A 49,002-nucleotide genomic window follows, 5' to 3' on the forward strand; every position below is an offset into this window, starting at 1 on the left:
CGTTCGAGGGTCCGCCGGCTCGCCTTGTAGTCGCCGAGGCCCGTGTAGGCGTCGATCAGCTGCGGATACGTCGTCCACCGCTTGGGGTCCGCCTTCAGCGCGTCCTGCGCCCACTTCCGCGCGGTCCGGAAGTCACGGCGGGCGTTGGCCAGCGCCGCCATGCCGTTCAGCGCGTCGACGTTGCCGCGCGGCCGCACCTTCAGGGACATCCGCAGCGCCTGCTCGGCCTTCGGGTAGTTCGTGGCGTCGGCGGTCCGCCGCCCCTGCTGGACGTACGCCGCGCCCAGCACCGCCCACGACCGGGCGTCCGCGGGCCGCGCCCGCAGCCGGGCCTCGCGGTCGCCGATCAGCGCCTCCAGGTCGTCCAGCGCGGCCGGCACCCCGTTCGCGACCGCGGTCATCGCCGGTACGGCCGGACGCGGCGCGGGCCGCTGCGGGCGGTTCGGCCGGTCGGGCCGCAGCACCAGCACCCCGGCGACGAAGAGGCACCCCACGAGCGAGCCGATCACGACACCCGCGAGGAGCCGGGAACGGCGCCGCGGGCCACGCCGTCCCGCCCGTTTCCGACCCTGGTCCCGCTCCTGCTTCTTCCGGGTCCCCTCGGTCTCCATGACGGTGTTCATGCCGCACACTGTGCGCCAGTACGACGACCGGGTCCCGGCACGCCCAGGGTGCCGCCGACGGGGTTCACACCGATGGCCCCGGGTGACACGCTGTGATCATGAGCCGTATCCAAGCCCCTCCCGACGAAGTGCAGGGCAACCTCACGGACCGGTTGCTGGCGGGCCTGCCGGCCGAGGCCGTCTTGACCGACCCCGACGTCACCGCCTCCTACGCCAACGACATGGCGAGCTTCTGCCCGGCCGGCGCCCCGGCCGTGGTCGTGCTGCCGCGCACCGTCGAACAGGTCCAGCACGTCATGCGCACCGCCACCGAGCTGCGCGTCCCGGTCGTTCCGCAGGGCGCCCGCACCGGACTGTCCGGCGGGGCCAACGCCTCCGACGGCTGCATCGTGCTGTCCCTGACGAAGATGGACCGGATCATCGAGATCAACCCGGTCGACCGCATCGCCGTCGTCGAACCCGGCGTCATCAACGCTGCCCTGTCCCGCGCGGTGGGCGAGCACGGCCTGTACTACCCTCCCGACCCCTCCAGCTGGGAGATGTGCACCATCGGCGGCAACATCGGCACCGCCTCGGGCGGCCTGTGCTGCGTGAAGTACGGGGTGACCGCCGAGTACGTCCTCGGACTCGACGTCGTCCTGGCCGACGGACGGCTGATGTCCACCGGCCGGCGCACCGCGAAGGGCGTCGCCGGTTACGACCTCACACGCCTGTTCGTGGGCTCCGAGGGCTCGCTCGGCATCGTCGTACGGGCGATCCTGGCGCTGAAGCCGCAGCCGCCCCAGCAGCTGGTGCTGGCCGCCGAGTTCGCCTCCGGAGCCGCCGCCTGCGACGCCGTGTGCCGGATCATGGCCGGCGGGCACGTGCCGTCCCTCCTCGAACTGATGGACCGTACGACGGTCAAGGCCGTCAACGACATGGCGCACATGGGCCTGCCGGAGACCACCGAGGCCCTCCTCCTCGCCGCCTTCGACACCCCCGACCCGGCCGCCGACCTCGCCGCCGTCGGCGCGCTGTGCGAGGCCGCTGGCGCCACCGAGGTCGTCCCGGCCGACGACGCGGCCGAGTCCGAACTGCTGCTCAAGGCACGGCGGTTGTCGCTCACCGCGCTCGAGGCCGTCAAGGGCACCACGATGATCGACGACGTGTGCGTGCCCCGGTCCAGGCTCGGCGAGATGCTCGACGGCGTCGAGCGCATCGCCGAGAAGTACCAGCTCACCATCGGCGTCGTCGCCCACGCGGGCGACGGCAACACCCACCCGACGGTCTGCTTCGACGCACAGAACCCCGACGAGTCCCGGCGCGCCCGCGAGTCCTTCGACGAGATCATGGCCCTCGGCCTGGAACTCGGCGGCACGATCACCGGCGAACACGGCGTGGGCGTCCTGAAGAAGGAGTGGCTGGCGCGCGAGATCGGCCCCGTGGGCGTGGAGATGCAGCGCGCGGTCAAACAGGTCTTCGACCCGCTGGGCATCCTCAATCCGGGCAAACTGTTCTGAAGCGTGCGCCTCACCGGGCGAGCAGCTCGGCCAGACCGTCGTCGAGGTCGAGCTGCGCGCCCTCACTCCCCGGGGGCACCACCCGCAGCGTGCGCTCCAGCCAGGCCGACACCTGCGCGGCCGGGGCCTCGAGCAGGGCGTCCCCGTCGGGTGAACTCAGCGCCATCAGAACGACACTGCGCCCGTTCGCCTTCGACGGCCACACCCGCACGTCCCCGCGTCCGCACGGCCGGAACACCCCCTCCATGAGGAGTTCGCGGGCGAACGTCCAGTTGACGGGCTGGTCGGAGTCGATGTGGAAGGTGATGTGGACGGCGTACGGGTCGTCGGAGCGGTAGCCGAGCCGGGCCGCGACCGGGACGCTCCGCTCGGGCGACAGGACGAGCCGCATCTCCAGCTCCCGATCTACCACGGTGTGCATGGCTGTCTTTCCTCTCTGTACGGGGCATGCATGGGGCTTGCACGAGTGGAGAGCGGGGGAGGCCCGGAGCATTACGCGGATTCCGCGAAGTTGTTTCGCGGGAGGTAGCACAAGCGTGCTCGAAAGGGGCGGGTCCGGCGGGACGGGCGGTGCCGGTCCGGCGGGTCTGATAGATGTGGAGGCCCCCATAACACCCCCGAGCAGATACGGGACGACGGACATGAGCGCCCCAACCCCGGCACCCGGCGACGACAGGCCCCGCGAGGGCTATTACCCGGACCCTTCCATTCCCGGATATGTCCGGTACTGGAACGGTGCCGCCTGGGTACCGGGCACCAGCCGTCCGGCCCCGGCCGACGGCGAACCGCTCGCGCCGCCGTCCGGCGCGCGCCCCGCGCAGCCCGCCGTCGAGGAGACCGGGCCGCACTTCTTCGACGAGGACCCCGAACCGCAGGCCCAGCCCGGCCCCGCCGACGCCCAGCACGGCAGCCGGCCCGAGCCGGCCTCCGCGTGGGGTGCCGACCGCTCCCGGCAGTCCGGCTTCGGCGGCGACCAGGACCGCCGCGTCTCCTGGGGCGCACCGCAGGGCGCCGACCCGCGCGTACCCGCCGACACCCCCACGTCGCCCGACGGCCAGTCCGCCCGCACGGACGGCACGGCGACGATCCCGCCGGCCGCGTCCGACGCGGACGCGGCCGGCGGCAACACGTTCGTCTTCCGCCGCCCGACCGCCAACTCCCAGGGCCCGGGCGCTGGTACGGACGGTGCCGCCGAGGACGAGGGCACCATGACCTTCCGCGCCGTCACCCGCCGCGCGGGCCAGCAGGACGGGACGCCGGGGGCGCAGCCCGGGAGTCCGGGCATGCCGGGACCGCGAGCGTCGGGCGCGGTGGGGTCCGGTCCGGGTGTGTCCGGCCAGGCGGGCTCCGCCCCGGCGGCATCAATCCCAGGCCCCTCCGGCCCCGGCGCCCCCACCCCGGCGCCCTCCGCCGGCTCGGGCGGCCCCGGTTTCGGTGCGGGTAAGGCGGCCGCGGCGCGCGCTGCCGCGGTGCAGGCCGGGCAGGCGCAGGTGGCGCCGGCAGCGCAGGCCGGCGTTCAGGAGGCACCAGCCACCCCGCAGTCCACCACCCCCTCGTCCGTGCCCCCCGGTGTGCCCCAGCAGGCCGCCGCTCCGGGCACCGCCACCCCGGTGACCAGCGGACCCGGTGGCGGCCAGTCCTCCTGGGCGCAGCAGGTCCACCATCTCGCCGGCACCTCGGGGGCCGACGAGCAGCCGGTCGCACCGTGGAAGCCGCCGGTCGAGGACCCGTTCCAGGCGGCGGCGCGGCGGCAGGCGGCGGCGCGGCCCGCGGCGCTCGGCAAGCGGCTGGCCGCCCGGCTGATCGACACCGTGGTCATCGGCGCCGTCACCGCCGTCGCCGCCGTGCCGCTCGGCGCACAGGCCCTCGACCACATCCAGGGCAAGATCGACGAGGCCAAGCTCTCCGGCCGGACGGTCACGGTCTGGCTGCTCGACGGCACGACGTCCACCTACCTGGGCATCATCCTCGCCGTCCTGCTCCTCTTCGGTGTCCTCTACGAGGCGCTGCCGACCGCCAAGTGGGGCCGCACGCTGGGCAAGCGGCTGCTCGGCCTGGAGGTGCGGGACATCGAGGCCCACGAGGCTCCGTCCTTCGGCGCGGCCCTGCGCCGCTGGCTGGTCTACAGCGTCCCCGGACTGCTCTGCGTCGGTCTCATCGGTGTCCTGTGGTGCCTGTTCGACAAGCCGTGGCGACAGTGCTGGCACGACAAGGCCGCACACACGTTCGTCGCAGGTTGACCTCCACCCGGGTGACCAGGTAATTCCGTACCCCCGGACGGCCGCTCGCCGGATGCGCGGGGGGAGGGTTCGCGGTCCACTCGGGCCATGAGCACCGAACCGCCCCCCGGATCCGGCGGACAGCCGCCGGAGGACGATCCGTTCAAGAAGCAGCCCCCGCTCGGCGAGGGGGCCGGCTCACCGTACGACTCGCCCCCGGGCGGCCAGGAACCCCCGCCGTACGGCGGTGACCAGCCACCTCCCTACGGCGGTGGACAGCCACCCCCGTACGGCGGCGGCCCCTACGGCGGAGCCCCCGAGGATCCGCTCGCCGGCATGCCCCCGCTCGCCGACAGCGGCAAGCGCACGCTCGCCCGCATCATCGACATGATCCTCGTCGGCGTCGTCGTCTGGCTGCTCGCCTGGGGTTTCAACGTCGCCGAGTACGGCGTGGGCGCCGACGAGGTCGACACCGGCAGCTCCCTCGCGCAGTCCACCATCGCCGCCGTGCTCTTCATGGCGTACGACACCTTCATGATCAGCAAGTGGGGGCAGACGCTGGGCAAGAAGTGGCTCGGCATGCGGGTGGCCAACCTCGACAACGGTGCCACGCCCTCGGTGCAGACCGCGCTGATCCGCTCCGCGGTGCTCTGGATTCCGTTCGCGTTCTGCTGTGCCTGCCTCTGGACGGTGCTCTGCGGCGGCTGGAGCTTCTTCGACAAGCCCTACAAGCAGGGCCTGCACGACAAGGCGGCCAAGACGGTGGTGGTCAGCGCGACGTGACGCCGGATGTGACGCCGGACGTCGGCTCCCGTACCGGCTCGGGTGCCGCCGGGACCGGGGCCGCCACGCGGGAGGCCGGGGCGGAGCGCCGAACGACGGTCGGCGTGCGCTTCGGCGTGGGTACCGTCAGGGCGACCAGCAGCCCGAGGACGAGCGCCGCGACGGCGATGACCGCGATCCCCGCACCCGAACTCGTCTGTGACAGCAGCAGCATGGCGAGCGTCGAGGCGATGACGGTCAACGAACCGTAGGCGAGCTGTGCGGCAGTCGGACGAGGCATGGCAATCGAGTCCTAGGAAGTGGGGGTGGTCTCCCCCCGTGCCTCTCGCTTGGGGGAGGGTGCGGACAGAATCTATTCGCGTGCATGCCCGAGTGGAACGAACCGTAAGCGTGAGATGACCAACAGTGCCGGTGCATAAGGGGCGCACCGATTCATGCAGTCCGGCAAGTGGACGGTCCTGCGCGCCCGTTGAGCGAAGCTCACTGTTCGGTAAGCGAAGCGCCGTCTCCGCATAATGCAGTTGTCCTGCTCAAGTCAAGGTCTGTCTTTTCTCCTCAACCTCTAGTCAAATGTCGTCACTTGACTACACGCGTTGATCACGCGCGCGCGGAGCGCTCCATGACCCGGCCCTCCCTTCCGCGCGCCCGGACGCGGGGGAGGATTTCAAGTGACCAGCAGACCCTGGACGTTCAGAGCGACCGCGACCGCAGTCGCGTTCGCCGCGGCAACCGCCATGTTCTCCACCTACGCGGTGGCGCAGGGCGATCCCGCCGACTCCACCGCCGTAGAGCGGAGGGACCCGGCCACACCCGAGGCGCACGACGAGCACGACCTCGACGGCCCGCTCACCAAGACCGTCGAAGCCCAGCGCGAAGAGGCCCTGAACCAGGTCATATCCGGCCAGGCGAAGGTCGAAGAACGCGAAGGCTCCAAGGTCGTCGAGCTCAAGAGCCGCAAGGGCGACAGCAAGTACGTGGAACTCGGCCGGGAGAAGACCGACAAGATCTTCACCGTTCTGGTCGAGTTCGGCGACCAGATCGACAGCCGCTACGGCGGCACGCCCGGCCCGCTGCACAACCAGATCGCCGAGCCGGACCGCACCCAGGACAACAGCACGGCCTGGCAGGCGGACTACAACCGCGAGCACTTCCAGGACCTGTACTTCGGCGACGGCACCGCCTCGATGAAGACCTACTACGAGAAGCAGTCCTCGGGCCGCTACTCCATCGAGGGCGAGGTCACGGACTGGGTCAAGGTCCCCTACAACGAGGCCCGTTACGGCTCCAACAAGTGCGACCCCGACAACTGCGCCTGGTACGCGGTGCAGGACGGCGTCAACGCGTGGGTCGGCCAGCAGAAGGCAGCCGGCAAGACCGACGCGGAGATCAAGGCCAAGCTCGCCGAGTACGACCAGTGGGACCGCTACGACTTCGACGGCGACGGCGACTTCAACGAACGCGACGGCTACATCGACCACTTCCAGATCGTGCACGCCGGCGAGGACGAGTCCGCGGGCGGCGGCGCGCAGGGTGAGGACGCGATCTGGGCCCACCGCTGGTACGCGTTCGGCACCGACGCCGGCTCCACCGGCCCCGACGGCAACCGGCTCGGCGGCACGCAGATCGGCGACAGCGGCATCTGGGTCGGCGACTACACCATCCAGCCGGAGAACGGCGGACTCGGCGTCTTCGCCCACGAGTACGGCCACGACCTCGGTCTGCCGGACCACTACGACACCAACGGCGGTGAGAACTCCACCGGTTTCTGGACCCTGATGTCCTCCGGCTCCTGGCTCGGTACCGGCAAGGACACCATCGGTGACCTGCCCGGCGACATGACCGCCTGGGACAAGCTCCAGTTGGGCTGGCTCGACTACGACGTGGCCAAGGCGGCCACGAAGTCCAAGCACAAGCTGGGCGTCGCCGAGTACAACACGAAGAACAAGCAGGCCCTGGTGGTCGAGCTGCCCGACAAGGCGGTCACCACCGAGGTCGTCACCCCGGCCGAGGGCGCCACCCAGTGGTGGAGCGGCAGCGGCGACAACCTCCGCAACACGCTGGCCCGTTCCGTCGACCTGACCGGCAAGTCGTCGGCCGCCCTGACCCTGGACGGCTGGTACGACATCGAGGCCGACTACGACTACCTCTACACCGAGGTCTCCACCGACGGCGGCGCCACCTGGACGCCGGTCGACGGCACCGTCGACGGTCAGCCGATCCCGCGTGACGGCAGCGACAAGCCGGCCCTGACCGGCACGGTCGACGGCTACAAGAAGCTGTCGTACTCCCTGGACGCCTACGCAGGGCAGAAGATCGACCTGCGCTTCCGCTACGCCACCGACGGCGGTGTGGCGCAGCTGGGCTTCGCGGCCGACCGGATCTCCGTCACCGCCGACGGCACCGCGCTGTTCACGGACAACGCGGAGAGCGCGGACGCGGCCTGGACGGCGACCGGCTTCTCCCGGATCGGCGCGTCGTTCACCAAGGAGTACGAGCAGTACTACATCGCCGAGAACCGCCAGTACGTGTCGTACGACAAGACCCTGAAGGTCGGCCCGTACAACTTCGGCTTCGCCACCACCCGTCCGTCCTGGGTCGAGCACTTCCCGTACCAGAACGGCCTGTTGATCTGGAAGTGGGACACCTCCCAGACGGACAACAACACCAGCCAGCACCCGGGCGTCGGCCTGCTCCTGCCCGTCGACTCCCACCCGACCGCGCTGAAGTGGTCCGACGGCACGCTGATGCGCAACCGCATCCAGACCTACGACGCGCCGTTCAGCCTGTACCGCACGGACGGCATCACGCTGCACAAGGCGGACGTCGCGACGCGGATCCCGTCGTCGAAGGGCGTGCCGGTCTTCAACGACCACACCAGCACCTACTACGACGAGAGCAACAAGGCCGGCGGCGTCAAGATCACTGACACCAACACCAAGATCAGGATCGTCAAGGAGGCCAAGAACGGCTCGACGATCTTGCTCGAAGTCGGTCCCGCGGTGAAGTAATCAGCATTTCCGCAGGTCAGAAACGTATCGGCGGCAACCCCTGGCGGGTTGCCGCCGATCGTGTTTAGGTGCGTCCTGTGGCTTTCTTATTGACACCTGATCGAACGGGGATGTGACTGCATGGCCGCAGGAGGTTTCTGCAAGCTGCCGAACGGCACGGTGGTCGTGGCGCTGAACCTGCCCAGCCCCGCCGCCGACGGCCCGGCCGGAGTGCGTGTCCTGGTGCACGCCCGGAACCGGGCCCGCGCCCTGACCCGGCTGCGCAACCTCGGCCTGCGCGCGGTCTACCTGCGCGGCAACGCGGCCCCGCCGACCCCGGACGAGATCACCGCGGTCCTGCACCACCCCGACGGTCTGATATGGCGCACGGCCCCCGACAGCGGAGTCGGCCCGATGGAGCTGTGGCGCCCGATCAGGGCCCTGCTCAGACAGCCGACGGCGCAGGCGTAAGGCCCGCCGCTACTGAACGACCGGCTTCCCGGACAGCTCCACGCCCGCTTCCCGCAGCTCCTCCAGCGCCCGCTCGGTGCTCTCCTGGGCCACCCCGGCGGTGAGGTCCAGCAGCACATGCGTACGGAAGCCCTCCCGTACGGCGTCCAGGGCGGTGGCCCGTACGCAGTGGTCGGTGGCGATGCCGACCACGTCCACCTCGTCGATCGACCGGGCCTTCAGCCAGTCGGCCAGGGACACGCCGTTCTCGTCGACCCCCTCGAACCCGCTGTACGCCGCCGAGTACGCCCCCTTGTCGAACACGGCGTCGATCGAGCCGGACGTGACGGCCGGGGCGAAGTTCGGATGGAAGCCGACCCCCTCCGTGCCCGCAACGCAGTGCGCGGGCCAGGAGTGGACGAAGTCGGGGTTGTCCGCGAAGTGGCCGCCGGGAGCGATGTGGTGGTCGCGGGTCGCCACGACATGGCGGTACCCGGCGGGGGCCTGCCCGATCAGCTCGGTGATCGCGGCGGCCACATCGGCACCTCCGGCCACCGGGAGGCTGCCCCCTTCGCAGAAATCGTTCTGCACGTCTACGACGATCAAGGCGCGGCGCATGGTCGGTGTCCTTCGGCTATGGGGCGGCTATGGGGTCTCTTCGGTCACGGTGCCGAGAGGTGCGGGCCCGGCCGGTGATGAACCTGAACCTCCGAGCCTAGAGACTTCGGGGACGGTGCGGGAGGGGGCACCACGGGGCGCGCACCTCCGCGCCCTGCCTAACCGGCGGAACCCTCGTGGACGTACTCCGTCGGAATGACGGGTTCCCCCTGCGACAGCTGCGTAGCCGAGAGCGGCAGAGCGGCGAGGGCGGCGATGTGCCTCTCGCGCGGGGCGTCGAGCGGCTCGCGGGCGACCACCTCGCCGCCCTTGACCAGCTCGACCAGGAGCTGCCGGTCGACGAGCCCGTCCGGTACCGGCCCGGCACCGACCACCTCCGCCTCCGCGACGCCCTGCTCGTCCAGTCGGCGCGCGGCCCACTTGCGGCCGCCGATGGAGGTCTTGCCGCCGGTGGCCTTCTTCGCCACCGGCACCAGCGGCGTCTTCGGGTCGGCGGACCCGGCGCGGGCGACCAGCTTGTACACCATGGAGCAGGTCGGGTGCCCGGAGCCGGTGACCAGCCGGGTACCGACGCCGTACGCGTCCACGGGCGCCGCGGCGAGCGAGGCGATGGCGTACTCGTCGAGATCCGAGGTCACGATGATCTTCGTGCTCGTGGCCCCCAGCTCGTCCAGCTGCTGCCGCACCCGGTGCGCGACGAGCAGCAGGTCGCCCGAGTCGATCCGGACGGCGCCCAGCTGCGGACCGGCGACCTCCACGGCCGTACGGACCGCCTCGGCGACGTCGTAGGTGTCCACCAGCAGGGTGGTCCCGCGGCCCATGGTGTTGACCTGGGCCTGGAAGGCGTCCCGCTCGCGGTCGTGCAGCAGGGTGAACGCGTGCGCGGACGTGCCGACCGTGGGGATGCCGTAGCGGAAGCCGGCCGCCAGGTCGGAGGTGGAGGCGAAACCGCCGACGTACGCGGCGCGCGCAGCGGCGACGGCGGCCAGCTCGTGGGTACGGCGGGCGCCCATCTCGATCAGCGGGCGCTCCCCGGCCGCCGACGCCATGCGCGAGGCGGCCGCGGCGATCGCGGAGTCGTGGTTGAGGATGGAGAGGATCACCGTCTCCAGCAGCACACACTCGGCGAACGACCCCTCGACCCGCATGACCGGCGAGCCCGGGAAGTACACCTCGCCCTCGGGGTAGCCCCAGATGTCGCCGCTGAACCGGTAGTTCGCGAGCCAGTCCAGGGTCTCCTCGCCGACGATCCCGCGCTCGCGCAGGAAACCGAGGACGCCCGCCTCGAAGCGGAAGTTCTCGACGGCGTCCAGGACACGGCCGGTGCCCGCCACCACGCCGTAACGGCGCCCCTCCGGCAGCCGCCGGGTGAAGACCTCGAAGACACTGCGCCGCCCGGCGGTGCCCGCCTTCAGCGCGGCCTGGAGCATCGTCAGCTCGTACTGGTCCGTGAAGAGCGCCGTCGACGGAACTTCCACCGGCAGCCCAATGTCCGCTGTGCTCATGGCAACCGATGGTACCCCCATTTCGTCAGTGTGACGATTTAGCGGGCGCATGGCAGCATGGGACATGTGACGTCAGCCGCTCCCATCGAGATCGAACGCACCGAGTCGGCGGAGGAGGTCTCTGCCGTACCAGAGCCCGACGTCCCCTGGGTCACGATCGTCCACAACGACCCGGTCAACCTCATGAGCTATGTGACGTACGTCTTCCAGTCGTACTTCGGCTACTCCAAGGACAAGGCCACCAAGCTCATGCTCGACGTCCACCACAAGGGCCGGGCGGTCGTCTCCAGCGGCAGCCGCGAGGAGATGGAACGCGACGTGCAGGCCATGCACGGCTACGGTCTGTGGGCCACCCTTCAGCAGGACCGGAAGTAGCGATCGCCGCCATGCCAGGAACCTTCGAACCGCTCCCCGGCGGCGGCGCGGCCGTCGCGCTCGACGACGTCGAGATCTCCATCATCCGGTCGCTGGCCGTCCAGCTGCTGGAACTCATCGGCCCCGGCCCCGGCGAGGACGCCTCCGCCGACCCGCTCGCCGAGCTGTTCGCCGAGGGGCCCAGCGAACCGCCCTCCGACCCGGTGCTCCGGCGCCTGTTCCCGGACGCCTACCGCGACCCCGAGGGGACGCCGGGGCCCGAGGCGGCCGAGGAGGAGAAGGCGTACTCCGCCGAGTTCCGCCGCTACACCGAGAACGACCTGCGCGCCGGCAAGCGCGAGAACGCCCTCGCGGTGATCCGCTCACTGGACACGCTGACGTCCGCGGGGGACGGCGGGGCGGTCCTGGAGCTGACGGTGGAGCAGTCCCAGCAGTGGCTCGGCGCCCTCAACGACCTGCGCCTGGCCATCGGTTCCCGGCTGGAGATCACCGACGAGGACGACACCGACCTCCTCTACCGGCTGCCGGACGAGGACCCGCGCAAGCCGATGGTGATGGCGTATCTGTGGCTGGGCGGGCTTCAGGAGACGTTGGTCGGCACGCTTATGCCGTAAATGTGCGGATCTTGTGTTCGCTCAGCGGACGCTCAAATCCGGATAACGATCCCGTCACCTTGCCTGCTCCATATGCGCGTTTAGGGTGCGGTCTGTCCGCTTCTTCCTGTGTGATGCGCCACAGGGTCGCCCGGTGATCAGAGTTGCGGCCGTGATAAATCTTCACGACCGCCCGGCGAACACCACCCTTATGTCCGCCGGGTGCGCCACCAGCCGGCGACCGCCGGCCAGGCACGAGCGGCCCGGGGAAAGGCCGCTCAGCTCCATCAATCCGGGGGGATCGAAACCCGATCCGAGGCCGACGAGAGGCCGGGGGTCGGCATGGAGAAAGGCGCACTACACATGACCTCTGCGAAGGTCACCGAAGCCCCTGAAGAGGGGTACGAGCGGGGACTCGGCAGCCGTCAGGTCCAGATGATCGCGATCGGCGGCGCCATCGGCGTCGGCCTCTTCCTGGGCGCCGGGGCGAACATCGCCAAGGCCGGGCCCAGCCTGATCCTCATGTACGCCCTCGCGGGCGTGATCATCTTCTTCATCATGCGGGCGCTCGGCGAGCTCCTGCTCTACCGCCCTGTCTCGGGCTCCTTCGCGGAGTACTCCCGCGAGTTCCTCGGCCCGTTCTTCGGCTACTTCACCGGCTGGACGTACTGGCTGATGTGGGTGGTCACCGGCATGGCGGAACTCACCGCCGCCGCGATCTACGTCAACTACTGGTTCCCGTCCATCCCGCAGTGGGTGACGGCACTGGTCTTCCTGGTGATCCTGTTCGGGGTCAACCTGATCTCCGTGAAGCTCTTCGGTGAGCTGGAGTTCTGGTTCTCGATGGTCAAGGTCACCGCCCTGATCGGCATGATCGTGATCGGCCTCGGCGTGCTGACCTTCGGCTTCAGCAGCGCCGGTGACACGGCGGCCGTCTCCAACCTCTGGGCCTTCGACGGCTTCTTCCCCAAGGGCATCGGCTCGTCCCTGATGACCCTGCAGGGCGTCATGTTCGCCTACCTCGCCGTCGAACTCGTCGGCGTCACGGCGGGCGAGTCCGAGAACCCGGAGAAGACGCTCCCCAAGGCGATCAACACGCTGCCCTGGCGCATCGCGCTCTTCTACGTCGGTGCCCTCACCGTCATCCTCTGCGTCGTGAAGTGGACGGAGTTCGCGCCAGGCGTCAGCCCGTTCGTCGAGGCCTTCGCACAGATCGGCATCCCGGCGGGCGCGGCCATCGTCAACTTCGTCGTGCTCACCGCGGCGCTGTCGTCCTGCAACTCCGGCATGTACTCGACGGGCCGCATGCTGCGGAACCTGGCCGAGAGCGGCGAGGCCCCCAGGGCCTTCACCAAGCTGTCGTCGACCAAGACGCCCGCCCTGGGCATCTTCGTCTCCGTGCTCTTCATGGGCATCGGCGTGGTCCTGAACTACATCGTCCCGGAGAAGGCCTTCGGCTACGTCACCTCCATCGCCACCGCCGCCGGCATCTGGACCTGGCTGATGATCCTGGTCAGCCACGTCCTGTACCGCCGCGCGGTGGTCGCGGGCCGGCTGCCCGCCTCGTCCTTCCCGGCGCCGGGCGGCGCGGTGTGCTCCTACATCGCCATCGCGTTCCTGCTCTTCGTGACCGGCATCATCGCCTACGACGCCGACGCCCGCGTCTGCCTCTATGTGATGGCCGGCTGGGCCGCCGCCCTGGCCATCGGCTGGGCGGTCCTCAAGGCCCGCAACCCGGAGATCACCGAGCGCCGCACGCCGGAGTTCGAAAAGGTCGGCTGACGACCACCGGACGGTTCCTAGCGTCAGGGAGTACTCGTGGCACTCCCTGCCGCTGCCGCTCAGGACGTCCGGCATGTGGGCCGCCCCGTACCACCCCTCGGTACGGGGCGGCCCTTCTGCTTATCCTGACGTGCATGCTGACCCTCACCCAGGCCCTCTTCGACCAGATCGTCGCCCACGCGCGCGAGGACCACCCCGACGAGGCGTGCGGCGTGGTCGCGGGCCCGGTGGGCTCGGGCCGCCCGGAGCGCTTCATCCCGATGCTGAACGCGGCCCGCTCGCCCACGTTCTACGAGTTCGACTCCGGCGACCTCCTCAAGCTCTACCGCGAGATGGACGACCGCGACGAGGAGCCGGTGATCATCTACCACTCCCACACGGCCACCGAGGCCTACCCCTCCCGCACCGACATCTCCTACGCCAACGAGCCCGGCGCGCACTACGTCCTGGTCTCCACCGCGGACACCGACGGAGCCGGCGAGTTCCAGTTCCGGTCGTTCCGGATCATCGACGGCGAGGTGACGGAGGAGGAGGTCAAGGTGGTGGAGGTCTACTGATCCCGGGATTCGGTCAGAATTCATCCACTATCCGAGATCACATTCCAGGACCCGGACCGGGAATCGATACGATGAGCCCATGGTTTTCCACGACGTGAGCCAAAAGACGGCGGAGCCCTTTTGGGCGTTGCTGCTCGTGGCGCGGCTGCACGTCGACCTGTGCAGGCTCGCCAGCGCCATCTGTTGACGCTGCCCTGCCGCCGTACGGCCGTGAGCCGCGGCGCCACACACGCACGACCTGCTGTTATCTGCGCTGCCGCGCGCCCACCGACCTGACCACTCCCGACAGGAGCCCTGAGCCATGGCCATCGAGGTCCGCATCCCCACCATCCTCCGCCAGTACACCGACGGTCAGAAGGCCGTCGAAGGCAGTGGGGACACCCTCGCCGAGCTGTTCGCCGACCTCGACGCCCGGCACACGGGCATCCAGGCCCGCATCGTGGACGGCGACCAGCTGCGCCGCTTCGTCAACGTCTACCTGAACGACGAGGACGTCCGCTTCCTCGACGGCATCAACACCAAGCTGTCCGACGGCGACAGCGTCACGATCCTGCCGGCCGTGGCCGGCGGCATGGCCTGAGGTCCCTGACCACCGATGCGTTACGACTCCCCGCTGGCCGCGGTGGGCAACACCCCGTTGGTGCGCCTGCCGCGGCTCTCGCCGTCCGCCGACGTCCGGATCTGGGCCAAGCTGGAGGACCGCAACCCGACCGGATCGGTCAAGGACCGTCCCGCCCTGCACATGATCGAGCAGGCGGAGAAGGACGGCCGGCTGACCCCGGGCTGCACCATCCTCGAGCCGACCTCCGGCAACACCGGCATCTCGCTGGCCATGGCGGCCAAGCTCAAGGGCTACCGCATGGTGTGCGTGATGCCCGAGAACACCTCCCAGGAACGCCGGGACCTGCTCGGCATGTGGGGCGCCGAGATCATCTCCTCCCCGGCCGCGGGCGGCTCCAACACCGCCGTACGCGTCGCCAAGGAGCTGGCCGCCGAGCACCCCGACTGGGTGATGCTCTACCAGTACGGCAACCCGGACAACGCCGGCGCCCACTACGCCACCACCGGCCCCGAGATCCTCGCCGACCTCCCCTCCATCACCCACTTCGTGGCCGGACTGGGCACGACGGGCACGCTGATGGGCGTCGGCCGCTATCTGCGCGAGCACAAGCCGGACGTGAAGATCGTCGCCGCGGAGCCCCGCTACGACGACCTGGTGTACGGCCTGCGCAACCTCGACGAGGGCTTCGTCCCCGAGCTGTACGACGCCTCCGTCCTCACCACCCGCTTCTCGGTCGGCTCCGCCGACGCGGTCACCCGCACCCGGGAACTCCTCCAGCAGGAGGGCATCTTCGCGGGCGTCTCCACCGGCGCCGCCCTGCACGCGGCGATCGGCGTGGGCAAGAAGGCGATCAAGGCCGGCGAGAGCGCCGACATCGTGTTCATCGTGGCCGACGGCGGCTGGAAGTACCTTTCCACCGGCGTCTACACCGCAGCCACGACGGAAGAGGCCATCGAGACGCTGCAGGGCCAGCTCTGGGCCTGACCTCCTATGTGGCGAGGTGACGGACCTGGTCCCACAGGACCGGGTCCACCACCCCCACCCGCCGCCGGAAGTCCCACACCGCGACCTCCCGCAGCTCGTCCGTCTCCAGGAAACTCACCCGGCCCTGGGTGTCCCCGACCGAGCCCGGCGGCAGGGGTATCACCCCGGCCCGCTCGTCGTGGAACCTGCTGGTGATCTTCGCGACCGTCGCCCGCCGCCCGTGCACCGCCAGCACCAGACACGGCCGGTCCTTCGCGCCGGGACCGTCCTCGTAGGGCACGTTCGCCCACCAGATCTCCGCGGCCCGCGGCCGCTGCGCCGCCCGCGACCGCTCCGCCCGCCCCGGCGGCCGCGTGCGGCGGCCCTCGGGACGCCGCCGCCCCCAGCCGTCGACGAGCGCGGCAACGAGCGCGAGCAGTATCACCGCCGCGAGTGCCAACCACCAGGACGTGTCCATACGATGACGTTACCGGCGCACGCATCAGGTCGCGCGCCCTGTCCCACACCCCATGCGCCCCACATCCAGCCGAACCGGTGACAGCACAGGTGAGTTCGCCCACAACGGCCCTTGGTGGAGGAGCGACCAACGGTTTTGCGCCTTACGCTCGACGGACCGCACGACCCCCGTTTTCTCCACATCCGCCAGCGGAGGTTTCTGCTTCATGAAGCTCACCGTCGTCGGCTGCTCGGGGTCGTTCCCGTCCGCGGAATCGGCCTGCTCGAGCTACCTCGTCGAGGCCGACGGCTTCCGGCTGCTCCTCGACATGGGCAACGGCGCCCTGGGCGAGCTGCAGCGCCACTGCGGTCTCTACGACCTCGACGCGATCTTCCTCAGCCATCTGCACGCCGACCACTGCATCGACATGTGCGCCTACTTCGTGGCGCGCTACTACCGGCACGACGGCGGCCGCTGCGCCCCCCTCCCGGTCTACGGCCCCGAGGGCACCGAACACCGCCTGACCACCGCGTACGCCGACACCCCCTCGGCCTCCTCGATGAGCGAGGTCTTCGACTTCCACACGGTCAAGCCGTCCACCTTCGAGATCGGCCCCTTCACCGTCCACACCGAGCGGGTGGCCCACCCCGTCGAGGCCTACGGCATCCGCATCGAGCACGGCGGACGGACCCTGACGTACTCCGGCGACACGGGCGTCAGCACGGCACTGGACGAACTCGCCCGGGACGTCGACCTGTTCCTGTGCGAGGCCGCCTTCACGCACGGCAAGGAAAAGATCCCCGACCTGCACCTCAACGGCCGCGAGGCGGGCGAGACGGCCGCCCGGGCAGGCGCCCGCCGGCTGCTCCTCACCCACATCCCCCCGTGGACCGACCCGCAGATCAACCTGGCCGACGCCCGCGCGGTCTACGACGGGCCGGCGGAGCTGGCGGTGCCCAGGAAGTCGTACGAGATCTGACGCCCACGGCATCACGGCATGACGAAGGCCCCCGGAACTCCGGGGGCCTCGTACGGTCGGGTCGGACCGGGCCTACTTCGCCTCGGCCTTCTGCAGTTCCGCCAGTTCCTCGTCGGACTCGCGGCCCGGCGTCGGCAGGTTGAACTTGGTGATCGCGAAGCGGAAGAGCACGTAATAGACCGCGGCGAAGCACAGGCCCACCAGGGCCAGCCCCCACGGGTTGGTCGCGATACCCAGGTTCAGGCCGAAGTCGACCGCGCCGGCCGAGAAGCCGAAGCCGTCCTTCATGCCGAGCGCCCAGGTCAAGGCCATCGACACACCGGTCAGCACCGCGTGGATCGCGTACAGCGCGGGGGCGATGAACATGAAGGTGAACTCGATCGGCTCGGTGACGCCCGTGACGAACGACGTCAGCGCGAGGGAGAACATCATGCCGCCGACGACCTTGCGGCGCTCCGGGCGGGCGCAGTGCACGATCGCCAGGCAGGCGGCCGGCAGCGCGAACATCATGATCGGGAAGAAGCCGGTCATGAACTGGCCGGCGCTCGGGTCACCGGCCAGGAAGCGGGCGATGTCGCCGCTCTTGCCCTCGTACTCGCCCGCCTGGAACCACGGGAACGAGTTCAGCAGGTGGTGCATGCCGATCGGGATCAGCGCACGGTTGGCGACACCGAAGATGCCGGCGCCGACGGCCCCCGAATCGACCAGCCACTCACCGAAGTTGTGCAGGCCCGTGCCGAGGACCGGCCAGATGTAGCCGAAGACGATGCCGATGACCAGGCCCGCGAAGGCGGAGACGATCGGGACGAGACGGCGGCCGCCGAAGAAGCCCGCCCAGTCCGGGAGCTTGGTGCGGTAGAGGCGCTGGTAGAGGAGGGCGACGACGATGCCCATCACCACGCCGCCGAGGACCTTGGCGTCCACCGGTGCGTCGACCATCACGACCTTGCCGTCGACGGCCGTCGCCACCTGCGGCAGGTTCGGGTCGGTGAACGTGGCGAGCACGTTCTTGAAGACCAGGTAACCGACCACGGCCGCGAGCGCCGTCGAGCCGTCCGACTTCTTCGCGAAGCCGATCGCGATGCCGACGGCGAACAGCAGTGCCATGTTGTCGAGGATCGCGTTGCCGCCGGCCGCCATGAAGCCCGCGATCTTCGTGAGGAACGCGGGGAACTCCGGGTCGCCCAGCATGTCCTCGTTGCCGAAGCGGACCAGGAGGGCGGCCGCGGGCAGAACCGCCACCGGCAGCATCAGGCTGCGGCCGATGCGCTGCATGACAGCCATCGCGCCGGAGCCCTTCTTCTTGTCGGCCGCGGGAGCGGCGCTGGCCGTGGTCACAACTTCCTCCAGTGGGCATGGCGCCGCCCAGGGACAATGAGAAGGGGACGGCGGCGTCCGGCGATGCCCCGCGGCAGCACCGCAAGGGTCTACACCACTCAGTGGTGTAGACCTGTTGTAGCACGATGAAGGCGGGATAAGGAACCCGCGATTCCCGCGCCCGTTCGGTTGCTTACCCCTTCGTGACGTCCTCCACTTCCTCCTCCGCCTCCCGCCCCGGCGTCTTCAGATCGAACCTGGTGATCGCGAAGCGGAACACGACGTAATAGACGGCAGCGAAACACAACCCGATCGGGATGATCGCCCAGGGTCTCGTCGCCAGATTCCAGTTGATGACGTAGTCGATCAGACCGGCCGAGAAGCTGAACCCGTCGTGCACCCCGAGCCCCCACGTCACCGCCATCGACACACCCGTCAGCAGCGCGTGGACCGCATACAGCGCCGGCGCGATGAAGAGGAACGAGTACTCGATCGGCTCGGTGATACCCGTGACGAACGACGTCAGGGCGGTCGACAGCATCAGCCCGCCGACCTCCTTGCGACGGTTCGGCCGTGCACAGTGCGTCATCGCCAGCGCGGCGGCCGGCAACGCGAACATCATGATCGGGAAGAACCCCGACGTGAACTGACCCGCGTCCGGGTCGCCGTTCAGGAACATGTTGATGTCGCCGTGCACCACCGTGCCGTCGGGCTTGGTGTAGGTGCCGAACTGGAACCAGATGGGCACGTTCAGGAACTGGTGCAGGCCGATCACCAGCAGCGCGCGGTTGGCGACGCCGAAGACACCCGCGCCCCAGGCGCCCAGATCGCTCATCCAGTCGCTGAAGCTCTCCAGCGCGTCACCGATGGGCGGCCAGATCCACAGGCACAGCACCGCGAACGCGATCGCCACGAACGCCATGATGATCGGCACCAGCCGACGCCCGTTGAAGAAACCGAGCCAGTCCACCAGCTTCGTACGGTGGAAACGCGCCCAGAAGAAAGCCGCCAGCAGCCCCATGACAATGCCGCCGAACACCCCCGGATTCGGGTAGGTGAACTCGGTCACCGTCCCGCCCGCCACCTGGCAGCCCGTGTCCACCGCCCGCGAACCCTCCGGACAGTCCTCCGGGAACTGGCGCAGCACATTGAAGTAGACGAGAAACCCGGCGACCGCCGCGAGCGCCGTCGACCCGTCCGCCTTCTTCGCCATGCCGATGGCCACACCCACACAGAACAGCAGCGGCAGCCCCAGCGAACTGTTCAGAAGCGCACCGCCCGCGCCCGCCATCACCCGCGAGACATCGGTCCAGCCCAGCCCCTCGTCGCCGAACACATCCGGCTGCCCCAGCCGGTTCAGAATGCCCGCGGCCGGCAGCACCGCGATCGGGAGCTGAAGACTGCGACCCATCTTCTGCAAGCCCTGGAACAAGCGGTTCCAGCGCACACGGGCGGGACTGGCAGCGCTGTCGGCACTCATCGGGCTCCTCCCGGAAGGGCCGGGTTTGGCGACCACCCCCCAGGTGGTGTAGACCAGTTGACGGAAGGTTCCGCTGTCGTGACGCCATCATTCGGTACACACACCATGACCGCGCGCGAAGCTGGGCCAACTGTGGGTTACTGCGACATAGCGCTTCGGACCAGGCCGGATCAGGGAGAAACACATGGCCAGCAAGGCTGAGAAGATCGTTGCCGGGCTCGGCGGCATCGACAACATCGAAGAGGTCGAGGGCTGCATCACACGCCTGCGCGTCGAGGTGGCCGACGCCTCGCTGGTCGACGACGCCGCACTCAAGGGCGCCGGCGCCCACGGCGTCGTCAAGATGGGCACCGCCATCCAGGTCGTCATCGGCACCGACGCCGACCCCGTCGCCGCGGACATCGAAGACATGATGTGAGCACCCGCTCACCCTCAGGGGCCCCATCCCACACCGGAAGGGGCCCCTCGCCCATAGCGAGCTAGGCTCACCTCATGTCTCGAATCGACGGCCGCACCCCCGAACAACTCCGCCCGATCACCATCGAACGCGGCTGGAGCAAGCACGCCGAAGGCTCCGTCCTCGTCTCCTTCGGCGACACCAAGGTCTTCTGCACCGCCACCGTCACCGAAGGCGTCCCGCGCTGGCGCAAAGGCAGCGGCGAAGGCTGGGTCACCGCCGAATACGCCATGCTGCCCCGCTCCACCAACACCCGCGGCGACCGCGAATCCGTCAAGGGCAAAATCGGCGGCCGTACCCACGAGATCTCCCGCCTCATCGGCCGCTCCCTGCGCGCCGTCATCGACTACAAGGCCCTCGGCGAGAACACCATCGTCCTCGACTGCGACGTACTCCAGGCCGACGGCGGCACCCGCACCGCCGCCATCACCGGCGCCTACGTCGCCCTCGCCGACGCCGTCTCCTGGGCGCAGAAGAAAAAGCTCGTCAAGCCCGGCCGCAACCCTCTCACCGGCACCGTCTCCGCCGTCTCCGTCGGCATCGTCGGCGGCATCCCCCTGCTCGACCTCTGCTACGAAGAAGACGTCCGCGCCGAAACCGACATGAACGTCGTCTGCACCGGCGACGGACGCTTCGTCGAAGTCCAGGGCACCGCCGAAGCCGAACCCTTCGCCCGCGACGAACTGGGCGCCCTGCTCGACCTCGCCGTCGCCGGCTGCACCGAACTCGCGGCACTGCAGCGCGCCGCGCTCGAAACCCCCGCCGAAAAGTAAAAGGCGCACCAAGACATGGGGTCGGAGCGGGCAACCGCGCCGACCACCACCGCGTCTGAAGAAATACGGGCGCACGGCTCATCCCTGTGCGCCCGGCCAGCTGACCGGGCCCGCCGGGCCCAACCAAGGGAGGGACCGTTCCATGGCCGCGAGCCGCCGCCGACGCCGTACCGCCGCCGTCGCCGCCACCCTGGCGGCGGTAGCGCTGACCGCCGGACTCACCACCGGCTGCGACGCCGTGAACAAGGCGCTCGACTGCGTCAACACCGCCGACGCCATTGCCGACAGCGTCACCGACCTCCAGCAGGCCGTCGACAACGCGGCCAACGACCCGACCCAGCTCGACGAATCCCTCGACTCCATCGAGCAGAACCTCGGCGAAATCGGCGACAAGACCGACAATGCCGACGTCAACAAGGCGGTCGACGACCTCGAGAAGGCCGTCACCAACGTCCGCACAGCCATCGAGAACGGCGACGAGACCCCCGACATCAGCCCCGTCACCGACGCGGCCGGCGAACTGACCAAGGTCTGCACGCCGTAACGGGCCCGGCGGGGAAGCCGGGATACTGGACGGCATGACCCGCCTGATCCTCGCCACCCGCAACGCCGGAAAGATCACCGAACTGAAGGCCATCCTCGCCGACGCAGGTCTCCCACACGACCTCGTCGGCGCGGACGCCTACCCCGACATCCCCGACGTCAAGGAAACAGGCGTCACCTTCGCCGAAAACGCCCTCCTCAAGGCCCACGCCCTCGCCCAGGCCACCGGCCTCCCCGCCGTCGCCGACGACTCAGGCCTCTGCGTCGACGTCCTCAACGGCGCGCCGGGGATCTTCTCGGCCCGCTGGTCAGGCCGCCACGGCGACGACAAGGCCAACCTGGATCTACTGCTGGCCCAGCTGGCCGACATCGCCGACGAGCACCGGGGGGCCCACTTCGCGTGCGCGGCGGCGCTGGCGCTGCCGGACGGGCGGGAGCGGGTGGTCGAGGGACAGTTGCGGGGGGTGCTGCGCCACGCCCCCGCTGGCACGGGCGGCTTCGGCTACGACCCGATCCTCCAGCCGGAGGGCGAGACGCGGACGTGCGCGGAGCTGAGCCCCGAGGAGAAGAACGCGATCAGCCATCGGGGGAAGGCGTTCCGGGCGTTGGTGCCGGTCGTACGGGAGTTGTTGGGCTGAGGCAGACACGGCAACGGCCTGCGCATCAATCCTTTGATTCGCAGGCCGTTTATGTGCGGCGGAAGGGATTCGAACCCTCAAGCCCGATCAAGGGCCACAGATCCTAAGTCTGCTGCGTCGCCGTTGCGCCACCGCCGCTAGCCGCCTGCCATCGTACCGGGATCTGTCCGACGCCTTCTCCCTCCCCTGCACCAGGTGCTGGTGATCGCGTGACAGTTGGGGCAGAGCAACCGCAGGTTCTCGCGCCGGTCGTCACTCCAGTCCCCGTTGATGTGATCGACTTCCAACGTCATGGGCCTGCCCAGCCACTCGGGGGCGACTCCGCATCTGGCGCACTGCTCGGGTACGCCGACTTCGCGGAGCGCGCGGCGGAGTCGCGAGGTGCTTGTTCGGTGCTTGCGGTCGTGCCGGACCAGCACGTCTTCTGGCCGTTTGGCGTTTGTTCCGGGCTTTCCTCGCTGGTGCGCCTGGCCCAGGAAGTGTGAGGTCGAGATGTGGTCCTCGGCGATCCACTCGCGTAGCTTCATGCGCTGCACACCATTGTTCGGTCTCCCCAGACGGCGAAGCGTCTCTCTGATGGAGACCGACTCGGCGACCGCCGCCCGCAACTCCTCGGGGCTGGGCCGGACAGGTCTTCCGTGGGGACGGAAATGCGAGACGTCGATGCCGAAGTGAGCGAAACGCTTCATGAGATACCGAGGTAGGTATCCGTAGGGCCGTGTGCCGAAGAAGGCGATGACCTCGTCGATGCCGGAGCACTTCTCGGCGGCTTCTGCCAGCCGCTCGCGGGTGTACTGCACGGAAGTGCTCATGAGGTGGACACCCTGGCACGCCGCTTGCCGCGACCGCGGTAACTATCAGTTGTGGAGTGACAGTTGGGGCAAAGGAGCCGGAGATTTTTGATCCGGTTGTTTCGCCAGTTGCCGTCGATGTGGTCGACCTCAAGTGGCAACGGCTCTCCGAGCCACAACGCCTCGATGCCGCACAGGGCGCAGCGTTCCTCCACGCCCAGTTCCTGCATTGCCCTCTTGAGCCGACTGCTCGGGATGCGTACGGCGTGTGCCGACGTGTCCTCGACGAGGATCTCTTCGGCTGTCCGGCGACGCTGGTTGTGCCTCATGCGCTCGGTGCGGACTACCGGCGTGAAGTGCGAGGTGTTGATTCCATACGCCTTGATGCGCCGCGCGATGTTGGCCTGGTGACCGCCCACAGAATCGAGCCCGAGTCGTCGCACCACCTCGTTGACGCTCGTGGACGTGGCGACCACCGGCTCGAGGATCTCCCTCGTCCACTTGGCCCCCTCCCGCTCGAAGTGCGACGTATCCACCCCGAGCTTCTTCATCCGCTCCCGGATGTAGTTCCGCGTCGAACTCCCCGGATCCACCCCCAACCTCACCAACGCCTCCGACAACGTCCGCGCCCCCCGAGCCGCCTCCTCCAGCCGCTCCTTGGTGTACGCACTGGCCCCCATCGAGCCCCCTCCGTTCCGACCACACGTTCGTGGTCCACACGGAGTAACGAACCGCTTATCGGACAGTCACGCCCGAAATGCAAAGCGGCCCGTGCCGGGTCACCCCGGTACGGGCCGCTCGCGTCGGGCGGAGCCTGCGCTCAGATGCCCAGGTCCTTGATGATCTTGGCCACGTGCCCCGTCGCGCGCACGTTGTACAGCGCGCGCTCGACCTTGCCCTGCTCGTCGACGACGATCGTGGAGCGGATGACGCCCATGTACGTCTTGCCGTAGTTCTTCTTCTCGCCGTAGGCGCCGTACGCCTCGATGACGGTCTTGTCGGGGTCGCCGGCGAGGGTGACCTTCAGGGATTCCTTCTCGCGGAACTTCGCCAGCTTCTCGGGCTTGTCCGGCGAGATGCCGATGACGTCGTAGCCGGCGGCGGCCAGGACGTCGAGGTTGTCGGTGAAGTCGCAGGCCTGCTTCGTGCAGCCGGGGGTCAGGGCGGCCGGGTAGAAGTAGACGATGACCTTGCGGCCCTTGTGGTCCGACAGGGAGACCTCGTTGCCGTCGGCGTCGGGGAGGGTGAAGGCGGGGGCCACGTCCCCGGGCTGGAGTCGCTCACTCATCGGGCTAGCGTAACCGGGGGTCCTGACGGTGCGGTCGCCGGAAGAACTGACAGACTGTCCGGAACAAGCATCAGCTGACTTCGGAGGCCGTACGGTGGCGGACACGTCGGACACCAGAACCCCGGCGCAGATCGAGGCGGACATCAGGCGTCGCCGCGAGAGGCTGGCCGAGACGCTCGACGAGATCGGGGTGCGGGTGCATCCGAAGACGATCGTCGGGGACGCCAAGGCCAAGGTCGTGTCGAATGTCGATCACACCCTCGGGCGGGCGTACGTGCAGGTCAACCGGGTGGTGAGTGAGGTGAAGGGGCAGTTCGTCGATGAGGAGGGCGCGCCTCGGATGGAGCGCGTGCTGCCCGTCGCGCTGGTGGCCGTTGGGGTCGTGGGGCTGCTCGTGCTGGGTACCCGGCGGCGGAACCGCTGACCCACCCGCGTGCGAATGGTTCGAAGGCAGGTAGGTTCGAAGGCGTGAGCTCCAACAGAAACGACCACAGCACCCATCCCGACAAGCTGCCCATCCGGATGTTGCACGACCGTGTGCTCGTGCGGCAGGACACCAGCGAGGGCGAGCGGCGTTCCGGTGGCGGCATCCTGATTCCCGCCACGGCGGCCGTGGGCCGTCGGCTGGCGTGGGCGGAGGTTGTCGCGGTGGGGCAGAACGTACGGACCGTCGAGCCGGGTGACCGGGTGCTGTACGACCCGGAGGACCGTGCCGAGGTGGAGGTGCGGGGTATCGCGTATGTGCTGATGCGCGAGCGGGACCTGCATGCGGTGGCGGCGGACCGGTTCGAGGGGTCGGAGGATTCGACCGGGCTGTACCTGTAGATCAGGGCTTTACCTGTGATCAGGGTTGTACCTGTGGATCAGGGCTGAGAAGGGGCTGGTGACCATCGTCACCGGCCCCTTTTGTCGCCTTCCTTGCTACATTCGTAGGAGCCCGACGAGACGCGCCGTACCGGGACGAAGGCAAAGACGACGCACCCCCCGTCCGTCCTGTCTGTGTCTCGGAGGCGCTTGTCATGGCCTGGGTTCTGCTGATCGTCGCCGGTGTGCTCGAAGTGGGCTGGTCGGTCGGGATGAAGTACACCGACGGTTTCACGCGGCTCGTGCCGAGCCTGTTCACCGGTGCCGGCATCGTCGCCAGCATGCTGTTGCTGTCGTATGCGGCGAGGTCCCTGCCCATCGGTACCGCGTACGGCGTCTGGGTGGGGATCGGGGCCGCCGGGTCGGCGGTGGTCGGCATGGTGGTGCTGGGGGAGCCGGCGACCGCCGCCCGGATCTTCTTCGTCTGTCTGTTGCTGGTGGCCGTGGTGGGGCTGAAGGCGACGTCGGGGCACTGAGCCGCGCGGTTCACCTGATTCTTGCGAGACTGCCCGCCCCCGTCGTCGCGGACGCTCTCGGCTACCACGACAAGACCACCACCCGGCTCCTCAACGAGACCGGCGGGACTTGGAGCCGATACGTCTCCGGAGATCACGGAAAGTCACTGCCAGGCTCAGCAGTGCCGACTACGGGCGGTAGTTGAAGGGTGCAGTTCCTCTGAAGTGAAGGGCTGAGCTGGGGGCGCTTGTGGGTTCTCAATAGATTCATGATCGCTCCGCTTACCACTTGCGGCACAGATATGGTGACCGTGTGGATCAGGATGAACTGCTGCTTCACGCCTCGTCGTTCGGCGCAGCGGCGGTCGCATACGCCGAGCACCGTCCGGACTACGCGCAGGCCGCGGTGCGCTGGGCGCTCGATCCCGCGCCCGGTCCACGCGTGCTCGACCTCGGCGCCGGAACCGGCAAGCTGACCGCCGCGCTGGCTGCGCTGGGTGCCGAAGTCATCGCGGTCGAGCCCGATCCGGCGATGCTGACCGAGCTGCGCCGCTCGCTGCCGGGTGTCCGTGCCCTGTCGGGTAGTGCCGAGGCGATCCCGCTGCCGGACGCGTCCGTCGATGCTGTGCTGGCCGGCAACGCCATGCACTGGTTCGACATGGCCGTCGCGGGACCCGAGATCGCCAGGGTCCTCGCACCCGGCGGCATTCTGGCCGGCCTGTGGAACGTCATGGATGACCAGGTCGAGTGGGTTGCCGGGCTTGCACGGGTCAGCGGGAGCGCGGCCATCGGCCCGCGTGACACACCCGCCAGCTGGCGCGCTGAGACGGCCGACATGCACCTTCCGAAGACAGGCGTGGCCGCCCGGTTCGGCTCGCCGGAGCAGGCAGAGTTCCCGCACGGACAGGGCCGCACCGCTGATTCTCTCGTCGCGACGATCGCGACGCGCGCGGGGATGCTGGTCATGCCCGAACAGGAACAACAGGCCACGCTGGGCCGGATCCGCGCATTCCTCGCGAGTCGACCGGAGACCGCCCGCGGCGAGTTCATCCTGCCGATGCTGACCGGTGTGCTGCGCGTCCGTCAGCTGTGAAAGCCATCGACCGCCCGATATTCGCTTAAGCGAGTCACGGGTGGGGTCCGGGGGCCCCATCACCCACAGGAGTGGCCCCGGAGCGGTGTCTCCGGGGCCAAAGGGCTGTGGATGGAGGCGGGCTGGACACCACGAGGAACTGGTGACAGTTGAATAGGCGAGCCCACCAGTATCAACCCCCCGTTTCCTGGGGCGCGGGGCGCCCGCATGACCACCAACGCAGGCCGGGCGGGCGAACGCGTGTGCTCGTATTCGCCGGTTGTGGTGACGGCGGCGCGACGGAGGTACGGGTGTGCGGGTGTCGCACGTACGGTCTCGTCGTGGAAGCCGGGACGCGCGGGCGGAGCGTGGGAGCAGGTGATGTCGTGCCGGTGGTGCAGGAGGCCGGGGAGGGCGGGCATGCCCGGTACACCTACCGGCTGCGCGTGTCGTCGACTGCCCGCACACGGTTGCTGGCGGAGTGGGACCGGTGCCGGTGGGTGTGGAACGAGTGCGTGGCCAAGGCCAAGGCCGTGCACGCGCACAACACGGCGCACCCCGAGGACGAGCTGACGTGCGGCCCGGCCCGGCTCGACAAGATGCTCACCGAGGCCCGCGCGAAGACGCCGTGGCTGCGCGAAGGCAGTTCGGTGCCGCAGCAGCAGACCATCCGGGACTTCGGCAGGTCGCGGGCGAAGGCGCAGAAGGACATCAAGGACCGCCTGCCCCTCAGGCAGCGGGCCGGGATGCCCGGGTGGAAGAAGAAGCGCCAAGCGGACCCGACGCTGAACTACACCCGGCGCGGCTTCCGTCTCAGGGGCGGCCGCCTGCACGTCGCGGGCGGCATCGTGCTGACCGTGGTGTGGTCGCGGGACCTGCCCGCCGCCCCGTCCAGCGTGCGCGTGTACCGCGACAGCGTCGGCCGCTGGTACGCCTCCTTCGTCGTGCCCGCCGAAGTCCGGCCGCTCCCCACCACCGGCGCGGTGATCGGTATCGACTGGGGCGTCAATCAGACCGCGACCACCACCAGCGACGCGCACGATCTGCCCCACGCCCAGCACGGCCGGAAGGCCCAGCAGAGGCTGTCGCGGTACGACCGGATGATGGCCCGCCGCAAACCCGCCAAGGGGCAGGCGGCCTCCAAGGGCTACCGCGCGGCCAAGCACCTGCGCGCGAAGGCGTGCCAGAAGGTGGCCCGGCAGCGGCAGGACACCGGCCGCAAGTGGGCGAAGAAGGTCGTGACGGACCACGACGTGATCGCCGTGGAGGACTTCCGCCCGAAGTTCCTCGCCAGGACATCGATGGCGCGCAAGGCGGCCGACGCCGCCATCGGCGCCACCAAGAAGGCCCTGCTGGAGATGGGCCGCAAGCACGCACGGGACGTCCGTCTCGTGCATCCCGCGCACACCACCATGGACTGCGCATCGTGCGGAGCGAGAACCAAGCACGCACTTCCGCTGTCGGAACGTACCTACACCTGCACCGCGTGCGGAGCCGCCTCCCCCCGGGACAAGAACTCCGCCCGTGTGATGCTCGTCCGGGCAGGTCTGAACCCGGCTGGTGTCGAGGGCGTAAGACCACCCGGAGCGCCGCTCCGGGAGGCAGCCTGAGCCAGGAATCCCCATCCCTTCAGGGAAGGGGAGCATTCAAAGTCTGATCGTGTACCGCGGAGCCGAGTTCGATGTGCCCGTGGTCGTGCCGCCGCCGGTGGTGCCTCCGGTGGTTCCGCCTCCGGTGGTTCCGCCGCTTGTGGTGGGGTCACCGCCGGTTGTGGTGCCGCCGCCTGTGGTGGTGCCGCCGTCGGTTGTCGTGCCGCCGTCGGTGGGTGTGCCACCCGTCGTGGTGTCGCCGGTCGTGCCGTCCGTGGGCGTGCCTCCGGTGGTCCCGTCCGTGGGTGTGCCCCCGGTCGTCGTGTCGCCCGGGGTCTCGTCCGGGCTCTCCTGGTCGGCGTCGTCGCTCGGTGTGGCGCCGTCGGTGGGGGTGTCGGTGCCGGGGTTCTGGGAGGGCGGGATCTCGGGCAGGTCCCATTCCTCGGCGCCGTCCTGGAGCTGGAGGTTGAAGTCGGTGGGCGGGGTGCCTTCGAGGGCGTCCTTGGTGAACTGGGCCCAGATGTCGGCGGGCGCGCCGCCGCCGTTGACGCGGTCCAGGCCCATGGCGCCGTAGAGCGGCATGTGGTCGGCGGTGACCGGGTCCTGGCCCATGACGGCGACGACGGTGGCGAGGTCGGGGGTGTAGCCGGCGAACCAGGCGGCGGTGTCCTCCTCGGCGGTGCCGGTCTTGCCCGCGGCGGGGCGGCCGGCGGCCTGGGCGGCGGTGGCGGTGCCGTTCTCGACGACGCTCTGCAGGACCGATGTCGTGGTGTCGGCGGCTTCGCGGCTGACGGCCTGGTGGGTCTGGCGTGCGGGCAGTTCGATGACCTCGGTGCCGTCCTTGGTGATCTTCTCGATCATGGTGTACGTGCCGTGTTCGCCGTGGTTGGCGAGGGTGGCGTACGCCTGGGCCATGTCGAGGACGCTGGCGGTGGCCACGCCGAGGGCGATCGACGGGTACGGGGCCATGTCCGGGGTGGCGGTGGGCAGGCCGAGGTCGATCGCGGTCTGTTCGACCTTGTCGGGGCCGACGTCGACGGCCATCTGTGCGTACACGGCGTTGACGGACTTGTCGGTGGCCTCGCGGACGGTGATGTCGCCGTACGACTTCTGGTCCTCGTTCTCGGGGTTGTAGGCGCTGTTCCAGCCCTGGACGGGGCGCTTGTTGGTGCCGTCGTAGTAGGTGTTGGGGGTGATCGGTGTGCCGCCCTGGGTGGTGGAGTCGTTCTCGACGGCGGAGGTGAACACGAACGGTTTGAAGGTGGAGCCGACCTGGAAGTCCCGGCGGGTGGCGCCGTTGGTGTACTGCTTGACGTAGTCGATGCCGCCGTACATGGCGACGACCTTGCCGGTCTTGGGGTCGACGGCGGCGCCGCCTGCGCGGACGTAGGTGTCGACCTTGCGGTTCTTCGGGTCCAGCTTGGACATCAGCTGGTCGTTCACGGCCTTGACGAAGGCGTCCTGCCGGGGCTTTTCGAGGGTGGTGGTGATGCGGTAGCCGCCCCTTTCGAGCTCGTCCCGGTCGACGATCTTGTTCTCGGCGAGGTACTGCTTGATCGCGTCGACGACGTAGCCGCGCTGCCCGGACATGCCGGTGGAGACGGTGGCCTCCTTCGGCATCGGGAACTTCAGGCCGGCCCGCTCGGAGCGGCTGAGCCAGCCTTCCTTGACCATGCCGTCGAGGACGTAGTTCCAACGGGCCTCGGCGGCAGCCTTGTTCTGCGGGTTGGCGACGACGTCGTACTCGCTGGGTGCGTTGAGCAGTGCGGCGAGGTAGGCGCCGCGGGCGGGGTCGAGGTCGGTGGCGTCCATGCCGTAGTAGGCGTGGGCGGCGGCCTGGATGCCGTAGGCGTTGCGGCCGAAGTAGCTGGTGTTGAGGTAACCCTCCAGGATGTCGTCCTTGGTCTTCTCCTGATCGAGCTTGATCGAGATGAAGAACTCCTTCACCTTGCGGGTGAGGGTCTGTTCCTGGGCGAGGTAGTAGTTCTTGACGTACTGCTGGGTGATCGTGGAGCCGGACTGCTTGCCCTTGCCGGTGGCGGTGTTCCAGGCCGCGCGGAGCATCGCCTGCGGGTCGATGGCGGACTCGCTGTAGAAGTCGCGGTCCTCGGCGGCCAGTACGGCGTGCTGGGCGTCCTTGGAGACCTGGGCGAGGGTGACGTTCTCCCGGTTGACCTCGCCGTCCCGGGCGAGTTGGGAGCCGTCTGCGTAGAGGTAGACGTTGCTCTGCTTGGTGGCGAGGGCGTTCGCCGGCGGGATCTTGACCAGTGAGTAGCCGAGGAAGAACAGGCCGATCACCAGCAGGGCGCCGAGGACGAAGGTGCCGAACACCATGCGCCAGGTGGGGATGATCCGGCGCCAGCCGGTGCGCTTGGGCCGCTTGGGCTTGCCGTCCCCCGTCGCGCCCTGGGTCGGCTGCTGCGGCTGCGGCTCGTGGCTCATGTCGTGCACGGACTCCTGTTTTCCTCGTACGTTCCGGTACGAATTTCTCCTCGTACGATCCCGTACGCCCTCGTACGTCTTCTGCGCCCCCTGTTGAAGACTCTCGCACCAAGCGTTCCGTTCCCGGTTCCCGGCACGCGTTGTGCCCGGAAATTGCGTGGCCGCTCGGATCGGCCGCGTACTAGGCTCCTGCGCTTCGGTGCCGGGCGCGGTCGGGGGGGTGGTGGGTGTGGGCGCGGGACGGTTGTACGTGGCCGTCGCGGTGGGAGGTTTCCGACGATACGCGACGTACCGGGTGGCCACGGTCGCCGGGGTGTTCACCAACACCGTGTTCGGGCTGATCCTCGTCTACACGTACCTGGCGCTGTGGGAGGAGAGACCGCAGCTCGGCGGGTACGACCAGGCGCAGGCCGTCACCTATGTGTGGCTGGGGCAGGCGCTGTTGTCGACGCTCGCGATCGGGGGTGGCGGCTTCGAGGACGAGTTGATCGAGCGTATCCGTACGGGTGATGTGGCGATCGACCTCTACCGGCCGGCCGACCTCCAACTGTGGTGGTTGGCAGGCGACTTGGGACGGGCGCTGTTCCAGCTGCTGGGGCGTGGGGTGGTGCCGTTCGCGTTCGGGGCGCTGGTCTTCGATGTCGCGCTGCCGTCGGATCCGGTGACGTGGGCGGGTTTTCTGCTGGCGGTGCTGCTCGGGATGGTGGTCGGTTTCGGGATCCGGTACCTGGTGGCGCTGAGCGCGTTCTGGCTGATGGACGGCACCGGGGTGGTGCAGATGGCGTGGCTGCTGGGGTTCTTCTGTTCGGGGATGCTGCTGCCGCTGAACGTCTTCCCGGGCCTGCTGGGCGAGATCGTACGGGTGCTGCCGTGGTCGTCGCTGCTGCAGGCGCCGGCGGATGTGCTGCTGGGGCGGGCCGATCCGCTGGGCACGTTCGCGTTCCAGGGTGTGTGGGCGGTTGCGCTGCTTGCGGTGGGGCGGCTGGTGCAGTCGGCGGCGACGCGGCGGGTGGTGGTGCAGGGTGGGTGAGCGCGGTCGGGTGGCGGAGGGGCTGCGGGCGTACGGTCTGATCGTCGCGATGTGGATCCGTTCGACGATGGCGTACCGGGCCTCTTTCGTCATGACCACGGTCGGCAACTTCGCGGCGACGTCGCTGGACTTCGTCGCGATCCTGTTGATGTTCTCCCGCGTGGATGCGCTCGGCGGGTATGCGCTGCCCGAGATCGCTTTCCTGTACGGCCTGTCCAGTGTCGCTTTCGGTCTTGCCGATCTGGCGATCGGGTCGATGGACCGGCTGGGGCGGCGGGTGCGTGACGGCACGCTGGACACGCTGCTGGTGCGGCCGGCGCCGGTGCTCGCGCAGGTCGCCGCGGACCGTTTCGGGCTGCGCCGTCTGGGCCGGGTCACGCAGGGGGCGCTGGTGCTCGGCTACGCGTTGGCGACGGTGGACATCGACTGGACGCCGCTGAAGGTGCTGCTGATGCCGGTGATGCTGGTCAGCGGAGCGGTGATCTTCTGCGCGGTGTTCGTCGGGGGCGCGGCCTTCCAGTTCGTGGCGCAGGACGCCTCCGAGGTGCAGAACGCGTTCACCTACGGCGGTACGACGCTGCTCCAGTATCCGCCGACCGTGTTCGGCAAGGAGCTGGTGCGTGGGGTGACGTTCGTGCTGCCGCTGGCCTTCGTCAACTGGCTGCCCGCGAGTCATGTGCTGGGGCGGCCGTATCCGCTGGACCTGCCGACATGGGTGGCGTTCACGCCGCCGCTGGTGGCGGTGGGGTGCTGTGCGCTCGCGGGGATGGCGTGGCGGGCGGGGCTGAAGTCGTATCGAAGCACAGGGAGTTAGACCGTTGACTGGTGGTGGCTTCATCGAACTCGACCGGGTCGAGAAGGTCTTCGACGTGCGGAAGAAGACCGGTTTCCTCAGGTGGGAGCGGCGTCAGGTGCGGGCCGTCGACTCGCTGTCGTTCTCGGTGGCGCGCGGTGAGATGGTCGGCTACATCGGGCCGAACGGCGCCGGCAAGTCGACCACGATCAAGATGCTGACCGGCATCCTGACCCCGAGCGGCGGGCGGCTGCGGGTGGCCGGCATCGACCCTTCCCGTGAGCGGACGCGGCTCGCGCACCGCATAGGGGTGGTGTTCGGGCAGCGGACGACGCTGTGGTGGGACCTGCCGCTGATCGACTCGTACAAGCTGATGCATCGCATGTACCGGATCCCGGACGCCCGTTACCGGTCGAACCTCGAACAGTGTGTGGAACTGCTGCAGCTGGACGCCCTGTTGGACGTGCCGGTGCGGCAACTTTCCCTCGGCCAGCGGATGCGCGGCGACATCGCGGCCGCCCTGCTGCACGACCCCGAGGTGCTCTACCTCGACGAGCCGACCATCGGCCTGGACGTCGTCTCCAAGGCCCGGGTGCGGGAGTTCCTGCGCGAGCTGAACACCGAGCGCGGGACGACGGTGCTGCTGACCACGCACGACCTGCAGGACATCGAGCAGCTCTGCTCCCGGGTGATGGTCATCGACCACGGCCGTCTGATGTACGACGGTCCGCTGGCCGGCCTGCACGAGGCGGGGGAGAGCGAGCGGACCCTGGTCGTGGACCTGGAGCGGGAGCTGCCGCCGATCGACGCGCCGGCACCGGCCCGGGTGGTACGGGTGGAGGGGCCACGGCAGTGGCTGGCCTTCCCGGCGGCGCAGTCCGCGGCGCCGCTGGTGGCGCGGATCGCGGCGGAGTATCCGCTGGTGGACCTGTCGGTGCGGGAGCCGGACATCGAGGCGGTGATCGCGCGCATGTACGCGGACCGGGCGACCGCGTAGGGCACCGTGCAGGCGGCGGGGTTGCGCTGAGCGCATAGTCTCCGGGCCGGGGAAAACGTACGCTGCTGTGCATGACCGACGATGCCCCGGAGCTGCGTGCCTCCGACGCCGATCGTGAACGGGTTGCCGAGGTCCTGCGGGACGCCCTCGCGGAGGGCCGGCTGGACATGGCGGAGTTCGAGGAACGGCTGGAGGCGACGTACCAGGCACGGACGTACGGCGAGCTGGCGCCGATCACCCGGGACCTGCCGGTCGCCGGCGGCGCCCCGGCCCCCTCGATCTCGCTGGTCAAGGAGCCGGCGGAGAACGGGAGTTGGGCGGAGCGGATCGTCGGCGGCGAGGGCACGTCGACGTGGGGTGTCGCCGTGATGTCGGGATTTCAGCGCAAGGGGCGCTGGACGGTGCCGAAGCGGTTCACCTGCTTCGCCTTCTGGGGCGGCGGCGAGATCGATCTGCGCGAGGCGAACTTCGCCGACCGCGAGGTCGAGATCAACTGCATCGCGATCATGGGCGGGTTGAACGTCACCGTGCCGCCCGGCGTCGAGGTCGTGGTGCGCGGCATCGGGATCATGGGCGGCTTCGATCAGCGCGAGGAGGGCGTGCCGGGCGACCCTGGCGCCCCGCGGGTGATCGTCTCCGGGTTCGCCTTCTGGGGCGGGGTCGGCGTGGAGCGGAAGCTGACCCGGGCCGAGCGGAAGCGGCTGAAGGAGGAGCGGCGGAAGGGGAAGCTGGAGCGCAAGGCGGCGATGCGGGATCTGCACTCCTCGTTCCGGGAGGACGTTGAGGAGGCGCACCGCCGGATGATCGAGGGACATCAGGACCTGATGGACGATCTGCGTGAGCAGCGGCGGGAGAAGCGGGAGCGGCGCCGGGAGGAGTGACCGGCGTAGCCCGCGGGCAGTCGTGCCGCTGGGGCGGCACGGGTGGGCGCGGGCGGCACCCCGCCAACGCCGGGCCACGCGATCCACCCCCGCCAGCGGCGGCGTTACAGCTGCGCCGGCACCGACCCCTTCAGGTCCTCGAGGTCGAACTCCTCCGCCATCCGCGCATACCCCTTGTCGTTGGGGTGCAGATGATCGCCCGAGTCGTAGTCGGAGCGGAACTTGCGCGGGTTGTACGGATCCCGCAGGGCCTCGTCGAAGTCGACGACCGCGTCGAACACCCGCCCAGAGCGGATCTCGGCGTTGATCTCCTGCCGTATGGATTCGCGGGCGTCGGTGTAGCCGCGGTGCCCCTGGAACGGCATCAGGGTCGCGCCGACGACCTTGATGCCGTTGGCGTGCGCCTGGCGGACCAGGGTGCGCAGGCCGTCGAGGATCTGGTCGGGGTCGGTCACCGGAGGATTGCGCAGGATGTCGTTGACGCCGAGATCGATGACGACGACCTTGACGTTCGTACGGCCCAGGACGTCACGGGAGAAACGGTTGAGCCCGCTGGGGTTGTCGGCGGGGCGGCCGTTACCGCCGGTCAGGATGCGGTTGCCGCCGATGCCCTGGTTGACGATGCCGTAGCGGGGCACGTCCTGCCCGGCGTCGGCCGCCTCGCGCAGCCGCTGGGCGAGGACGTCGGTCCAGCGCCGGTTGGCGCCCACGGTCGAGGAGTGGCCCTCGGTGAGGGAGTCGCCGAAGGCGACCAGGGTGCCGTCGGACTCCCCGCTGAGCACGTCCAGCGCGGTCAGATACCGCCAGGACTCGACCGGCTCGGTGTAGGGGGCGCCGGTGACGTCCTCGGCGTAGTCGCCCTGTGCGGCGTAGGAGATCTGGCGTGCATGCGCGTGGACGGTGACCGGCCCCGGCTCGGCGGGGGAGTACGTGGTGACCAGGACGTCGCTGTCGGGCGGGATGGTCAGGCGCGCGGCGTCGCTCACCACCTGCCGCCCGGCCGGGACGACGACCGTGGTGGTGCCGTTGAACGTCAGTCGCCGCATCGTGTCGGCCGCGGCGGCTGCGCTGTCGTCGGCGGCGGCGAGGGCGATCGTCGCGTGGGTGATGGTCAGCGGCTGCCGGCCGTAGAGGTTGGACAGCGTGATCCGGGCACTCGTGCCGCCGACGCTGGCGTGTACGACGTTGCGCACCGAGCGGTCGGTCAGTCCGGCCGTCTCGGTGCCGGGTTCGGCGGCGGCCGGGGACGTCGACCAGGAGCCGACCCAGATGCCGGTGGACGCCGGGGCGGCGGAGTTGTGGGGGCGGGGGCCTGCGACCGTGCGCTGGGCGGTGCCGTTGTCGGAGGCCACTCCGACGTAGAGGGCGACCGACAGTCCCACGATCAGAGCGATGATCGCGCTGAGCAAGGCATAACCGTGATGACGCCTGGTCATGCGGTGCGTTTCTCCTCGGGCGAAATGGAGCCCGGGGCTCCGATGTTGATCACCCCATGATGCGGCATGGAGCTGCGGGAAGTTGACCGGGACCCCCCTTCGGGCCACGACAGTTCACAGTTGCGCTTCCCCGCCCGGAAGGACGCCGGGAACTCTTCTTCCGTTCCAGGAGTCGGTCAGGAAGGGACAATGTTGCTGTGGGGGATCGTGAACGGGTGGAGCGGATGGACCGTACGAATCCGGAAGAACATGGTGAAACCGGAGCAGCTGCCGTAGAGCAGCATGCCCGGCCCGACACCGCCGGTAACCATGCCGGTGCTCGCAGCAGTGTTCCTGCTTCGGCGGTCCGTGCCATGACGACCTTCAGCGCCGCCGACGAGGAGAAGCAGCGCGGAGTGCGGCGGATGAAACTCACCGCGACCGGCCTGCTGCTGTTCGTGGCCGTGGTGTACGTCCTCACCAAGTGGGCGTCGAACGCGGGCGCAGGACCCTGGGCGGGCTATGTCGCGGCGGCCGCCGAGGCCGGCATGGTCGGTGCGCTCGCCGACTGGTTCGCGGTCACCGCCCTCTTCCGCCACCCGCTCGGCATCCCCATCCCGCACACCGCGATCATCCCCACCAAGAAGGACCAGCTGGGCGTCACGCTGGGCGACTTCGTCGGCGAGAACTTCCTCTCCGAGGCCGTCGTACGCCAGCGGCTGCGCGCCGTCGGCATCGGCAGCCGCCTCGGCGCCTGGCTCGCCGAACCGCAGAACGCCGACCGGGTCACCGCCGAGCTGGCGACGGCCCTCAGAGGCGCCCTGACCGTGCTGCGCGACTCCGACGTCCAGGCCGTGGTCGGCGAGGCGATCACCCGGCGCGCCAACATCCAGGAGATCGCGCCCGGCATAGGCAAGATGCTGGAGAAGATCGTCCTCGACGGCGGCCACAAACGCGTCGTCGACCTCGTCGTCTCCCGCGCGCACGACTGGCTGGTGCTGCACGACGAGCAGGTCATGGACGCCGTGCAGGGCGGCGCGCCCGGCTGGACCCCGCGGTTCGTCGACAAGAAGGTCGGCGAGCGGGTCTACAAGGAGCTGCTGCGCTTCGTCACCGAGATGCGCGACATGCCCTCCCACCCGGCGCGCGGCACCCTCGACCGCTTCCTCACCGACTTCGCCTCCGACCTGCAGTCCGACACCGACACCCGCGCGCGCGTGGAGCGGCTCAAGGGCGAGGTGCTGGGCCGCGGCGAGGTCCAGGACCTGATCGCCTCCGCCTGGACCGCCGTACGCTCCATGATCGTGGCCGCGGCCGAGGACGAGCGCAGCGAGCTACGGCTGCGGGTGCGGGCGTCCCTGCTGTCGCTGGGCGCCCGCATGGCCACCGAACCCAAGATCCAGGGCAAGGTCGACAGCTGGGTCGAGGGCGCCGCGGTGCACGTCGTGACGACGTACCGCAAGGAGATCACCTCCCTGATCACAGACACCGTGGCCAGCTGGGACGCCGAGCACACCACAAAGAAGATCGAGGCCAACATCGGCCGCGACCTGCAGTTCATCCGCATCAACGGCACGGTGGTGGGCTCACTGGCGGGCCTGCTGATCTACACGGTGACGCACGCACTGGGAGCGTGAACCGCCGCAGCTGCGGGCAGTCGTGCCGCTGGGGCGGCACGGGTGGGCGCAGCGGCACCCCGTCAGCGCGGGCGAGCGAACCCCACCCGCCCGCACCCACGCCGGGCGCCTACCGACCCCCGCCCCCCGCACGCCCCCGACGGCGCAGCAGCAACAGCCCACCCGCGAGGGCGGTGACACCAGTAGCGGCAACCCAACCCACGACGTCCCCCGCACCAGTGGCAGCGAGGTCGCCATCCGCAGCGGCCGAGGCGGACGGGGTTCCGCCGGCCGGCGACGGCTGCCCGGAAGGAGCCGAGGACGCCGCCTCGGACGCTGTACCGCCCGGCGTCGGCGTAGGCGTAGGTGTAGGCGACGAGGACGCCCCAACCTCCCCCCGATCCCGGGTGAACGCCAACGTCCCGAACCCCAACTGGTCATACCCCCCACTGTTGGGCCCGTAGTCCCCACCACCCCCCTCAGGCGCAGCCTTGGCGGCAATCTGCGTGACATACGACGCATCCAACCCCCGCCGCTTGGTGTAGTGGTTGGCAATCATCGCCCAGATCGGACGAGTCATCGCCGGATCAACCCCCGCAGCCTCACTCGCCGTCTCGGACCCCGACCACCCGTTGATCGCCCCCTTCTTACGCGTGTTCGCGGTATACGGCACATCCCCGCCGAGACTCCACTTGGCCACGTACTGCGCACCCTTGAGGAACCGGTTGTCGTCGTACCCGTACAGATCGATCCCCTGGTTCCACGCCATCTCGCAGAACGTCCCCATCAGCCCGATCCCGAGCAGCGCATGCCCCTGATCCCGCCCGGCCTCGACCCACTCGGCGAGCCCGTCATCGTGCACGACAGGGATGGCGTTCTTGATGGACCCCAGCCCGGCGCCGTTCTTGAAGTACTCGACGGCCCGGTCGACCGCACCCCGGTCGTCGCAGAAGATCCCGGTGGCCAGGACGCAGGCCATCGCGGTGAGATCCCAGTTGGTCCAGTAGTTGGTGACATACGCACCGTTGTGGTTGACGAGGAAGTCGTCACTGAGCGGGAGGAACACCTCCCGCATCATCTTCTGGAACCGCGCCAGCTCGAAGCCGTCGTGCTCACGGACGAGTTCGGCGGCGTTGGCGAACTGGTAGCCGTAGATGCCGGCGGCGAGGAACCGGTCGGCGGAGCCGCTGATCGACGTCAGTTTCGCCGACCAGGCGTTGAGGATGGCGACCGCGGTGTCGGCGTGCGCGGTGTCGCCGGAGACGTGGGCGCGCAGGGCGTTCTGGTAGGCGGCGTGGATGTCGTTGTAGAGGATCGTGTAGTTCTGCGGGCTGCCCGCTCCTCGGTAGACGGTGGCCTGCGGGTTGGCCGTCCAGCCGCTCTGCGCATGCCGGTTGGCGGTCAGCTTGGCGAACCCGGCGGTGTAGGGCGCGGCGCCCGCCTTGACCTTCGCGGCCATACGGTCCAGGTCGGCGGCGGTGTGCAGGAGGCCCGGGTGGGCGAAGGCGGCGGGGGCGGCGGTCGCGGGGGCCGGTGCGAGGACCGTACTCATGCCGACGGCTCCGGCTGCGGCACCGGTTGCCTTGAGCATGGTCCGTCGGCTGATCTGTCGTGTCACGTCGTCGTACCTCAACGTCGTCGGTGGCGTGCTTGCGCGGGGACGGTGAGGAGACGTGCGGGGACGGGGGCCGATAACAAAAACTGGGCGCGGCCGGATGGTGCTGCCGCGTGAGCTCACGCCCGCCGGTCGGCGACGGCCCAGGACGCAAGGGCAACAGCCCCCGCCACCCCGAACACGGCGGGCCAGGCGCCCACCTTCTTGGCCAGCGGATGGGACGCGCCGAACGCGGCGACGTATCCGGCGGTCAGCGCCCCCGCGGCCTTCCCGCCGGCCCGCTCCCGCCACTGCTGCGCGGCCGCGGCCCCCGCGACGGCCAGTACGGCCCCGCCGAGCTGCCTCTTCTTCGTCCAGCGGGCGACGCCGTACCCGCCGACGAGCCCACTCGCGGCGACGAGTGCGCTGGGAACCCTGGCCATCCGTGCCTCCTGCGTACGAGGGTCTGCTGCATCGAGGCTAACGCTCACCTGCACCGCAGCACTGAACCTGAGTCGGACCTTGTCAAGTTTTCTCCCCGGAGTTATATAAGAAGCCGTAGGGCATCGCACACCAGCCCCTTCAGGAAAGGAGTGACCCGTGATGCTCATGCGCACCGACCCGTTCCGTGAGTTCGACCGACTCGCGCAGCAGGTGTTCGGCCCGACCCGCCCGGCGGCGATGCCGATGGAGGCCTACCGGGCCGGGGACGACTTCATCGTCCACTTCGACCTGCCCGGCATCGACCCCGAGACGGTCGAGCTGGACGTCGAACGCAACGTCCTGAACGTCCGCGCCGAGCGCCGTTCCCCCGCCCCCGAGGGCGCGGAACTCATCGTCGACGAGCGGCCCACGGGTAGCTTCACCCGTCAGCTCTTCCTCGGTGACACGCTCGACACGGACCGTATCGACGCCTCGTACGAAGCCGGCGTCCTGACCCTGCGCATCCCCGTGGCGGAGCAGGCGAAGCCGCGCCGCATCCAGATCACCGGCGGTGACAGCCGCAAGCAGATCAGCAGCTGACCGCAGCAGCCGACGCAGAGCGTCCCGCGGACCCGTACGCCGTACGCCCTACGGGTCCGCGGGACGCGTCCCCTGTGCCCATCGGACCCATCGGACCCGGAGGAGGAGCCGCACGATGACCACGACGGTGCCGACCCCGACGACGCCCGCACCCGTCACCACCCCCCACCCCGCACCGGCACCGCGGCGCCACCCGGCGAGCGACGGCTGGACGGCCCTGGTCGAGGCGGTACGGGACGCGGGCCAGTACACGACGAGCGCGGAAGCCGAACGCATCATCCGCATCGTCCTCTCCGCCCTGGGCGGCCACGTCACGGGCGACGAACGACTGGCTCTGGCCCGAGCCCTCCCGGAGGAGGCGGCTGATGTCATCGCTTCCCAGCTCGCGGCGACCCGCCCCCTGACGGCAGCGGAGTTCGTCGACTTGGTGGCAGCCCGCATCGAGGGCGCCACCCCGGCCACGGCCCGCTGGGACGTGAGCTCGGTCCTGAGCGTCCTGCCACCCCTGATCGGCGACCCCCTGACCAACCGCGTCCTGAAGCAACTCCCTCCGGGTTACGCCCTGTTGTTCGGCCGGGCGGACCTGGGCGCGAAGGACGACTGACGGCACAAGCACGGGGCCACCGCCGAACTGATCGGCGGTGGCCCCACCGACATGCCTGACCCCCGCAAATGGCTCCCTTTATCTGCCGCGCCCCGACGGCACCCGTCAGTCGACCACCTGACCGCAGGTCACATTGGGTACTGCTCCGGTCATGGCGCCGGCGTAGTCCGATGCCATGAGCGCCGCGACATTGCCGACGTCGGCGAGCGAGGGCAACCGCTTCAGCAGCGTCATGTCCGTGAGATCGGCGATGAACTCGTCACGCGTCATCCCGATGGTGCCGGCGTGCTTGTCCAACACGTCCTCGATCGACTCCACCGATCCGGCCGAGCGCAGGCAGATGACGCGCACACCCTTGGGTCCGAGCTCCGCCGCCAGAGTGCGGGAGAAGCCCTCCAGCGCGGCGCAGGTGACGCCGAAGCCGCCGACGAGGGGGAAGGGAATCCGGGACGGCGACGCCGTGATCATCATGATCACACCCGATCCCGCCTCGATCATGTGCGGCGCGACCGCCTTCGCGGTCAGGAACTGCGTTCTGGTCGCGATGGTGATCGGGCGGGCGAAGTCGTCGTAGGACATCTCGATGAGCGGTATCCCCTGAACTTCGTCCAGCCCGATGGCGTTGAACGAAACGTCGACTCTCCCGGCTGCCTTGACGATGCGGGCGACGCACTCGTTGACGGACTGCTCGTCGAGCGCATCGACCTGAGCGGTCTCTGCCGTTCCTCCCGAGCCGACGATCTCCCCGGCCACGGCCTGAAGCTTGGCCTCGGTACGACCGGCGAGGAAGACCTTGGCTCCCTCTCGGGCAAAGGCGCGAGCGACCGCGCCGCCGATCGCCCCACCGGCTCCGTAGATCACGGCGTTCTTGTCTGCGAGCAACATGGGCATCAGGGGTGGTCGTACGGATGGAGCAACAGTTCTCTCGATCAATCGTCCGCGCGGGCTGACGAGATCGCATCTCGGCCCCTCGTCGCCGCTGATCGAGGAATGCCCGGCGCTCCGTCGAGACCGTCACCGAGACCCCTGATGACGACTCTCAAGCCCGGTACACCAGCAGATACCGCCAGAACAGCAGGCGGCGCAGAGTCGAGCCGGGCAGTGGACGGGCGGACTCGGCGCGGGCTTCGCCGTACGACAGTGGAGGCGGCCAGACCATCGGGATCTGCACGGACGGGGCGCGGTCGCGCCTGCTCAATACACGGTCCGCCCTGAGCAGGCACAATGTCGGCAGGGCCCACGCGAAGTCGGTCGCCGTTCTGACCGGATAGGGCCCCAGCACCGCCAGAACACCGCCCGGGGCGAGGGCTTGCCGCAACGTCAGCACGGTCTCGAACGGCATGTGGTGGAGACTGGCGATGCACGAGATGAAGTCGTACCGACCGTCGGGCAGTTGCCCCTCGCGCACATCGGCCTGACGGTACCGAGGTCCACCCCCAGCCGCGCGCGCCGCCTCAATGACCTCCGCATTCGCGTCGATCCCGTCGACCTCCAGGCCCCGCCCCGCGAGCAGCCGCGCGAACCGCCCCGTCCCGCACCCGACGTCCAGCGCGGTCCGCGCCCCGTCCGGTACCTGCTTCAGCAGCAGCTGGTGGTAGTGATCGTTGAAATTGAGGCCCATCCCGAGGGTCTGCCCCCGGGGCCGCCATCCCGAAGGCGATCTCCCGCCGAGGAACGAATTGACCTCGACTTTGCTTGAGGTTCTAGGTTGAGGCTGCCTCTGCGATGTCCACAGAACAGGGATGTGTTCGTGATGCGTGCGATTCAGGTGCGGGAGTTCGGCGGCCCCGAGGTGCTGGTGCCCGAGGAGGTTCCCGATCCGGTGGCCGGTCCGGGACAGGTCGTGGTGGGGCTGGCCGCCGCCGACGTCATCTACCTCGACACGCTGCTGCGCGCCGGCTGGGGAGGGGAGTACTTCCCGGTCAAGCCTCCCTACGTACCCGGTGGCGGCGGCGCGGGGCGGGTGCTGTCCGTGGGGGAGGGGGTGGACCCCGGTTGGATCGGGCGCCATGTCGTCGCCCGGGCGTCCACCGGCGGCTATGCCGAGCAGCTCGCCGCCGCCGTGGAGGAGATCGTGGAGGTTCCCGACGGAGTGAGCTCCCTCGATGCGGCGGCCGTACTCCACGACGGGGTCACCGCCATGATTCTCACCGACAAGGCGAAGATCGCACCGGGCGAGTGGGTCCTGGTGGCCGCGGCCACCGGCGGGGCGGGCTCGCTGCTGGTGCAACTGGCGCGCACCGCCGGAGCCCGGGTCGTCGCGGCGGCCCGGGGCGAGCGCAAGCTCGCGCTGGCCCGGGAACTGGGCGCGGAGATCGCGATCGACTACTCGCAGCAGGGATGGCAGCACCAGGTCCGCGAGGCGGCCGGCGGCTCCGGTGTCGACCTGGCCTTCGACGGCGCGGGAGGAGAACTCGGCAAGGCGGCTTTCGAAGCGGTGGCAAGTGGCGGCCGATTCATCACCTACGGCACGTCCAGCGGCGCGTTCGCCGACATCGATCCCAAGGCAGCCGAACGACGGCAGGTGCAGGTGACCAACGCACTGGAGTCCGGCCCGCCCGACCAGACCACCGTGCGGGACGCGCTCACACAGGCGCTCACGCTGACCGCGCAGGACCGCATCCACCCCGTCATCGGCGCGACCTATCCGCTGGAACGGGCGAGCGACGCCCACACGTCCCTCGCCCAACGCACCACCCTCGGCAAATCCCTCCTCCTGACCTGAGCGAACCAACGGCGTCCGGGGCATCCCGCCACCAGCTGCGGGATCCTGGAACCAGGATGCGGATCGTCTGTGTCGTTGCCGTCCTGGCCGCCGCGAACCTGATCAACAACTGGCTCGCGGGCGGCCCCCTTGCGTACGTCCTCACGTGCGTGGCCGCGACGGCCGTCCTGCTGCTGATCGCCCGCTGGGACGGTCTCACCCGGGCCGACCTGGGGATCGACGCGGCGGGGATCCGCCGGGGACTGCGGTGGGCGCCCGTCCTGATCGGCGCCGTCCTCGTCGTCCTACTGCTCCTCCTCGCCGTTCCGGCCGGCCGAGAGGCGTTCCGGGACGCCAGGGGCGCCGACCTGTCCGGCGGGCAGCTGCTGTCGCGCGTGCTGGTGCGCGTGCCGATCGGCACCGTGCTGCTGGAGGAGACCGCCTTCCGTGGTGTGCTCTGGGCCATGATCCGGCGCCGCCGCGGCACGGCATGGGCCACCGCCGTCTCGTCCATGCTCTTCGGCCTGTGGCACGTGCTGCCCTCCCGCGGCCTCAACCGCTCCAACTCCGCCGTGGGAACGGCCTTCGGAAGCGGCTCGGCGGGCGTGGCACCGACCGTGGCAGCGGCCGTCGTCGCCATGGTCGCCGCCGGCGCGGTCCTGTGCGAGCTGCGCCGCCGCTCCGGCAGCCTGCTGGCACCCGCGGCCCTGCACTGGTCGATCAACGGCTTCGGCTACGCGCTGGCCTGGGCGGCACCGCGGTGGTGGCCTCCCGCCTGAGCCACGGGCACGCATCCACTCCTGATCGCACGCGCCGGTGCGCATGTGTTGCCGGGACGGGGGCCCCGTCCCGATGAGACGCAGGCAGACTCTCGGATGATCGTGACGAGCATGTCCCCGGCGCTGCCGCCCCCGCCGGACGCGCGTGGTGAGCCGCGACCGCCGGCGGCGCCGCGGGTGGCCGGGCTCTGGCAAGGCTGGCTGGCTCAGATCGGCTTTCGTCGAGCGGGTCAAGGGGGAGGCCAGCGTGACCACCTGAGGGTGAAGCTCGCGGGAAACCGGGGCGCAGCAGGTTATAGCGCGGCTATGGTGGGGTTATGGCAGAGACCACAACCATCCAGGTGTCCCGGCAGGTCCGCGACCATCTTGCCCAGGTCGCCAAGGAGCGGGGGATGACCCTCGGGCAGCTCGTCGAGCAGCTGGCTTCGGAGCAGCCCACGGTGGAGCAGATCGCCGAGCGGGTGGCAGCCGACCGGCAGGTGGTCCGTGACGTGATCGGCGTGGACATCAGCGACGAGGAGTTCGACCGGGCGCCCGACGTGCTTGGCAACATCTACAAGATCGCTGCCGAGAAGATCCGCATGGCGCGGGGCGCCGCCGCGTGATCATTCTGGACACCGGCGCCACCCGTGCCCTCGCGGGCGGGCACAAAACGTTGAATCTGCTCGCGGGGAACATGGCGCGTACCCCGGGCGACCTCCTCCGGATTCCCGCCCTCTGCCTCATGCGGGCGGAGTCGGAGGACGCTGAGGCTGCGCGGCGGGTGCTTGCGTTCTCCTCAGTCGTCGTCGACGACTTGAACACGGTCGCATCGGTCACCGTCGGCACCATGATCCGGGACGGCTACGGCGGCCCCGATACCTGCCACGCCCTCTACTGCGCACTGCCGCGCCCCGAGTTCACAGGAATGTCGATCCTGCTCACGGACCGGGAACAGGACTATCCGCCCGGCGTGGTCACCGTCGACATCGACTCCCCCGGCATGCTCGGCTTCCACTGACCCGTACCCCCATCCGATCCGGAAGCACCGAAGACTGGAAGAAACCCAGTGCCGCGGCACTAGAACGGTTCGGCCGCCTGGAGAATGCGCGGTGGCAGGTCAGGGCCAGGATGTCGAGGTTGATCGCGGCGTCGGAGTCGGTGGCCCGGGCGGCGACCTGGTGATGGTCGCGGTGGGCTTCGAGGGCGTCGAGCAGCGCGAGGTTGAAGCTTTCCTCGTCTCCCTCGACGAGTTGGGAGAACAGGACTGCCGGAGGCGGGAGGAAGGTCCGGTTCTTCGCCCTTTCGCACTCCTGCAGCGCCCGGTCTGTCGCGGGCCCGGCGTCCTCGTCGCGGGAGGCGGGGTACGTGACCGTGCTGCCGTCGATCGTCACCTCGACGTCGGTGCCGGGTTCGGGCAGCGTCGTACGGAAGAGCGTGGCGCCCAACTCAGCGGCGAGGCACAGGTTTCCCAACTGGGCGTCGGTGGCGTCGGCGGAGTGTGAGGCGCGGGTCTGGAAGAGGATCTCCTGGTTGTTCATGGCGTCCGCCAGCTTCCAGGTGGCGAGTTGCTCGCCGGGCACTGGTGTGAAGGCCTCCCGGGGGTACTGCTCGAAAAATGCCTCGCTCTCCGGACTCAGAGGCTGCGGAGGCACCGGGCGCTCGAACGCGACTGTTCCGGCGGCCAGCTCGGCGACTGCTCCCGAGCCCCGCGGCCCACCTGGCTGATCGCCGTCGGCCACCCCGACCGCCCCGCCCTCGCCACCGTCCGCGTCACCCGTACCCCGGCAGGCGTCGAGGAGGACATCACCCTCGCCGTCGGCTACGGCCAGGACGAAGTCCCACCCCTGGACACGATCGAGCCCCTCGCCACAGAGCACGGCCTCGCAACCCTGCTCACTTCACTCCGCACGGCCCGCCGCGACCTCACCGTTCCCCCCACCTCGAACCCCCGCCCATCCCCGTCACATTCACCCTCGCCCACGACGAGCTCGAGAACACCGCCCGCACCCGAGCCCAACACCCACCCCTCGGCCCCGCCCCCAGGCACCTCGGCCACCCGACCGAGCCCGCCCTGCATTACCCCCTGGGGGACCGACCCCCAGACCTGGACCACGTTCCAGCAGCTGATCCGGCACCTGAAACAGGGATGACTGTTGCTGGCGCAGCGTTGAGGTGGTCGGCCAAGCTCTCCACGAGGCTGGCGAGCACCGCTTCGTTCAGACCTGCACGCTGCCCGGCGGTCGCGCGCCAGGTCCCGGCCGGGTGACCATGTCCCACTTATCGAGACCGCAACCATCCGTCAAGTCCCGGAATGCAGCGGCATGACGCGCCTCGCGTACCGGGGCTTACTAGAGGCATGGGTTCATACAGAGCCGGTGACCCGCCCCCATCGCCTGGAACAGCTCTGGCGGTGCGATTTGCGGGACATGTGTCCCGCTGCCGGAAGACCCGCGAAGTAACAGGGCCGTCCGACACCCTCTTCCCCCTTTCTCACTGGAGGTAAATTCCCATGACCCGCACCTCTCGCACCCAGCGTCTTGTGATACTTGCCGCCTCGACCGGCCTGGCCGCAGGAGGCGCGCTGCTGCCTACCAGTGCATTCGCCGCCCCGGCGACGCCGCACACCGGCACCACAACCATGATCGCAGCCGGTCACGATGGTCACAGCGAACCCGAGGGCGACACCCTCATAGGGCGGGGCGGCGGCACCTCCGTCTTCCCCGATCACAGCGAACCCGAGGGCGACACCCTCATAGGGCGGGGCGGCGGCACCTCCGTCTTCCCCGATCATGGCGAATCCAAGGGCGACCCCCGCACCCTCATGTTGTGGAGCGACACCTCCATCTTCCCTCGATGAAGTAGTGAAATTTCTACCGCTCATGCAGCACCAACGCGCACCGTCTCACCCTGCTCTTCTCGGACCTGCAGGTCAGCAAGATCCCGACCGGATACGTCCCCTTCATCACGGACTGGCGTCGGATCCGGTCGGATCCTGCCGCGCGGTGTCCGAGGAGGACGGGATCAGGACGCCGAGCCCTCGTCCCAGGCCCCTGCGTATTGCGGGCCGGGGGCTCTCGCCGCCGAGGCAGGGCCCATGTACTCGGTGAGAGAGCCCATGAAGCCGTTGATCTCCACGGCGAGAGTCCACGGACCGTCACGGCCGGGCACCGACGTCGCGCCGACGAACTGCCACGGCCCCCGAAACTCCAGGGGATCGTCCCAGTACGTTGAGACCAGGGCGCGGAGCCCTTGCTGCTCGGTATAGGGAGTGGCATCCAACCGGGCCAGGAACTCGGCCGGCGGCACGTCCCTGATGTAGGTCATGCAGTACGCGTCGCACAGCTCGTTGTCGCGAAACCACGCGTAGTCGGAAGCGGAAGGACGCATGGCGCGGATGCTGCCATGCGCCGCTGACAACGGGATCCCTGGCGCCGCAGTCTTCCGCGTGGAGTCGGGTCTGCCGACGCACCCAGGACACCATGTGTCCTAAACGCCTCGTAGCGTACAAACCATGACAGAAAACGGCGCAAACCAGGCCATCCGCCCTTTCCGTATCGATATCCCTCAGGCGCAGCTCGACGATCTCCACACCCGTCTGGACCTGACCCGCTGGCCGGACGAGCTGCCGGGCGCGGGCTGGGAGTACGGCGCCTCACTGCCCTACCTCCGCGACCTGGCCGACTACTGGCGCAACGCCTACGACTGGCGCAAGCACGAGGCCACGCTCAACGAGATCCCGCAGTTCGTGACGGAGATCGACGGCGCCCAGGTGCACTTCCTGCACGTCCGCTCACCCGAGCCGGACGCGGTGCCGCTGATCCTGACGCACGGCTGGCCGGGCTCGATCGTGGAGTTCCTCGGCCTGGTCGGCCCGCTGAGCGATCCGCGCGCCCACGGCGGCGACCCGGCCGACGCCTTCCACCTGGTCATCCCGTCCGTCCCCGGCTTCGGCTTCTCCGGGCCCACCCGCGAGAAGGGCTGGAATGTGAACCGGGTGGCCCGGGCGTGGGCCGAGCTGATGAGCCGCCTCGGTTACGAGCGGTACGCCGCCCAGGGTGGTGACATGGGCGCGTTGATCACGCCAGAGCTCGGCCGGGTCGCACCCGAGTCCGTCATCGGCATCCATGTGAACGCCGCCACCCTCGGCTTCCAGCCACTTGGCCCCGTGTCCGAGGACGCGGTGGCCCAGCTCACGGACCAGGAGCGGCAACGCCTCGCGGCCATCGGCGCGTTCACCACCGAGGGCTCCGGCTACATGGCGATCCAGTCGACCCGCCCGCAGACCCTCGCGTACGGCCTGACCGATTCCCCCGTCGGCCAGCTCGCCTGGATCATGGAGAAGTTCAGGGAGTGGTCGAACCCCTCGGCCGAGCTGCCCGAGGACGCGGTCGACCGGGACACCCTGCTCACCAATGTGATGCTGTACTGGCTGACCGCGACGGGCGGATCGGCGGCGCGGATGTACTACGAGGGGCGGAAGCACGCCCAGAGTGGGTGGTTCCCCCTCACGCGTTCCGAGGTGCCCACCGCGGTGGCGAACTTCGCCGGGGACATGGCGATCCGGCACTGGGCCGAGGAAGCCAACACCATTGTCCGCTGGACCGACTTCGACCGCGGCGGACACTTCGCGGCCCTGGAGGCCCCCGACCTGCTGACCCGCGACATCAGGGAGTTCTTCCGCTCCCTGCGGTGAGTTCACAGGGATGAGCCGACCGTGGTGACAGCGTCCGGCCAGAGGCGAAGCGGGTGCTCCGCCCCTGATGAACCCCCTCCGCCCCGATCTCGCCGCCGAACTCCGCGCGCATACAGCCCCGTTCAGGTGAGGGGGGGGGCGGCCCGCCGGGGGGGGGGGCCCGGCGGTGGGGGGGGGGGGGGGGGGAGTGGGGGGGGGTGGGGGGGGCGGGGGCCCGGGGGGTGTTGAGA

Annotated in this window: 54 protein-coding genes, 1 tRNA gene, 2 pseudogenes and 1 riboswitch (1 of these 58 cut by a window edge); of the genes and pseudogenes, 37 read left to right on the top strand and 20 right to left on the bottom strand. The window is 69.5% G+C overall.

Features of this window, described 5'->3' with window-relative positions:
- Positions 1-623, bottom strand: partial view of a tetratricopeptide repeat protein gene (locus ACFVJQ_RS23695; protein ID WP_385786560.1) — the beginning only. It extends 829 nt beyond the left edge of the window; 623 of the gene's 1,452 nt are visible here — the first part of the coding sequence; the start codon lies at positions 621-623; the stop codon falls past the left edge of the window.
- A gap of 92 nt (positions 624-715) precedes the next feature.
- On the opposite strand from ACFVJQ_RS23695, the gene ACFVJQ_RS23700 reads away from it, so the two are divergent.
- A complete protein-coding gene (locus ACFVJQ_RS23700) occupies positions 716-2,122 on the top strand; it encodes an FAD-binding oxidoreductase (protein WP_385786563.1) in 1,407 nt (468 codons plus the stop codon).
- 10 nt (positions 2,123-2,132) lie between these two features.
- On the opposite strand, the gene ACFVJQ_RS23705 is transcribed toward ACFVJQ_RS23700, so the two are convergent.
- Complete coding sequence (locus tag ACFVJQ_RS23705; RefSeq protein ID WP_385512779.1) at positions 2,133-2,543, bottom strand: SsgA family sporulation/cell division regulator; 411 nt, start codon at positions 2,541-2,543, stop codon at positions 2,133-2,135.
- 220 nt (positions 2,544-2,763) lie between these two features.
- Here ACFVJQ_RS23705 and ACFVJQ_RS23710 point away from each other — a divergent pair, with 220 nt between their 5' ends.
- Together ACFVJQ_RS23710 and ACFVJQ_RS23715 are read left to right on the top strand one after the other, a co-directional pair.
- Positions 2,764-4,362 carry an RDD family protein gene (locus tag ACFVJQ_RS23710; protein WP_385786566.1) on the top strand — a complete coding sequence of 533 codons (1,599 nt, stop codon included), beginning with the start codon at positions 2,764-2,766 and terminating at the stop codon, positions 4,360-4,362.
- 87 nt (positions 4,363-4,449) lie between these two features.
- Positions 4,450-5,124, top strand: coding sequence for an RDD family protein (locus ACFVJQ_RS23715; RefSeq protein ID WP_385786569.1), 675 nt, complete (start codon positions 4,450-4,452; stop codon positions 5,122-5,124).
- Here ACFVJQ_RS23715 and ACFVJQ_RS23720 read toward each other — a convergent pair.
- Entirely contained in the window at positions 5,111-5,404 is a 294-nt protein-coding gene (locus ACFVJQ_RS23720; RefSeq protein ID WP_385512782.1) for a hypothetical protein, read from the bottom strand. The two genes, ACFVJQ_RS23715 and ACFVJQ_RS23720, sit on opposite strands and share 14 nt — an antisense overlap.
- A gap of 388 nt (positions 5,405-5,792) precedes the next feature.
- Between ACFVJQ_RS23720 and ACFVJQ_RS23725 the strand changes: the two genes are divergently transcribed.
- Together ACFVJQ_RS23725 and ACFVJQ_RS23730 are read left to right on the top strand one after the other, a co-directional pair.
- The gene (locus ACFVJQ_RS23725) at positions 5,793-8,132 is read left to right on the top strand and encodes an immune inhibitor A domain-containing protein (protein WP_385786572.1); all 2,340 of its coding nucleotides are present in this window, start codon (positions 5,793-5,795) and stop codon (positions 8,130-8,132) included.
- Between the two features lie 120 nt (positions 8,133-8,252).
- A complete protein-coding gene (locus tag ACFVJQ_RS23730) occupies positions 8,253-8,582 on the top strand; it encodes a hypothetical protein (RefSeq protein ID WP_224737448.1) in 330 nt (109 codons plus the stop codon).
- 9 nt (positions 8,583-8,591) lie between these two features.
- On the opposite strand, the gene ACFVJQ_RS23735 is transcribed toward ACFVJQ_RS23730, so the two are convergent.
- Both ACFVJQ_RS23735 and ACFVJQ_RS23740 read right to left on the bottom strand, forming a co-directional pair.
- Entirely contained in the window at positions 8,592-9,179 is a 588-nt protein-coding gene (locus tag ACFVJQ_RS23735) for an isochorismatase family protein (RefSeq protein ID WP_385512784.1), read from the bottom strand.
- 158 nt (positions 9,180-9,337) lie between these two features.
- Entirely contained in the window at positions 9,338-10,684 is a 1,347-nt protein-coding gene (locus tag ACFVJQ_RS23740) for a nicotinate phosphoribosyltransferase (protein ID WP_385786576.1), read from the bottom strand.
- 57 nt (positions 10,685-10,741) lie between these two features.
- Between ACFVJQ_RS23740 and clpS the strand changes: the two genes are divergently transcribed.
- From clpS to ACFVJQ_RS23775, 7 genes are all read left to right on the top strand, one after another.
- Positions 10,742-11,059 carry an ATP-dependent Clp protease adapter ClpS gene (clpS, locus tag ACFVJQ_RS23745; RefSeq protein WP_129799735.1) on the top strand — a complete coding sequence of 106 codons (318 nt, stop codon included), beginning with the start codon at positions 10,742-10,744 and terminating at the stop codon, positions 11,057-11,059.
- An 11-nt stretch (positions 11,060-11,070) separates the two neighbouring features.
- The gene (locus tag ACFVJQ_RS23750; RefSeq protein WP_224737451.1) at positions 11,071-11,673 is read left to right on the top strand and encodes a DUF2017 domain-containing protein; all 603 of its coding nucleotides are present in this window, start codon (positions 11,071-11,073) and stop codon (positions 11,671-11,673) included.
- A gap of 342 nt (positions 11,674-12,015) precedes the next feature.
- Positions 12,016-13,434 (top strand): amino acid permease, encoded by a 1,419-nt coding sequence (locus ACFVJQ_RS23755; protein WP_385786579.1) that lies wholly within the window; start codon positions 12,016-12,018, stop codon positions 13,432-13,434.
- 134 nt (positions 13,435-13,568) lie between these two features.
- Entirely contained in the window at positions 13,569-13,991 is a 423-nt protein-coding gene (locus ACFVJQ_RS23760; RefSeq protein WP_385786582.1) for a Mov34/MPN/PAD-1 family protein, read from the top strand.
- A 79-nt stretch (positions 13,992-14,070) separates the two neighbouring features.
- Complete coding sequence (locus ACFVJQ_RS23765) at positions 14,071-14,178, top strand: putative leader peptide (RefSeq protein ID WP_385512787.1); 108 nt, start codon at positions 14,071-14,073, stop codon at positions 14,176-14,178.
- A gap of 114 nt (positions 14,179-14,292) precedes the next feature.
- Positions 14,293-14,571 (top strand): MoaD/ThiS family protein, encoded by a 279-nt coding sequence (locus tag ACFVJQ_RS23770; RefSeq protein ID WP_224737453.1) that lies wholly within the window; start codon positions 14,293-14,295, stop codon positions 14,569-14,571.
- 15 nt (positions 14,572-14,586) lie between these two features.
- Entirely contained in the window at positions 14,587-15,537 is a 951-nt protein-coding gene (locus ACFVJQ_RS23775; protein ID WP_224737454.1) for a PLP-dependent cysteine synthase family protein, read from the top strand.
- A gap of 4 nt (positions 15,538-15,541) precedes the next feature.
- Here the strand turns inward: ACFVJQ_RS23775 and ACFVJQ_RS23780 are convergent, their stop codons facing one another.
- Entirely contained in the window at positions 15,542-15,994 is a 453-nt protein-coding gene (locus tag ACFVJQ_RS23780) for a type II toxin-antitoxin system PemK/MazF family toxin (RefSeq protein ID WP_385512788.1), read from the bottom strand.
- A gap of 205 nt (positions 15,995-16,199) precedes the next feature.
- On the opposite strand from ACFVJQ_RS23780, the gene ACFVJQ_RS23785 reads away from it, so the two are divergent.
- Positions 16,200-16,952, top strand: a complete 753-nt coding sequence (locus ACFVJQ_RS23785) for an MBL fold metallo-hydrolase (protein ID WP_224737456.1) — start codon at positions 16,200-16,202, stop codon at positions 16,950-16,952.
- Between the two features lie 72 nt (positions 16,953-17,024).
- On the opposite strand, the gene ACFVJQ_RS23790 is transcribed toward ACFVJQ_RS23785, so the two are convergent.
- A complete protein-coding gene (locus ACFVJQ_RS23790) occupies positions 17,025-18,290 on the bottom strand; it encodes a PTS transporter subunit EIIC (protein WP_385512789.1) in 1,266 nt (421 codons plus the stop codon).
- A 172-nt stretch (positions 18,291-18,462) separates the two neighbouring features.
- Positions 18,463-19,749, bottom strand: coding sequence for a PTS transporter subunit EIIC (locus tag ACFVJQ_RS23795; RefSeq protein WP_385512831.1), 1,287 nt, complete (start codon positions 19,747-19,749; stop codon positions 18,463-18,465).
- A gap of 184 nt (positions 19,750-19,933) precedes the next feature.
- Between ACFVJQ_RS23795 and ACFVJQ_RS23800 the strand changes: the two genes are divergently transcribed.
- The 4 genes from ACFVJQ_RS23800 to rdgB all read left to right on the top strand — a co-directional run bounded on the left by ACFVJQ_RS23800 (position 19,934) and on the right by rdgB (position 22,160).
- Positions 19,934-20,167 (top strand): glucose PTS transporter subunit EIIB, encoded by a 234-nt coding sequence (locus tag ACFVJQ_RS23800; protein ID WP_129799725.1) that lies wholly within the window; start codon positions 19,934-19,936, stop codon positions 20,165-20,167.
- Between the two features lie 74 nt (positions 20,168-20,241).
- Positions 20,242-20,979: a ribonuclease PH gene (gene rph, locus ACFVJQ_RS23805; protein ID WP_385512790.1), complete on the top strand. Its 738-nt coding sequence runs from the start codon at positions 20,242-20,244 to the stop codon at positions 20,977-20,979.
- A 142-nt stretch (positions 20,980-21,121) separates the two neighbouring features.
- Positions 21,122-21,523 carry a hypothetical protein gene (locus tag ACFVJQ_RS23810; RefSeq protein WP_224739190.1) on the top strand — a complete coding sequence of 134 codons (402 nt, stop codon included), beginning with the start codon at positions 21,122-21,124 and terminating at the stop codon, positions 21,521-21,523.
- A gap of 34 nt (positions 21,524-21,557) precedes the next feature.
- Complete coding sequence (rdgB, locus tag ACFVJQ_RS23815; RefSeq protein WP_385786589.1) at positions 21,558-22,160, top strand: RdgB/HAM1 family non-canonical purine NTP pyrophosphatase; 603 nt, start codon at positions 21,558-21,560, stop codon at positions 22,158-22,160.
- Positions 22,161-22,214: 54 nt separating this feature from the next.
- On the opposite strand, the gene ACFVJQ_RS23820 is transcribed toward rdgB, so the two are convergent.
- The 4 genes from ACFVJQ_RS23820 to bcp all read right to left on the bottom strand — a co-directional run bounded on the left by ACFVJQ_RS23820 (position 22,215) and on the right by bcp (position 24,239).
- Positions 22,215-22,298, bottom strand: a tRNA-Leu gene (locus ACFVJQ_RS23820).
- Positions 22,298-22,972 (bottom strand): HNH endonuclease, encoded by a 675-nt coding sequence (locus tag ACFVJQ_RS23825; RefSeq protein WP_385786592.1) that lies wholly within the window; start codon positions 22,970-22,972, stop codon positions 22,298-22,300. The genes ACFVJQ_RS23820 and ACFVJQ_RS23825 overlap by 1 nt, the downstream gene beginning before the upstream one ends.
- The gene (locus ACFVJQ_RS23830) at positions 22,969-23,631 is read right to left on the bottom strand and encodes an HNH endonuclease (RefSeq protein ID WP_385786595.1); all 663 of its coding nucleotides are present in this window, start codon (positions 23,629-23,631) and stop codon (positions 22,969-22,971) included. The genes ACFVJQ_RS23825 and ACFVJQ_RS23830 overlap by 4 nt, the downstream gene beginning before the upstream one ends.
- Before the next feature lie 140 nt (positions 23,632-23,771).
- A complete protein-coding gene (gene bcp, locus ACFVJQ_RS23835) occupies positions 23,772-24,239 on the bottom strand; it encodes a thioredoxin-dependent thiol peroxidase (RefSeq protein ID WP_224738614.1) in 468 nt (155 codons plus the stop codon).
- Positions 24,240-24,333: 94 nt separating this feature from the next.
- Here bcp and ACFVJQ_RS23840 point away from each other — a divergent pair, with 94 nt between their 5' ends.
- The 5 genes from ACFVJQ_RS23840 (at position 24,334) to ACFVJQ_RS23860 (ending at position 28,240) form a co-directional block, all read left to right on the top strand.
- Positions 24,334-24,663 (top strand): DUF3618 domain-containing protein, encoded by a 330-nt coding sequence (locus tag ACFVJQ_RS23840; RefSeq protein WP_224738615.1) that lies wholly within the window; start codon positions 24,334-24,336, stop codon positions 24,661-24,663.
- A 44-nt stretch (positions 24,664-24,707) separates the two neighbouring features.
- Positions 24,708-25,064, top strand: a complete 357-nt coding sequence (locus ACFVJQ_RS23845; RefSeq protein WP_129799718.1) for a co-chaperone GroES — start codon at positions 24,708-24,710, stop codon at positions 25,062-25,064.
- Between the two features lie 90 nt (positions 25,065-25,154).
- Positions 25,155-25,221, top strand: a riboswitch (guanidine-III (ykkC-III) riboswitch).
- Between the two features lie 37 nt (positions 25,222-25,258).
- Entirely contained in the window at positions 25,259-25,579 is a 321-nt protein-coding gene (locus tag ACFVJQ_RS23850) for a multidrug efflux SMR transporter (protein ID WP_129799717.1), read from the top strand.
- A gap of 292 nt (positions 25,580-25,871) precedes the next feature.
- Positions 25,872-26,651 carry a class I SAM-dependent methyltransferase gene (locus ACFVJQ_RS23855; protein ID WP_385786600.1) on the top strand — a complete coding sequence of 260 codons (780 nt, stop codon included), beginning with the start codon at positions 25,872-25,874 and terminating at the stop codon, positions 26,649-26,651.
- Positions 26,652-27,025: 374 nt separating this feature from the next.
- Entirely contained in the window at positions 27,026-28,240 is a 1,215-nt protein-coding gene (locus ACFVJQ_RS23860; protein ID WP_385786717.1) for an RNA-guided endonuclease InsQ/TnpB family protein, read from the top strand.
- Positions 28,241-28,276: 36 nt separating this feature from the next.
- Here ACFVJQ_RS23860 and ACFVJQ_RS23865 read toward each other — a convergent pair whose 3' ends face one another.
- On the bottom strand, positions 28,277-30,661 hold the full coding sequence (locus ACFVJQ_RS23865; RefSeq protein ID WP_385786602.1) for a transglycosylase domain-containing protein: 2,385 nt from the start codon (positions 30,659-30,661) through the stop codon (positions 28,277-28,279).
- A gap of 229 nt (positions 30,662-30,890) precedes the next feature.
- Here ACFVJQ_RS23865 and ACFVJQ_RS23870 point away from each other — a divergent pair, with 229 nt between their 5' ends.
- The 4 genes from ACFVJQ_RS23870 to ACFVJQ_RS23885 all read left to right on the top strand — a co-directional run bounded on the left by ACFVJQ_RS23870 (position 30,891) and on the right by ACFVJQ_RS23885 (position 34,362).
- Positions 30,891-31,691 (top strand): ABC-2 family transporter protein, encoded by an 801-nt coding sequence (locus ACFVJQ_RS23870; protein ID WP_224735680.1) that lies wholly within the window; start codon positions 30,891-30,893, stop codon positions 31,689-31,691.
- A 49-nt stretch (positions 31,692-31,740) separates the two neighbouring features.
- Entirely contained in the window at positions 31,741-32,505 is a 765-nt protein-coding gene (locus ACFVJQ_RS23875) for an ABC transporter permease (protein ID WP_385512832.1), read from the top strand.
- A 4-nt stretch (positions 32,506-32,509) separates the two neighbouring features.
- Positions 32,510-33,481 (top strand): ATP-binding cassette domain-containing protein, encoded by a 972-nt coding sequence (locus ACFVJQ_RS23880; RefSeq protein WP_385512797.1) that lies wholly within the window; start codon positions 32,510-32,512, stop codon positions 33,479-33,481.
- 71 nt (positions 33,482-33,552) lie between these two features.
- The gene (locus tag ACFVJQ_RS23885) at positions 33,553-34,362 is read left to right on the top strand and encodes a DUF1707 domain-containing protein (protein WP_385786605.1); all 810 of its coding nucleotides are present in this window, start codon (positions 33,553-33,555) and stop codon (positions 34,360-34,362) included.
- A gap of 104 nt (positions 34,363-34,466) precedes the next feature.
- Here ACFVJQ_RS23885 and ACFVJQ_RS23890 read toward each other — a convergent pair whose 3' ends face one another.
- A complete protein-coding gene (locus ACFVJQ_RS23890) occupies positions 34,467-35,798 on the bottom strand; it encodes an SGNH/GDSL hydrolase family protein (protein ID WP_385512799.1) in 1,332 nt (443 codons plus the stop codon).
- A gap of 224 nt (positions 35,799-36,022) precedes the next feature.
- Between ACFVJQ_RS23890 and ACFVJQ_RS23895 the strand changes: the two genes are divergently transcribed.
- Positions 36,023-37,414, top strand: a complete 1,392-nt coding sequence (locus ACFVJQ_RS23895) for a DUF445 domain-containing protein (RefSeq protein ID WP_385786720.1) — start codon at positions 36,023-36,025, stop codon at positions 37,412-37,414.
- Between the two features lie 109 nt (positions 37,415-37,523).
- Here ACFVJQ_RS23895 and ACFVJQ_RS23900 read toward each other — a convergent pair whose 3' ends face one another.
- Together ACFVJQ_RS23900 and ACFVJQ_RS23905 are read right to left on the bottom strand one after the other, a co-directional pair.
- Complete coding sequence (locus ACFVJQ_RS23900; protein ID WP_385786723.1) at positions 37,524-38,984, bottom strand: alginate lyase family protein; 1,461 nt, start codon at positions 38,982-38,984, stop codon at positions 37,524-37,526.
- Between the two features lie 143 nt (positions 38,985-39,127).
- A complete protein-coding gene (locus tag ACFVJQ_RS23905) occupies positions 39,128-39,430 on the bottom strand; it encodes a hypothetical protein (protein ID WP_385512800.1) in 303 nt (100 codons plus the stop codon).
- Positions 39,431-39,590: 160 nt separating this feature from the next.
- Here ACFVJQ_RS23905 and ACFVJQ_RS23910 point away from each other — a divergent pair, with 160 nt between their 5' ends.
- A complete protein-coding gene (locus ACFVJQ_RS23910; RefSeq protein WP_385512835.1) occupies positions 39,591-40,010 on the top strand; it encodes an Hsp20/alpha crystallin family protein in 420 nt (139 codons plus the stop codon).
- A 115-nt stretch (positions 40,011-40,125) separates the two neighbouring features.
- Entirely contained in the window at positions 40,126-40,614 is a 489-nt protein-coding gene (locus ACFVJQ_RS23915; RefSeq protein WP_385786609.1) for a DUF2267 domain-containing protein, read from the top strand.
- 105 nt (positions 40,615-40,719) lie between these two features.
- Here ACFVJQ_RS23915 and ACFVJQ_RS23920 read toward each other — a convergent pair whose 3' ends face one another.
- Both ACFVJQ_RS23920 and ACFVJQ_RS23925 read right to left on the bottom strand, forming a co-directional pair.
- Positions 40,720-41,499, bottom strand: a complete 780-nt coding sequence (locus ACFVJQ_RS23920) for an SDR family NAD(P)-dependent oxidoreductase (protein WP_385786612.1) — start codon at positions 41,497-41,499, stop codon at positions 40,720-40,722.
- A gap of 154 nt (positions 41,500-41,653) precedes the next feature.
- Entirely contained in the window at positions 41,654-42,235 is a 582-nt protein-coding gene (locus ACFVJQ_RS23925; RefSeq protein ID WP_385786615.1) for a class I SAM-dependent methyltransferase, read from the bottom strand.
- Positions 42,236-42,367: 132 nt separating this feature from the next.
- Between ACFVJQ_RS23925 and ACFVJQ_RS23930 the strand changes: the two genes are divergently transcribed.
- The 4 genes from ACFVJQ_RS23930 (at position 42,368) to ACFVJQ_RS23945 (ending at position 45,097) form a co-directional block, all read left to right on the top strand.
- The gene (locus ACFVJQ_RS23930) at positions 42,368-43,339 is read left to right on the top strand and encodes a zinc-binding dehydrogenase (RefSeq protein ID WP_385512804.1); all 972 of its coding nucleotides are present in this window, start codon (positions 42,368-42,370) and stop codon (positions 43,337-43,339) included.
- 56 nt (positions 43,340-43,395) lie between these two features.
- Complete coding sequence (locus tag ACFVJQ_RS23935) at positions 43,396-44,097, top strand: CPBP family intramembrane glutamic endopeptidase (RefSeq protein WP_385512805.1); 702 nt, start codon at positions 43,396-43,398, stop codon at positions 44,095-44,097.
- Between the two features lie 317 nt (positions 44,098-44,414).
- Positions 44,415-44,702, top strand: a complete 288-nt coding sequence (locus ACFVJQ_RS23940; protein ID WP_385512806.1) for a hypothetical protein — start codon at positions 44,415-44,417, stop codon at positions 44,700-44,702.
- The gene (locus tag ACFVJQ_RS23945) at positions 44,699-45,097 is read left to right on the top strand and encodes a hypothetical protein (protein ID WP_385512807.1); all 399 of its coding nucleotides are present in this window, start codon (positions 44,699-44,701) and stop codon (positions 45,095-45,097) included. The genes ACFVJQ_RS23940 and ACFVJQ_RS23945 overlap by 4 nt, the downstream gene beginning before the upstream one ends.
- Here the strand turns inward: ACFVJQ_RS23945 and ACFVJQ_RS23950 are convergent.
- Complete coding sequence (locus ACFVJQ_RS23950) at positions 45,054-45,617, bottom strand: Imm49 family immunity protein (RefSeq protein WP_385786725.1); 564 nt, start codon at positions 45,615-45,617, stop codon at positions 45,054-45,056. The genes ACFVJQ_RS23945 and ACFVJQ_RS23950 overlap by 44 nt on opposite strands.
- Positions 45,618-45,644: 27 nt before the next feature.
- On the opposite strand from ACFVJQ_RS23950, the pseudogene ACFVJQ_RS23955 reads away from it, so the two are divergent.
- The 3 genes and pseudogenes from ACFVJQ_RS23955 to ACFVJQ_RS23965 form a co-directional block, all read left to right on the top strand.
- Positions 45,645-46,163 (top strand): annotated as a pseudogene (locus tag ACFVJQ_RS23955) (DUF6177 family protein); the annotation flags it as partial.
- A pseudogene (locus ACFVJQ_RS23960) lies at positions 46,067-46,345 on the top strand (hypothetical protein); the annotation flags it as partial. The pseudogenes ACFVJQ_RS23955 and ACFVJQ_RS23960, both read left to right, overlap by 97 nt.
- Before the next feature lie 243 nt (positions 46,346-46,588).
- Positions 46,589-46,936, top strand: coding sequence for a hypothetical protein (locus tag ACFVJQ_RS23965; RefSeq protein ID WP_385786620.1), 348 nt, complete (start codon positions 46,589-46,591; stop codon positions 46,934-46,936).
- Between the two features lie 164 nt (positions 46,937-47,100).
- On the opposite strand, the gene ACFVJQ_RS23970 is transcribed toward ACFVJQ_RS23965, so the two are convergent.
- On the bottom strand, positions 47,101-47,466 hold the full coding sequence (locus ACFVJQ_RS23970) for a DUF6461 domain-containing protein (protein ID WP_385512809.1): 366 nt from the start codon (positions 47,464-47,466) through the stop codon (positions 47,101-47,103).
- Positions 47,467-47,590: 124 nt separating this feature from the next.
- On the opposite strand from ACFVJQ_RS23970, the gene ACFVJQ_RS23975 reads away from it, so the two are divergent.
- Positions 47,591-48,772, top strand: coding sequence for an epoxide hydrolase family protein (locus ACFVJQ_RS23975; protein ID WP_385786623.1), 1,182 nt, complete (start codon positions 47,591-47,593; stop codon positions 48,770-48,772).
- Positions 48,773-49,002 lie beyond the last annotated feature (230 nt).

Origin of the sequence: Streptomyces sp. NPDC127197, from assembly GCF_042672405.1 — a bacterium.
In the GTDB taxonomy this organism is placed as follows: domain Bacteria; phylum Actinomycetota; class Actinomycetes; order Streptomycetales; family Streptomycetaceae; genus Streptomyces; species Streptomyces flavusporus.

What these genes read in the sequence shown, in the direction of transcription:
- ACFVJQ_RS23785 (WP_224737456.1), top strand. Translation starts at nt 16,200, where the DNA reads ATGAAGCTCACCGTCGTCGGCTGCTCGGGGTCGTTCCCGTCCGCGGAA.
- ACFVJQ_RS23800 (WP_129799725.1), top strand. Translation starts at nt 19,934, where the DNA reads ATGGCCAGCAAGGCTGAGAAGATCGTTGCCGGGCTCGGCGGCATCGAC.
- ACFVJQ_RS23895 (WP_385786720.1), top strand. Translation starts at nt 36,023, where the DNA reads ATGGACCGTACGAATCCGGAAGAACATGGTGAAACCGGAGCAGCTGCC.
- ACFVJQ_RS23780 (WP_385512788.1), bottom strand. Translation starts at nt 15,994, where the DNA reads ATGGACACGTCCTGGTGGTTGGCACTCGCGGCGGTGATACTGCTCGCG.
- ACFVJQ_RS23970 (WP_385512809.1), bottom strand. Translation starts at nt 47,466, where the DNA reads ATGCGTCCTTCCGCTTCCGACTACGCGTGGTTTCGCGACAACGAGCTG.
- ACFVJQ_RS23940 (WP_385512806.1), top strand. Translation starts at nt 44,415, where the DNA reads ATGGCAGAGACCACAACCATCCAGGTGTCCCGGCAGGTCCGCGACCAT.
- ACFVJQ_RS23965 (WP_385786620.1), top strand. Translation starts at nt 46,589, where the DNA reads ATGACCCGCACCTCTCGCACCCAGCGTCTTGTGATACTTGCCGCCTCG.
- ACFVJQ_RS23905 (WP_385512800.1), bottom strand. Translation starts at nt 39,430, where the DNA reads ATGGCCAGGGTTCCCAGCGCACTCGTCGCCGCGAGTGGGCTCGTCGGC.
- ACFVJQ_RS23925 (WP_385786615.1), bottom strand. Translation starts at nt 42,235, where the DNA reads ATGGGCCTCAATTTCAACGATCACTACCACCAGCTGCTGCTGAAGCAG.
- ACFVJQ_RS23900 (WP_385786723.1), bottom strand. Translation starts at nt 38,984, where the DNA reads ATGCTCAAGGCAACCGGTGCCGCAGCCGGAGCCGTCGGCATGAGTACG.
- ACFVJQ_RS23765 (WP_385512787.1), top strand. Translation starts at nt 14,071, where the DNA reads ATGGTTTTCCACGACGTGAGCCAAAAGACGGCGGAGCCCTTTTGGGCG.
- ACFVJQ_RS23950 (WP_385786725.1), bottom strand. Translation starts at nt 45,617, where the DNA reads ATGAACAACCAGGAGATCCTCTTCCAGACCCGCGCCTCACACTCCGCC.
- ACFVJQ_RS23770 (WP_224737453.1), top strand. Translation starts at nt 14,293, where the DNA reads ATGGCCATCGAGGTCCGCATCCCCACCATCCTCCGCCAGTACACCGAC.
- ACFVJQ_RS23875 (WP_385512832.1), top strand. Translation starts at nt 31,741, where the DNA reads ATGTGGATCCGTTCGACGATGGCGTACCGGGCCTCTTTCGTCATGACC.
- ACFVJQ_RS23755 (WP_385786579.1), top strand. Translation starts at nt 12,016, where the DNA reads ATGACCTCTGCGAAGGTCACCGAAGCCCCTGAAGAGGGGTACGAGCGG.
- ACFVJQ_RS23890 (WP_385512799.1), bottom strand. Translation starts at nt 35,798, where the DNA reads ATGACCAGGCGTCATCACGGTTATGCCTTGCTCAGCGCGATCATCGCT.
- ACFVJQ_RS23705 (WP_385512779.1), bottom strand. Translation starts at nt 2,543, where the DNA reads ATGCACACCGTGGTAGATCGGGAGCTGGAGATGCGGCTCGTCCTGTCG.
- ACFVJQ_RS23750 (WP_224737451.1), top strand. Translation starts at nt 11,071, where the DNA reads ATGCCAGGAACCTTCGAACCGCTCCCCGGCGGCGGCGCGGCCGTCGCG.
- ACFVJQ_RS23720 (WP_385512782.1), bottom strand. Translation starts at nt 5,404, where the DNA reads ATGCCTCGTCCGACTGCCGCACAGCTCGCCTACGGTTCGTTGACCGTC.
- bcp (WP_224738614.1), bottom strand. Translation starts at nt 24,239, where the DNA reads ATGAGTGAGCGACTCCAGCCCGGGGACGTGGCCCCCGCCTTCACCCTC.
- ACFVJQ_RS23935 (WP_385512805.1), top strand. Translation starts at nt 43,396, where the DNA reads ATGCGGATCGTCTGTGTCGTTGCCGTCCTGGCCGCCGCGAACCTGATC.
- ACFVJQ_RS23715 (WP_385786569.1), top strand. Translation starts at nt 4,450, where the DNA reads ATGAGCACCGAACCGCCCCCCGGATCCGGCGGACAGCCGCCGGAGGAC.
- ACFVJQ_RS23910 (WP_385512835.1), top strand. Translation starts at nt 39,591, where the DNA reads ATGCTCATGCGCACCGACCCGTTCCGTGAGTTCGACCGACTCGCGCAG.
- ACFVJQ_RS23930 (WP_385512804.1), top strand. Translation starts at nt 42,368, where the DNA reads ATGCGTGCGATTCAGGTGCGGGAGTTCGGCGGCCCCGAGGTGCTGGTG.
- ACFVJQ_RS23825 (WP_385786592.1), bottom strand. Translation starts at nt 22,972, where the DNA reads ATGAGCACTTCCGTGCAGTACACCCGCGAGCGGCTGGCAGAAGCCGCC.
- ACFVJQ_RS23865 (WP_385786602.1), bottom strand. Translation starts at nt 30,661, where the DNA reads ATGAGCCACGAGCCGCAGCCGCAGCAGCCGACCCAGGGCGCGACGGGG.
- ACFVJQ_RS23810 (WP_224739190.1), top strand. Translation starts at nt 21,122, where the DNA reads ATGGCCGCGAGCCGCCGCCGACGCCGTACCGCCGCCGTCGCCGCCACC.
- ACFVJQ_RS23830 (WP_385786595.1), bottom strand. Translation starts at nt 23,631, where the DNA reads ATGGGGGCCAGTGCGTACACCAAGGAGCGGCTGGAGGAGGCGGCTCGG.
- clpS (WP_129799735.1), top strand. Translation starts at nt 10,742, where the DNA reads ATGGGACATGTGACGTCAGCCGCTCCCATCGAGATCGAACGCACCGAG.
- ACFVJQ_RS23850 (WP_129799717.1), top strand. Translation starts at nt 25,259, where the DNA reads ATGGCCTGGGTTCTGCTGATCGTCGCCGGTGTGCTCGAAGTGGGCTGG.
- ACFVJQ_RS23730 (WP_224737448.1), top strand. Translation starts at nt 8,253, where the DNA reads ATGGCCGCAGGAGGTTTCTGCAAGCTGCCGAACGGCACGGTGGTCGTG.
- ACFVJQ_RS23885 (WP_385786605.1), top strand. Translation starts at nt 33,553, where the DNA reads ATGACCGACGATGCCCCGGAGCTGCGTGCCTCCGACGCCGATCGTGAA.
- ACFVJQ_RS23795 (WP_385512831.1), bottom strand. Translation starts at nt 19,749, where the DNA reads ATGAGTGCCGACAGCGCTGCCAGTCCCGCCCGTGTGCGCTGGAACCGC.
- ACFVJQ_RS23915 (WP_385786609.1), top strand. Translation starts at nt 40,126, where the DNA reads ATGACCACGACGGTGCCGACCCCGACGACGCCCGCACCCGTCACCACC.
- rdgB (WP_385786589.1), top strand. Translation starts at nt 21,558, where the DNA reads ATGACCCGCCTGATCCTCGCCACCCGCAACGCCGGAAAGATCACCGAA.
- ACFVJQ_RS23920 (WP_385786612.1), bottom strand. Translation starts at nt 41,499, where the DNA reads ATGTTGCTCGCAGACAAGAACGCCGTGATCTACGGAGCCGGTGGGGCG.
- ACFVJQ_RS23735 (WP_385512784.1), bottom strand. Translation starts at nt 9,179, where the DNA reads ATGCGCCGCGCCTTGATCGTCGTAGACGTGCAGAACGATTTCTGCGAA.
- ACFVJQ_RS23710 (WP_385786566.1), top strand. Translation starts at nt 2,764, where the DNA reads ATGAGCGCCCCAACCCCGGCACCCGGCGACGACAGGCCCCGCGAGGGC.
- ACFVJQ_RS23740 (WP_385786576.1), bottom strand. Translation starts at nt 10,684, where the DNA reads ATGAGCACAGCGGACATTGGGCTGCCGGTGGAAGTTCCGTCGACGGCG.
- ACFVJQ_RS23975 (WP_385786623.1), top strand. Translation starts at nt 47,591, where the DNA reads ATGACAGAAAACGGCGCAAACCAGGCCATCCGCCCTTTCCGTATCGAT.
- ACFVJQ_RS23760 (WP_385786582.1), top strand. Translation starts at nt 13,569, where the DNA reads ATGCTGACCCTCACCCAGGCCCTCTTCGACCAGATCGTCGCCCACGCG.
- rph (WP_385512790.1), top strand. Translation starts at nt 20,242, where the DNA reads ATGTCTCGAATCGACGGCCGCACCCCCGAACAACTCCGCCCGATCACC.
- ACFVJQ_RS23775 (WP_224737454.1), top strand. Translation starts at nt 14,587, where the DNA reads ATGCGTTACGACTCCCCGCTGGCCGCGGTGGGCAACACCCCGTTGGTG.